Annotated in this window: 44 protein-coding genes, 1 tRNA gene and 1 pseudogene; 23 read left to right on the forward strand and 23 right to left on the reverse strand. The window is 72.8% G+C overall.

Going from position 1 to position 44,080, the window contains the following annotated elements:
* Positions 1-162: 162 nt before the first annotated feature.
* The gene (locus AB0J86_RS36320) at positions 163-786 is read right to left on the reverse strand and encodes a LysE family transporter (RefSeq protein WP_363862683.1); all 624 of its coding nucleotides are present in this window, start codon (positions 784-786) and stop codon (positions 163-165) included.
* A gap of 373 nt (positions 787-1,159) precedes the next feature.
* On the opposite strand from AB0J86_RS36320, the gene AB0J86_RS36325 reads away from it, so the two are divergent.
* The 7 genes from AB0J86_RS36325 to AB0J86_RS36355 all read left to right on the forward strand — a co-directional run bounded on the left by AB0J86_RS36325 (position 1,160) and on the right by AB0J86_RS36355 (position 8,111).
* Positions 1,160-2,059, forward strand: a complete 900-nt coding sequence (locus AB0J86_RS36325; protein WP_363862564.1) for a polymorphic toxin type 44 domain-containing protein — start codon at positions 1,160-1,162, stop codon at positions 2,057-2,059.
* A gap of 274 nt (positions 2,060-2,333) precedes the next feature.
* Positions 2,334-3,053 (forward strand): C40 family peptidase, encoded by a 720-nt coding sequence (locus AB0J86_RS36330; protein WP_363862567.1) that lies wholly within the window; start codon positions 2,334-2,336, stop codon positions 3,051-3,053.
* A 17-nt stretch (positions 3,054-3,070) separates the two neighbouring features.
* Positions 3,071-4,381 carry an NlpC/P60 family protein gene (locus tag AB0J86_RS36335; RefSeq protein ID WP_363862570.1) on the forward strand — a complete coding sequence of 437 codons (1,311 nt, stop codon included), beginning with the start codon at positions 3,071-3,073 and terminating at the stop codon, positions 4,379-4,381.
* 192 nt (positions 4,382-4,573) lie between these two features.
* Entirely contained in the window at positions 4,574-5,593 is a 1,020-nt protein-coding gene (locus tag AB0J86_RS36340) for an NADPH:quinone reductase (protein WP_363862573.1), read from the forward strand.
* 220 nt (positions 5,594-5,813) lie between these two features.
* Positions 5,814-6,173, forward strand: coding sequence for a hypothetical protein (locus AB0J86_RS36345; protein ID WP_363862576.1), 360 nt, complete (start codon positions 5,814-5,816; stop codon positions 6,171-6,173).
* A gap of 22 nt (positions 6,174-6,195) precedes the next feature.
* A complete protein-coding gene (locus tag AB0J86_RS36350; protein WP_363862579.1) occupies positions 6,196-7,464 on the forward strand; it encodes a sensor histidine kinase in 1,269 nt (422 codons plus the stop codon).
* The gene (locus AB0J86_RS36355) at positions 7,461-8,111 is read left to right on the forward strand and encodes a response regulator transcription factor (RefSeq protein WP_363862582.1); all 651 of its coding nucleotides are present in this window, start codon (positions 7,461-7,463) and stop codon (positions 8,109-8,111) included. Before AB0J86_RS36350 ends, AB0J86_RS36355 begins: the two co-directional genes overlap by 4 nt.
* A 169-nt stretch (positions 8,112-8,280) precedes the next feature.
* On the opposite strand, the gene AB0J86_RS36360 is transcribed toward AB0J86_RS36355, so the two are convergent.
* On the reverse strand, positions 8,281-8,526 hold the full coding sequence (locus AB0J86_RS36360; protein ID WP_363862585.1) for a S1 RNA-binding domain-containing protein: 246 nt from the start codon (positions 8,524-8,526) through the stop codon (positions 8,281-8,283).
* Between the two features lie 295 nt (positions 8,527-8,821).
* Between AB0J86_RS36360 and AB0J86_RS36365 the strand changes: the two genes are divergently transcribed.
* Complete coding sequence (locus AB0J86_RS36365) at positions 8,822-9,385, forward strand: NAD(P)H-dependent oxidoreductase (RefSeq protein ID WP_363862588.1); 564 nt, start codon at positions 8,822-8,824, stop codon at positions 9,383-9,385.
* 56 nt (positions 9,386-9,441) lie between these two features.
* Here AB0J86_RS36365 and AB0J86_RS36370 read toward each other — a convergent pair whose 3' ends face one another.
* Positions 9,442-9,927 carry a hypothetical protein gene (locus AB0J86_RS36370; RefSeq protein WP_363862591.1) on the reverse strand — a complete coding sequence of 162 codons (486 nt, stop codon included), beginning with the start codon at positions 9,925-9,927 and terminating at the stop codon, positions 9,442-9,444.
* Between the two features lie 143 nt (positions 9,928-10,070).
* Positions 10,071-11,711, reverse strand: coding sequence for a fatty acid--CoA ligase (locus AB0J86_RS36375; protein ID WP_363862686.1), 1,641 nt, complete (start codon positions 11,709-11,711; stop codon positions 10,071-10,073).
* 69 nt (positions 11,712-11,780) lie between these two features.
* On the opposite strand from AB0J86_RS36375, the gene AB0J86_RS36380 reads away from it, so the two are divergent.
* On the forward strand, positions 11,781-12,275 hold the full coding sequence (locus AB0J86_RS36380) for an NUDIX domain-containing protein (RefSeq protein ID WP_363862594.1): 495 nt from the start codon (positions 11,781-11,783) through the stop codon (positions 12,273-12,275).
* 70 nt (positions 12,276-12,345) lie between these two features.
* On the opposite strand, the gene AB0J86_RS36385 is transcribed toward AB0J86_RS36380, so the two are convergent.
* Together AB0J86_RS36385 and AB0J86_RS36390 are read right to left on the reverse strand one after the other, a co-directional pair.
* The gene (locus AB0J86_RS36385; protein WP_363862597.1) at positions 12,346-14,016 is read right to left on the reverse strand and encodes an MDR family MFS transporter; all 1,671 of its coding nucleotides are present in this window, start codon (positions 14,014-14,016) and stop codon (positions 12,346-12,348) included.
* Between the two features lie 248 nt (positions 14,017-14,264).
* Positions 14,265-14,810: a type 1 glutamine amidotransferase domain-containing protein gene (locus AB0J86_RS36390; RefSeq protein ID WP_363862600.1), complete on the reverse strand. Its 546-nt coding sequence runs from the start codon at positions 14,808-14,810 to the stop codon at positions 14,265-14,267.
* A gap of 194 nt (positions 14,811-15,004) precedes the next feature.
* Between AB0J86_RS36390 and rfaE2 the strand changes: the two are divergent.
* Together rfaE2 and AB0J86_RS36400 are read left to right on the forward strand one after the other, a co-directional pair.
* Positions 15,005-16,747: pseudogene (rfaE2, locus tag AB0J86_RS36395) on the forward strand (D-glycero-beta-D-manno-heptose 1-phosphate adenylyltransferase); the annotation flags it as partial.
* 257 nt (positions 16,748-17,004) lie between these two features.
* Positions 17,005-17,889 (forward strand): glycosyltransferase family A protein, encoded by an 885-nt coding sequence (locus AB0J86_RS36400; RefSeq protein WP_363862603.1) that lies wholly within the window; start codon positions 17,005-17,007, stop codon positions 17,887-17,889.
* A gap of 80 nt (positions 17,890-17,969) precedes the next feature.
* Here AB0J86_RS36400 and AB0J86_RS36405 read toward each other — a convergent pair whose 3' ends face one another.
* From AB0J86_RS36405 to AB0J86_RS36415, 3 genes are read right to left on the reverse strand one after another with little or no spacing between them, the layout of a single operon-like run.
* Positions 17,970-19,142 (reverse strand): glycosyltransferase family 9 protein, encoded by a 1,173-nt coding sequence (locus AB0J86_RS36405; protein WP_363862606.1) that lies wholly within the window; start codon positions 19,140-19,142, stop codon positions 17,970-17,972.
* On the reverse strand, positions 19,139-19,663 hold the full coding sequence (locus AB0J86_RS36410; protein ID WP_363862609.1) for an Hsp20/alpha crystallin family protein: 525 nt from the start codon (positions 19,661-19,663) through the stop codon (positions 19,139-19,141). Before AB0J86_RS36410 ends, AB0J86_RS36405 begins: the two co-directional genes overlap by 4 nt.
* A gap of 38 nt (positions 19,664-19,701) precedes the next feature.
* Positions 19,702-20,223, reverse strand: coding sequence for a DUF2231 domain-containing protein (locus tag AB0J86_RS36415; RefSeq protein WP_363862612.1), 522 nt, complete (start codon positions 20,221-20,223; stop codon positions 19,702-19,704).
* 675 nt (positions 20,224-20,898) lie between these two features.
* Between AB0J86_RS36415 and AB0J86_RS36420 the strand changes: the two genes are divergently transcribed.
* Positions 20,899-21,204: a helix-turn-helix domain-containing protein gene (locus AB0J86_RS36420; RefSeq protein WP_363862615.1), complete on the forward strand. Its 306-nt coding sequence runs from the start codon at positions 20,899-20,901 to the stop codon at positions 21,202-21,204.
* Between the two features lie 115 nt (positions 21,205-21,319).
* Here AB0J86_RS36420 and AB0J86_RS36425 read toward each other — a convergent pair whose 3' ends face one another.
* The 3 genes from AB0J86_RS36425 to AB0J86_RS36435 form a co-directional block, all read right to left on the reverse strand.
* On the reverse strand, positions 21,320-21,694 hold the full coding sequence (locus AB0J86_RS36425; RefSeq protein ID WP_363862618.1) for a VOC family protein: 375 nt from the start codon (positions 21,692-21,694) through the stop codon (positions 21,320-21,322).
* Positions 21,695-21,888: 194 nt separating this feature from the next.
* Positions 21,889-22,866: an NADPH:quinone reductase gene (locus tag AB0J86_RS36430; RefSeq protein WP_363862621.1), complete on the reverse strand. Its 978-nt coding sequence runs from the start codon at positions 22,864-22,866 to the stop codon at positions 21,889-21,891.
* A gap of 189 nt (positions 22,867-23,055) precedes the next feature.
* Positions 23,056-23,730: a helix-turn-helix domain-containing protein gene (locus tag AB0J86_RS36435; protein ID WP_363862624.1), complete on the reverse strand. Its 675-nt coding sequence runs from the start codon at positions 23,728-23,730 to the stop codon at positions 23,056-23,058.
* Between the two features lie 148 nt (positions 23,731-23,878).
* On the opposite strand from AB0J86_RS36435, the gene AB0J86_RS36440 reads away from it, so the two are divergent.
* Entirely contained in the window at positions 23,879-24,286 is a 408-nt protein-coding gene (locus AB0J86_RS36440; RefSeq protein WP_363862627.1) for a hypothetical protein, read from the forward strand.
* A gap of 22 nt (positions 24,287-24,308) precedes the next feature.
* On the opposite strand, the gene cutA is transcribed toward AB0J86_RS36440, so the two are convergent.
* On the reverse strand, positions 24,309-24,689 hold the full coding sequence (gene cutA, locus AB0J86_RS36445) for a divalent-cation tolerance protein CutA (protein WP_363862630.1): 381 nt from the start codon (positions 24,687-24,689) through the stop codon (positions 24,309-24,311).
* Positions 24,690-24,854: 165 nt separating this feature from the next.
* Here cutA and AB0J86_RS36450 point away from each other — a divergent pair, with 165 nt between their 5' ends.
* The 6 genes from AB0J86_RS36450 to AB0J86_RS36475 all read left to right on the forward strand — a co-directional run bounded on the left by AB0J86_RS36450 (position 24,855) and on the right by AB0J86_RS36475 (position 29,145).
* Positions 24,855-26,042 (forward strand): helix-turn-helix transcriptional regulator, encoded by a 1,188-nt coding sequence (locus AB0J86_RS36450; RefSeq protein ID WP_363862633.1) that lies wholly within the window; start codon positions 24,855-24,857, stop codon positions 26,040-26,042.
* 179 nt (positions 26,043-26,221) lie between these two features.
* Complete coding sequence (locus AB0J86_RS36455) at positions 26,222-26,419, forward strand: hypothetical protein (RefSeq protein WP_363862636.1); 198 nt, start codon at positions 26,222-26,224, stop codon at positions 26,417-26,419.
* On the forward strand, positions 26,416-26,757 hold the full coding sequence (locus AB0J86_RS36460; protein ID WP_363862639.1) for a hypothetical protein: 342 nt from the start codon (positions 26,416-26,418) through the stop codon (positions 26,755-26,757). The genes AB0J86_RS36455 and AB0J86_RS36460 overlap by 4 nt, the downstream gene beginning before the upstream one ends.
* A 158-nt stretch (positions 26,758-26,915) precedes the next feature.
* Positions 26,916-27,365 carry a DUF6069 family protein gene (locus AB0J86_RS36465; RefSeq protein WP_363862642.1) on the forward strand — a complete coding sequence of 150 codons (450 nt, stop codon included), beginning with the start codon at positions 26,916-26,918 and terminating at the stop codon, positions 27,363-27,365.
* Positions 27,362-28,531, forward strand: a complete 1,170-nt coding sequence (locus AB0J86_RS36470) for a sensor histidine kinase (protein ID WP_363862645.1) — start codon at positions 27,362-27,364, stop codon at positions 28,529-28,531. Before AB0J86_RS36465 ends, AB0J86_RS36470 begins: the two co-directional genes overlap by 4 nt.
* Entirely contained in the window at positions 28,531-29,145 is a 615-nt protein-coding gene (locus AB0J86_RS36475) for a response regulator transcription factor (RefSeq protein ID WP_363862647.1), read from the forward strand. The genes AB0J86_RS36470 and AB0J86_RS36475 overlap by 1 nt, the downstream gene beginning before the upstream one ends.
* A gap of 81 nt (positions 29,146-29,226) precedes the next feature.
* Here AB0J86_RS36475 and AB0J86_RS36480 read toward each other — a convergent pair whose 3' ends face one another.
* Positions 29,227-29,643, reverse strand: coding sequence for a MerR family transcriptional regulator (locus tag AB0J86_RS36480; RefSeq protein WP_363862650.1), 417 nt, complete (start codon positions 29,641-29,643; stop codon positions 29,227-29,229).
* Positions 29,644-29,763: 120 nt separating this feature from the next.
* Between AB0J86_RS36480 and AB0J86_RS36485 the strand changes: the two genes are divergently transcribed.
* Positions 29,764-30,579: an MBL fold metallo-hydrolase gene (locus AB0J86_RS36485; protein ID WP_363862653.1), complete on the forward strand. Its 816-nt coding sequence runs from the start codon at positions 29,764-29,766 to the stop codon at positions 30,577-30,579.
* Between the two features lie 66 nt (positions 30,580-30,645).
* On the opposite strand, the gene AB0J86_RS36490 is transcribed toward AB0J86_RS36485, so the two are convergent.
* Positions 30,646-31,623, reverse strand: a complete 978-nt coding sequence (locus AB0J86_RS36490) for a serine hydrolase (RefSeq protein ID WP_363862656.1) — start codon at positions 31,621-31,623, stop codon at positions 30,646-30,648.
* A 968-nt stretch (positions 31,624-32,591) separates the two neighbouring features.
* Here AB0J86_RS36490 and AB0J86_RS36495 point away from each other — a divergent pair.
* Entirely contained in the window at positions 32,592-33,170 is a 579-nt protein-coding gene (locus AB0J86_RS36495) for a hypothetical protein (protein WP_363862659.1), read from the forward strand.
* A 221-nt stretch (positions 33,171-33,391) separates the two neighbouring features.
* Here the strand turns inward: AB0J86_RS36495 and AB0J86_RS36500 are convergent.
* Positions 33,392-33,465, reverse strand: a tRNA-Thr gene (locus tag AB0J86_RS36500).
* A gap of 109 nt (positions 33,466-33,574) precedes the next feature.
* Positions 33,575-34,069 carry a carbonic anhydrase gene (locus AB0J86_RS36505; protein ID WP_363862662.1) on the reverse strand — a complete coding sequence of 165 codons (495 nt, stop codon included), beginning with the start codon at positions 34,067-34,069 and terminating at the stop codon, positions 33,575-33,577.
* A 344-nt stretch (positions 34,070-34,413) separates the two neighbouring features.
* On the opposite strand from AB0J86_RS36505, the gene AB0J86_RS36510 reads away from it, so the two are divergent.
* The gene (locus AB0J86_RS36510; protein ID WP_363862689.1) at positions 34,414-36,123 is read left to right on the forward strand and encodes a metallophosphoesterase; all 1,710 of its coding nucleotides are present in this window, start codon (positions 34,414-34,416) and stop codon (positions 36,121-36,123) included.
* Positions 36,124-36,176: 53 nt separating this feature from the next.
* Here AB0J86_RS36510 and ricT read toward each other — a convergent pair whose 3' ends face one another.
* The 6 genes from ricT to tmk form a co-directional block, all read right to left on the reverse strand.
* The gene (ricT, locus tag AB0J86_RS36515) at positions 36,177-37,013 is read right to left on the reverse strand and encodes a regulatory iron-sulfur-containing complex subunit RicT (protein ID WP_363862665.1); all 837 of its coding nucleotides are present in this window, start codon (positions 37,011-37,013) and stop codon (positions 36,177-36,179) included.
* 398 nt (positions 37,014-37,411) lie between these two features.
* Complete coding sequence (locus AB0J86_RS36520) at positions 37,412-38,077, reverse strand: hypothetical protein (RefSeq protein ID WP_363862668.1); 666 nt, start codon at positions 38,075-38,077, stop codon at positions 37,412-37,414.
* Positions 38,077-38,382: a hypothetical protein gene (locus tag AB0J86_RS36525; RefSeq protein WP_363862671.1), complete on the reverse strand. Its 306-nt coding sequence runs from the start codon at positions 38,380-38,382 to the stop codon at positions 38,077-38,079. The genes AB0J86_RS36520 and AB0J86_RS36525 overlap by 1 nt, the downstream gene beginning before the upstream one ends.
* Complete coding sequence (locus tag AB0J86_RS36530; protein WP_363862674.1) at positions 38,383-38,709, reverse strand: YbaB/EbfC family nucleoid-associated protein; 327 nt, start codon at positions 38,707-38,709, stop codon at positions 38,383-38,385.
* A 197-nt stretch (positions 38,710-38,906) separates the two neighbouring features.
* Entirely contained in the window at positions 38,907-40,094 is a 1,188-nt protein-coding gene (locus tag AB0J86_RS36535) for a DNA polymerase III subunit delta' (protein WP_363862677.1), read from the reverse strand.
* Positions 40,094-42,304: a dTMP kinase gene (tmk, locus tag AB0J86_RS36540; RefSeq protein WP_363862692.1), complete on the reverse strand. Its 2,211-nt coding sequence runs from the start codon at positions 42,302-42,304 to the stop codon at positions 40,094-40,096. Before tmk ends, AB0J86_RS36535 begins: the two co-directional genes overlap by 1 nt.
* Positions 42,305-42,668: 364 nt before the next feature.
* On the opposite strand from tmk, the gene AB0J86_RS36545 reads away from it, so the two are divergent.
* On the forward strand, positions 42,669-43,889 hold the full coding sequence (locus AB0J86_RS36545; RefSeq protein WP_363862680.1) for an amino acid deaminase/aldolase: 1,221 nt from the start codon (positions 42,669-42,671) through the stop codon (positions 43,887-43,889).
* The last annotated feature ends 191 nt before the right edge of the window (positions 43,890-44,080 follow it).

Genomic DNA, 44,080 nt, shown 5'->3' on the forward strand with positions numbered 1-44,080 from the left:
CACCTCCACGCGCGCCCCCTCGCCCGCGTGCGGGCGGGGCCGCGCCCCGGCGCCCCCCCCCCCGGGCCGGGGGCCCCCCCGCCGCCGTGTCGGGAGGGCCGCGCCGCCGTGTCGGGAGGGCCGCGCCGTCGTGTCGGGAGGGGCGGTGCCGGACCGCCGGGCTCAGCCCAGCCGCCCGGTGACGGTCCCGAGCGCGAGTACGAGCATGAGCAGGCTGGAGACGAGCGCGGTGGCCAACTGTCCCCGGGGCCCGGCGAGCAGCCGCCCGACCAGCGAACCGCCGATGGCGATCAACAGTTGCCAGCTCGCCGAGGCGACGAACGCGCCCGCCGCGAAGAGCAGTTCGCCGGCGGGACCCAGCCCGTCCGCGGCCTGCCGGCCGAGCACCAGCGCGGCGAAGTACACCACCGTCATCGGGTTCAGCAGGGTCAGCGCCAGCAGCGCGCCGTACGCCCGGCCGGGCGTGGTGAGCCCGGACCCGGACCGGGCCTTGGCGTGGTGGTCGCGTACCGCTCGGACGGCCGCGCGCCCGGCCATCCAGACGAGTACGCCGGCCGCGAGCCACCGCAGCGGTCGCGCGACCGGCTCGATCAGCCCGGCCAGGACCGCCCCGCCCAGCACCGCGCTCGCCGCGTAGATCCCGTCAGCGGTCGCCACCCCCATCGCCGCGGCGGCGCCGACCCGCCAGCCCGCGCGGGCGGCCAGCCCCATCACCAGGATCGCGATCGCACCCACCGGGATCGCGACGCCGTAACCGGCGAGCATCCCGGCGAAGACGGCGCTCATCGCCGTCGGGCCGCCGCCGCTCCCCACCGGCGCGAACGCTGCTGTCGTCCGAGGGCCGCGGCCGTCGGGACAGTTCCAGCGCGAGGGTTCGACTCGATCACGCGCCCATCCTGGCCCGACCGCCGATCGGCCGCGACCCGTTTTCACCCGCTCCGGCCACGGTGGATGCGCCCGTACCGCCGGCCCGCGTCCGGGTCGTTCCCGTACGCCACGACCACTCGACGGAACGGCAACGGAACGGTTCTGCTCGATCGACGAAAACCCATTTTCCGGTGCGCGGCCCGCGCCCGGAATTCTCGCCGCTCTCCGACGAAGGAATCGTCGTGGACAGCCGGCGGAGAAGTCGTGATGAGCAGCCGACGGAGGAATCGTCATGAACAGCATCGTGAAACAGCGTGTCGTACCCCTTTTGCTGGCGTTGACGACCATCGGCGGCGGCGTCGCCGCCGTCACCGGTGTGAGCCAGGCGAAGGGCGCGGAGGGCCCGCGCACGCAGATTTCGTTCTGCGCCCAGAGCGGCGCCCTGCGGGGCGGTTACGCGATCGCCAAGGGCGGCCGGGACAAGAGCGGAAAGGCGGTCAAGGCCAGAAAGGTACGCCTGCGCAGCGGCGGACAGTGCGACAACCTGTCCGGCGTCTGGTTCCGGGACAGGACGAGCATCTCCTGGTACGCCCTGAGCGGGAAACGGTACCGCACGACCACCTGCGAACTGCTCTTCCCGAAGAACGGCGGGACCTGGCAGCGGTGCAACGAGACGCCCGTGCACGACCAACTCGTCGACTACATCCACCAGGAGATCGTCGGGAACCAGCACACCAGCGCGTTCCAGGAATTGCGCCGCCAGTGCGCGAAGGAGGGCGTCGCCCGGACCGGCTGCTATCTCGCGTTCACCTACCTGGTACGCCCCGGCGCCCGCTGGGACCACAAGGGTGAGATCGGGCAGAAGTGGGGCAAGGACGGCCTGCTCGACACCGGGGCGTACTGGTTCCCGGTGCCCGGGACGCGCTACCTGCTCTCGTACGAGGTCTGGTCCAACCTGCACTACGGCTACATCGGCCGGGCGGCCGGCCTGACCGAGCCCGAGCTGCGCCTCGGCCATCAGTTGCCCGGCACCGGGCGTACCGACGACGGCGACCGCGCGATGGTGGAGTTGGGGCTGCGGCTCTACCGCGCGCACCCCGTCACGGTCACCGAGGACGACATCCGCAGGGTGATCCTCGACGCGCTGCCCGAGCTGACGAAGAGGGGCAAGGCGCGGCACCTGGACAGCTGACCCCGCCACCGACGACGTGCCCGTCCGGCCCACGCCGGGCGGGCACGCGCCGTTCTCCACGGCTGGTGGGCGAGGGCGGAAGCCGGTCGGGACAGCGGTCGCGTCGAGCGCCGGGCCCCACCGGACCGGGACGGAACAGGCCGCCCGACCGGGACGGAACAGCCCGCCGGGCCGGGACACGAGCGGGAATTTCCCGTACGGACCGAAGCCTCGCGGGACACCTCGCCAACCGGTGCACTCGTTACGACACCCCGACAGTGATGGAGGTAGACCGATGAGGAAGCTGTTCAGCAAGGTACTGCGGGCGTACCGCCGACCGGCGGCGCACCGGTCGACCGCGTCGACGCGCAGCGAGCGAGCGCCCGGACCACGGCGCCCGCTCAGGCTCCTGGCGGCCCTGGCGTTCGTCGCCGCCGCCGTCGTCGGCGTCGGCGGTCTGGCCAGCGCCAAGTCGACCACCACCTGCTCGGGCGGCGTGGCCGAGAAGGCGCTCTGCATCGCCCGGAAGCAGAAGGGCGACCCGTACGTCTGGGGCGGCAAGGGAGCGGGCTCCTTCGACTGCTCCGGCCTCACCTACTACGCGTACCGCAAGGCCGGCCTCAACTGGAAATACCGGGTCGCCGACGACCAGTACCGCTACGGGGTGGACCACGGCCGGGCCGTCTCCACCAAGAATCTCGCGCCCGGCGACCTCATCTTCTTCAACTGGGACGGCGGCGAAATCGACCACGTCGGGATCTACGCCGGAAACAACCGGATGGTCCACGCGTCCAGCAGCCGGGGCAAGGTCGTCGAGACCACCCTCAACAGCTATTACCGCAGCCACATGCTCGGCAAGGGAGTACGCCTTTCCGCCTCCGCCCCGAAGCAGCCGAACGGCGGTACGTCGAAGCCCAAGACGACGGAGCCGAAGCCGAAGAAGACCACCAAACCGACGAAGAAACCGGACCCCGAACCGACCCTGGTCGAGATCTACTCCTACTCCCTCGCCTAGTTCTGAGGATTCCGACGATGATGACGAAGCGACTCTCCAAATTCCTCCCCCTCGCGTTCGCGACCGCGCTCATCGGCGGCGTTCTCGCCGTGGCCGGTGGATTCGCCAGCGCGGCTCCGAACTGCGACGGTACGGTCAACCAGAAGGCGCTCTGCCACGCCAGGGAGCAGGTCGGCAAGGACTGCGTCTGGACCGGAAAGAAGTCCGGCGACACGGACTGCGCCCGGTTCACCTACGACGCCTACCGCAAGGCCGGCCTCAAGGAGACCTACCGCGACCCGGCCGCCGAGTACCGCTACGGCGCGCAGCAGAAGTGGACGGTCCCCGCCAAGGAGCGCAAGCCCGGCGACCTGCTCTACTTCGATTCGCGCGGGGACGGGACCGACCGGGTCGGCCTCTACGCGGGCGACAACAAGATGGTCTTCGCCACCGGTGACTCGACCTCGAAGCGGACCGAGGGCATCAAGCTCGTCGAGATCACCGCGGCCCGGGCCAAGCAGTTGAAGCCCCTCGCCGTCCGCCCGGTCGTCAAGTCCGTGCGGGCCGAGCCGGACGCGGCTCCCGTCGCGGACGACGACTCCACCCCCGACGCCTGCGGCACGGACGACCAGAGCCCGACCGGCGACCAGGAGGAGACCACCTCGGACGACCCGACCGGCAACGACGACGGCACGAGCGGCGACGAGGAAACCACCGACGACCAGGACCCGACCGGGAAGGAGACGACCGACGGCCAGGACCCGACGGGCGACGAGTCCGGCGAGGACCAGGACGCGACCGGCGACGACGGGAACGGCACCGACCAGGAGACCACCGACGAGCAGGAGACGACCGACGACCGGTCGGGCGAGAGCGAGGACGCCACCGACAACGAGGAAACGACCGACGACGACTCCGGGGACGACCAGTCGACCAACGACGAGGACACCACCGACCCGGACGAGACGACCAACGACGAGGACGCCACCGACCAGGACGAGACGACGGACCAGGACGAGACGACCGACGACGAGGAGACGGTCGACGACCAGTCCGGCGACGACCAGGACGCGGAGGACAGCCAGGACGCGGACGGCGCCACCGACGACTGCCCGAGCGGCGACGACGCCGGAGACGAGAACGGAGACGACACCACCAGCGATGACACCGGCGACGAGACCACGGACGAGACCAGCGACGAGTCGACGGACGAGTGCCTGGACACCGAGGTCGTGAGCCCGCGGATCGTGGTGGTGAAGCCGACCGGCGTCAGCGACAAGCCCGGATTCGTCGAGCCCGGCGAGCCCCTCGCCGCCGGCGCCGCGAGCCCGGCCTGCGACCGCCCCTGACGGCCGTACCCCGGCACCGGGACGGGTCGGCCGCTCCCCCGACCCGTCCCGGCCGTCGCCGCGGACAGCCCTCGGGACAGCCCTCGGGACGGGCCGCGCGGACGGATGACTGCCCGGCGGAGTTCGGCAGCCCCGTACGGCGGCGAGTTAGATGGTGGTGCTGGCAATCTCCGAACGAGTGAGGAGCCGTCGATGAGAGCAGTCGTCTACACCCGTACCGGTGACGAATCGGTGCTGGAGGTGGTCGACCGGCCGATCCCCGAGCCGGGGCAGGGCGAGGTGCTGGTCCGGATGGCCGTCTCGGGGGTCAACCCGACCGACTGGAAGTCCCGCCAGGGCGACGGATCGGCTCCCGCCGGCGGTTGGCAGATCCCGAACCAGGACGGCGCGGGCGTGATCGAGGCGGTGGGGCGCGGCGTCGACTCGGGGCTGATCGGCGAACGGGTGTGGATCTGGGAGGCGGCCCGCAAGCGCCAGTGGGGCACGGCGGCGGAGTACACGCTCGTTCCCTCCCGGCAGGTCGTACCGCTCGGCGGGGCCTCGTTCGACGTCGGGGCGAGCCTGGGCATACCCTTCCTGACCGCGCACCGCTGCCTGACGGTCGGCGAGACCATGCCGGACCGACTCGACGAGGGCGCGCTCGCCGACCACGTGGTCCTGGTCCAGGGCGGCGCGGGCGCGGTCGGAAACGCCGCCATCCAACTGGCCAAGTGGGCGGACGCGACCGTGATCGCCACGGTCAGCAACCCCGAGAAGGCGCAGCTCGCCGCGGCCGCCGGGGCCGACCACGTGGTCAACTACCGGCAGCAGGACGTGGTGGCCGAGGTTCGCAAGATCGCGCCCGACGGGGTGCACACGATCGTCGAGGTCTCCGCCGCCCGGAACGCCGAGATCGACGTACGGGTGGTCGCCGACGCCGGGGCGGTGGCCGTGTACGCCGACGACGGCGCGCCCGTCCAGCTGCCCGTACGGCCGCTGATGATGCGCAACGCCCGCTGGCAGTTCGTCCTCGTCTACGACATGCCACAGGCCGCCAAGGCCCAGGCCGTCTTCGATGTCGCCGCGCTCGCCGGCGAGGGTGGCATCCGCGTCGGCGCGGACGCCGGCCTGCCGCTGCACTACTACCCGCTGGCCGACGCGGCCGACGCGCACCGGGCGGTGCGGGAGGGCGCGGTCGGCAAGGTGCTCATCCTGACCAGCGAGCCCCAGTGACGGAATCACCCGTGGTACGTGCCGTTCGCGGTTGACGTCACCGACCCGACCACTCGGCTACGTGCTTCCACGCGTCCGGCTCGACCGATCGGTGGAGCCGCTCCACCGGCTGGGCGAGCGACGATTCCACCGCCGGCCCCGGAGATCGGGCGATCCGCGCCGCGTGCCTCCGTTGCGATGCTGACTCCCGTTGGCGAACGAGGAGACGGAGGCAACCGACATGCGTAACGTGGTCTGGCTGGTAGGCGGGTACGCCGCGGTGAGTGCGCTGGCCCTGGGGGCCGTGGCCGTGTTCCGGCACGACCCGACGATGGTCACCGACGCGGTCTGGGTCCGCGCCACCATCGTCGCCGCGGGATCGCTGCTCACGCTGCTCTTCGCGGTGCGGGCGGCTCGTGGTGACCGGCGGATGCTGCGGCGGCTGCGGATCGTCACCGCCGCCATGCTGGTCGCGGTCGTGGTGATCATCGCGCTGCCCGGGAGTTTCCCGCACTGGTTCAAGCTTGAACAGGGCATCTGCGGCCTGCTCCTGCTCGCCGTGGTCGTACAGATCAACCGGCGACCGGCGGTCCGGTCCTGATCGCGAGCTAGCATCTCCGGGGATGCAGAGCGGACAGATGACCTGGCCGGCGGGCTGGGAACAACGGTCCCGGCCCATGGTCACCGTGGTCCCGTACGTGATGCTGGCCGTCCTGGCCGCCCTGACCGTCGCGTTCAAGCACGACCAGCCGGGCTCCCTCGCCATCGACCTGGCGCTCTGCGCGGCGGCTGCGGTGTGGGGCCTGGCGCTGTTCACGCTGCGCCCGGCGTGGCGCGACCGGGCCGGCGTGATGGGCGTCTTCCTGGCCGGCTTGATCCTGTTCGGGCTGGTCATGGCCCTACGCGACCCGTGGTTCGGCGTCTACGCCACGGTGCTCTACTTCTACGCGTTCCGGATCATCGGCTGGCCGCGCGAGCTGTACTTCATCGCCAGCGTCGCGGTGGTGGCCGGCACGGCGCAGGCGTCCGGCCTGGACCTCGACTCGTGGGCGGGCCGCTTCGAATTCCTGGGCGTGCTGGCGGTCAACATCGTGCCGATGTGCCTGCTGGCCTGGCTCGGCGAGATCATGATGCAGCACCACGCCGCCCGGGAGGCGGCGCTGAGCGAGGCCCGGGAGGCCAACGAGCGGCTCGAAGCGGCGCTCGCCGACAACGCGGCGTTACAGGAACGGCTGGTCGAGCAGGCCCGCACGGCCGGCGTCCTGGACGAGCGGGCCCGGATGGCCCGGGAGATCCACGACACCCTCGCCCAGGGGCTGACCGGCATCGTCACCCAGCTACACGCCGCCGAGCACGCGGCCGACGACCCGGCCGCGTGGCGCCGGCACCACGCGGCGGCGACCGCGCTGGCCCGGGAGAGCCTGACGGAGGCGCGGCGCTCGGTGAACGAGTTGCGTCCCGAGCCGCTGGAAACCGGCCGCCTGGCCGACGCCATCGCCGAGGTCGCGGCCGTGTGGTCGGCCCGCCACGGCGTTGCGGCGCAGGTCACCGTCACCGGCGTGGCCCGTACCATGCCCGTGGAGGCCGAGGTCGCCCTCCTTCGTACGGCCCAGGAAGCCCTCGCCAACGTCGCCAAGCACGCCGCCACCGCCAGCCGGGTCGGTCTGACCCTCTCGTACCTGGACCAGCAGGTGGCCCTCGACGTGCGCGACGACGGGCCCGGCTTCGACCCGAACACCCAGCACAGACGGGACGGAGGCTTCGGACTGGTGGCGATGCGGCAGCGGATCGAGGCGTTGTCGGGCACGCTGCAAGTCGAATCGGAGCCCGGGTGCGGTGCCGGGGTCTCGGCCTGCCTGCCCGCTTCGCCGTTGCCGGAGGTGCGCTCGTGAACGACTCGATCAAGCTGCTGGTCGTCGACGACCACCCAGTCGTACGCGACGGGCTGAGCAGCATGTTCGCCCGCGACCCCGAGTTCACCGTGGTCGGCGAAGCGGCGGACGGCGTCGAGGCCGTCCGGCTGGCCGAGGCGCTGCGGCCGGACGTGATCTTGATGGACCTGCGGATGGCCGGCATGGACGGCGTCACCGCGATCGGGGAGCTGACCAGGCGCGGCGTACCGGCCCGGGTGCTCGTGCTGACCACCTACGACACCGACAGTCACGTGCTGCCCGCGATCGAGGCCGGCGCCACCGGCTACCTGCTCAAGGACGCGCCCCGCGACGAGCTGCTGCGCGCCGTACGGGCGGCCGCCCGCGGCGAGGTCGCGCTCTCGCCCACAGTGGCCGCCCGTCTGATGAGCCGGGTGCGCACCCCGGCGCCGTCGACCGGCCCGCTGAGCCAGCGCGAGCTGGAGGTGCTGCGCCTGGTCGCGTCCGGGCACACCAACCGGGAGGCGGCGGCCCGGCTGTTCATCACCGAAGCGACGGTCAAGACCCACCTGCTCAACATCTACGCGAAGCTCGACGTCAACGACCGCGCCGCCGCGGTCGCGGAAGGCTACAACCGGGGTCTGCTCGGCGCTTCCGGGCAGCCGTAACCACCGGACGAGCGTCCGTGCTGCGGCATCGCGGCGGCCGGTCGACGGCACGAACTCGCAGACCTTGCGCCGAACGTGTGTTTCGGAGGACGGATCGCCCACGATGGGCGCCGGGCCTCGGCCGCCGCCGGTGGTCGACCCGCCCCCCATATCAGCGAACTCGGCGGGATCAGAGCACCGACAGGCTCACCCGACGCTTCTCGGCGTCGAACTCCTTGATCCGCACCGGCAGGCACGCGCCGACCTCGGCTGGCGCCGCGCCCGTCACCAGGCCGGGAATCCGGTCGGCGACCTCCACCAGGGCTCCGAAGGGTACGACCTTCGTGACCCGGCCGTCGACGACGTCGCCGACACCGTGGCGGGCGACGAACTCGTCCCAGGCGGGCTGGGAAACTCCCTGATCAAAGCGGGACATGCTTTCACCTCCCTCCGTCGCAGACTCCGCTTCGCGGGTAGCTCCGGTGGAGGGGCGGGCCACGTGCCCGCCGAGTGATCAAGCGATGGCCGGGTGCCGCTTCCACTCACGGCACATGGCCGACCCGGCAGTCATGCCTCGCAGGCTATCAGCGTCCGTTCCCGGGGTACAGGACATCGACGGCGCACGAGGAGGTGATCCAGCGTACGGCCGGATTTATTTGACGTATCAGCAGTTGATGACTAACTTCGTTGACGCCTCAAGAGATGCGTCTGCAACAAACAAGGAGAACGGCGTGACCAAGATCGCGATCATCCTCGGGAGCACCCGGCCGGGCCGCAACGGCGAGGCCGTCGCCCAGTGGGTGTACGACATCGCCAGCAAGCGCGGTGACGCGGAGTACGAGATCGTGGACCTGAAGGACTACGAGCTGCCCCACCTGGACGAGCCGATCCCGCCGTCGATGGGCCAGTACACCAAGGAGCACACCCTCGCCTGGTCGAAGAAGATCGCCTCCTTCGACGGGTACGTCTTCGTGACGCCGGAGTACAACCACTCCACCTCGGGCGTGCTGAAGAACGCGATCGACTACCTCTACGCCGAGTGGAACAACAAGGCCGCCGGCTTCGTCAGCTACGGCTCCGTCGGCGGTACCCGGGCCGTCGAGCACCTGCGGCTGGTCATGGGGGAGCTGCAGGTCGCCGACGTACGGGCGCAGGTCGCCTTCGGGCTCTACACCGACTTCGAGAACTACACGACGTTCAAGCCGGCCGCCGGGCACGAGGACGTCGCGAACACGATGCTCGACCAGCTGGTCGCCTGGAGCACGGCGCTCAAGACCGTCCGCGAGGCGAGCTGACCCCACCACCGCCCCGCGATCCAGGGCCGCCGCCCCGGCACGTGCTGCCGCCCGGGTCAGGGCAGCTCCATCAGCTCCGTACGCTGGATCTCGGTGAGCGCCACCTCCAGGTACCCACTCAGCGGGCGGCCGACGGCGGCGAGCAGGTCGGCCACGAGCAGCGGGGCGTGGCGGACCACCGCCGGCTCGGCCGGGCGCTCCGCCTCCTCGGCCGGCTCGTGCACACCGAGCGCGCCGGTCAGCAGCACCACCAGCACCGCCGGGTCCAGCCCGGGAAACCACGGCAGGGCCCCCCGCGCGCAGCGCTCCAGCACCGCCTGTACGTCCTCGCCGGCGAGCCCGTCGGGGTGCAGCTCCTCCAGCAGCATCCGGACCACCGCGCCGAGCACCAGCCCGACGTGCTCCGGGTTGAGTGCGACCAACCGCGTCACCGCCGCCTCGTACGGCTCCGGCTCGCGCGCCCGGGCCGCCGCGACCGCGTCCTCGGCGGCCTCGGCGAGGACCCGGACCGGTGCCGGCCAGCGCCGTCCCTGACCGTTCATGGCGCCCCTCCCCGCTCGGGCCGGCCCCGATGGCCCGCCCCGGACCGCATCCTGTCACGGACCGGACAGGTCGCTCAGCAGCCTGCCACCGGGCGGGACCAGCGGCTCGGCCTGCCACCGGGCCGGGGCGCGGCGGGGCGCGCTCACTCGGCCAGCCGCAGCACCTCGATGAGCCCGTCGGCGTAGTCGGCGCGTACCCGCTTCTTGTCGAACTTGCCGACGGACGTCTTCGGTACCGTCTCGACGAAGGCCCAGCGCTCGGGGAGCTGCCACCGCGCCACCCGGCCGTCGAGGAAGTCGCGGAGCTGCTCCGGGCCGGCCGCCGCCCCCTCCCGCAGCACCACGGTCGCGAGGGGCCGTTCGTCCCAGCGCTCGTCCGGCACGCCGACCACGCACGCCTCCAGCACCGCCGGGTGGGCCATCAGCGCGTTCTCCAGCTCCACCGAGGAGATCCACTCGCCGCCCGACTTGATCACGTCCTTGGCGCGGTCGGTCAGGGTCAGGTAGCCGTCCGAGGAGAGGGTGCCCACGTCGCCGGTGCGCAGCCAGCCGTCGCGGAACTTCTCCGGATCCGGCCCGTCCTCGCCGACGTACCGGGCGGTCACCCACGGCCCGCGGACCTCGATCTCGCCCACTGACGTGCCGTCCGCGGGCATCGGGTCGCCGGCCGGGCCGACGATCCGGGCCGCGACTCCCGCGGGCACCCGGCCCTGCGTGTACCGGTACCGCCAGAACCGCTCGCCCTCCGCCCCGGCCGGCGGTCGGGCCACCGACCCGAGCGGGGACATCTCGGTCATGCCCCAGGCGTGGATCAGCTCGATCCCGTGCCGGTCGGCGTACGCGTGCATCAGCGCCGGCGGGCAGGCCGAGCCGCCGATGACCACCTCGGTGAGCGATGAGGTGTCGACGTCGTGCGTGTCCAGGTGGTGCAGCAGGTCGTTCCAGATGGTCGGTACCGCCCCGGCCAGCGTGGGCCGCTCGGCGGCGATCATGGCGGCGATCGGTTCGGCCTGCAGGAAGCGGTCCGGCATGACCAGCGACGCACCGGAGAGGAAGGCCGCGTACGGGATGCCCCACGACATCGCGTGGAACATCGGCACGATGGTCAGCTCCCGTACGGCCGGCCCGAGACCGAAGCTCTCCGGCAGGCAGATCTGCATCGAGTGCAGCCAGATGGAGCGGTGCGAGTAGGCGACGCCCTTCGGGTTCCCGGTGGTGCCGGAGGTGTAGCAGAGCGCGGCGGCGTCCCGCTCGTCCAGCTCGGGCCAGTCGTACCGGTCCGACCGGCCGGCGAGCAGCTCCGCCCAGTGGTGTACGGCGATCCGCCGCCCGGTCGGCGCGACGGCCGCCAGCAGCGGCTCGGGGTCGCCGCCCCCGACCACCACCACGTGCTCGACGGTGGTCATCTCCGGCAGCGCCCGGGCCAGCAGCGGGATCAGCGTCGAGTCGACCAGCACCACCCGGTCGCCGGCGTGGTTGGCGATGTAGGCGACCTGGTCCGAGTGCAGCCGCAGGTTGAGGGTGTGCAGCACGGCGCCCATGCTCGGTACGGCGAAGTACGCGACCAGGTGCTCGTTGTTGTTCCACATGAACGTGGCGACCCGCTGGTCGCCGGTGACCCCGAGTTCGTCGCGCAGCGCGTGGGCGAGCCGGGCTGCGGCGGCCCCGACCTCGGCGTACGTCATCCGGCGAGAACCCGAGCCGGTCCAGGTCGCGACCTCGGCCGTCGCGTGCACGGTGCTGGCGTGCTCCAGGATGCGGGAAATCAACAGAGGGAAATCCATCATCGTGCTACGCATGGGTAACAAACTAGTGTCACAGATCACACGTTGGGAACCCCGTAGATTCAGCGCATGGCCAGCATCTCCTGGGCGGAGTCCTACGTCGGGCAGCTCCGCGCCCTCGCCGGTGACCGCGTCCTCATGTTCGTCGGCGCCCGCGCCGTGGTCCGCGACGAGGCCGGTCGCCTCCTGCTGATCGAGCGCTCGGACAACAGCTACTGGGCGCTGCCCGCCGGCGCGATGGAGCTGGGCGAGTCGATCGCCGACTGCGCGGTACGGGAGGTGTGGGAGGAGACCGGGCTCCGAGCCAAGGCCGTCACGCCGTTCGCCATGTACACCGGCCCGGACCGGACCATCACCAACATGTACGGCGACACGTACCAGCTCTTCGTCGTCGCGTTCCGGGTGGACGAGTGGGACGGCACGCTGCTGACCACCACGGACGAGACGACGAACGCCGGCTTCTACCCGGTCGGGGAGTTCCCCGCCCCGATGTCCGGGGCGGTCGAGGAGACCCTGGCCGACCTCGCCGCCTTCGAGGCCACCGGCCGGCTCGTCATGAAGTGAGGCTGGGTCTCCCGCCGCCTGAACAAGGGTCCCCCGCCGCCGACGAGGCGGGGGACCCCGGTCGACGCGCCTAGATCATCGTTTGGCTCTGCGCCTCCATCTCGGCCGCCGCCTGCTCGTTCGACTCCTTGTCCAGGGTCTTCCCGCCCGGCGCGGGGCCGGCCTTGTCGCCGGGCGCGCCCGCGGCGGCCGGGGCGGGGCCGCGCAGCTCCCGGTTTGGCATGGCGAGCGTGACCGCCACGGCCGCGATCGCGATCAGGCCGGCGACCAGGAAGACCACGTGCAGCGCGGTGACGAAGGACTCCTGGATGGCGAGCCGTACCGGGCCGGGCAGCGCGAGGATCCGCGACGGCTCATTGATCGAGATGTTTGGTCCGCCCCTGCCGACCTGCGCCTGTTGCGCGGGTGAGAGCTGGGCGAGCGCCCCGGGCAGCCGCTCGGCCATCGCACTGGCGAGCCGGGTGGAGAGGACCGTACCGAGGATCGCCACCCCGAACGAGCCGCCCAGCGAGCGGAAGAAGGTCGCGGCGGAGGTACCGGAGCCGAGGTCGCGCGGCTCCACGGCGTTCTGCACCGCGAGCACCAGCGACTGCATGCAGAGCCCGAGCCCGATACCGATCACCACCATGTAGAAGAAGGCGAGCACCAGCGAGGTGCGCACCTGCAACTGGGTGAAGAGCAGCATCCCGAGGACCAGCACGGCCGCGCCGGCGACCGGGAACCACTTGTACCGGCCGATCTGGCTGATCGCCCGACCGGTCAGCACCGAGGTCACGATGATCCCCGCCATCATCGGCAGCATCAGCAGACCGCTGTCGGTGGGCGACGCGCCCTTGACGATCTGCAGGTACAGCGGGATGAAGATGATCGACCCGAACATCACCAGGCCGAGCACGAAACCGGCCGTGTTGGCCAGCGCGAAGGTCGGCCGGCGGAAGAGCCGCAGCGGCAGGATCGGCTCGGAGACCCGGGCCTCGACCAGCAGGAACAGCAGGGCGAGCACGCCGCCGGCCACGAAGAGCCCGATGATCACGCCGGAGGACCAGGCGTACTGGGTGCCACCCCAGCTCAGCGCCAGCAGCAGCGCGCTCACCCCGGCGACCAGCAGCCCCGCGCCGAGCCAGTCGATGGCGTGCTGCCGGCGCTGGAACGGGATGAGCCGCATCACGTGGTAGCAGATCACGATGGCGAGCAACGCCAGCGGCACGTTGATGTAGAAGATCCAGCGCCAGTTGTGCTCGGCGAAGTACCCGCCGACGAGCGGCCCGGCGACCGAAGCGAGACCGAAGACGGCCCCGAAGAGTCCCTGGTAACGGCCACGTTCGCGGGGCGACACCACGTCCGAGATGATCGTGAACGCGAGCGTCATCAGACCGCCGGCGCCGAGGCCCTGCACACCCCGCGTGACGATCAGCTCGACCATGTTCTGGGACAGCCCGGCGAGCAGCGAGCCGAGCAGGAACGTCCCGATCGAGAAGAGAAAGACCGGACGCCGCCCGAGCAGGTCGGCCATCTTGCCGTAGAGCGGCGTCGAGGCCGTCGACGCGAGCAGGTACGCCGTAACCACCCAGGAGTAGTGGTTGATGCCGCCCAGTTCGCCGACGATGGTCGGCAACGCCGTACCGACGATCGTCTGGTCCAGCGCGGCGAGCAGCATGCCGGTCATCAGGCCGCTCATCAGCAGCAGGATCTGCCGGCGACCGAGCTGCGAACGGCCGGGTTCAGCGGTAGCGGTGGTCATTGTGCCTTCTCCCCCACTGGGCACAGAAAATGCCTGACCGAGCCCGATTTGGCGGCGGCCGGGCGCCGTAGGGCGACCGCTGGCCGGCGACGGGCCGGATGGCGGCCACTCCCCCACTCTGTCACCGGACCCGGCCCGGGGCAGCGGAAATACGCTGTGATAGCGATCATGGCCCCGGGCGGTCATCCGGTCGCGCCGATCATCCGGTCGCGCCGGCCGGACGTGGCTCGGTCAGGCGCGCGGCAGGCTCAGTGCCTGCCCTCGGCGAACTCCTCCACGATCTTCTTGCAGAAGGCCGGCAGGTCGTCGGGCTTGCGGCTGGTGACCAGGCCGTTGTCCACGTAACACTCCTCGTCGACCCAGGTCGCGCCGGCGTTCGCGAGGTCGGTACGGAGGCTGGGCCAGGAGGTCAACGTACGGCCGGCGACCACCCCGGCGTCGATCATCGTCCACGGTCCGTGGCAGATCGCGCCGACGGGCTTGCCGGCGTCGAAGAACGCCCGGACGAAACGCAGCGCGTCCGGGTCGGTACGCAGGAAGTCCGGGTTCGCCACCCCGCCCGGCAGCACCAGCCCGTCGTACCGGTCCGCCTGGGCGTCGGCGACGGTCACGTCGACGTCGTACGTCTTCGACTTGTCCAGGTGGTTGAAGGACTGGATCGACCCGGGCTTGATCGAGACGAGGTCGACCTCGGCGCCGGCGGACTCGACCGCCTCACGCGGCTGCGTGTACTCGACCTCCTCCACCCCGTCGGTGGCCAGGAACGCGATGCGCTTCCCCGATAGTGACGCCATTTCGGGCAACTCCTTTCCACAGGTCGGGTTTGTCGTTCCCCGTCAGATCTCCTGCCCGGGCGGGAAACCCCTAAAACACCCGCCGGCCGTGATTCCGGTCCGGCCGGGCGGCGCGGGCCACCGGCGACGGCGCCTGCGGCCGGGCCGCGCCGGGCGAAGGTTTGAGCCGGTCGGGGCCGGGGAGTCGGGCGGGTATGGCGACAGCAGCAGCGGAGACGCGACGGCTCGCGGAGGTCGTCGAGAGCTGGTTCGGCCGGGGCGTCCTGGTGGTGGGCGACGCGATGCTCGACGAGTGGCGGTTCGCCGAGTCGGACCGGCTCTGCCGGGAGGCGCCGGCACCGGTACTCACCCTGCGGCGGCGGCTGGTGGCGGCCGGCGGCGCCGCGAACACGGCCGTGAACCTGGCCGCCCTCGGCGGCCGTCCCGCCCTGGTCGCACCGGTCGGCGCGGACGCGCCCGGTGACGAACTGCACGACTGCCTGGACCGGGCCGGCGTCTGGGACCGGACCGTGTCGCATCCCGGCCGGCCCACGCCGGTCAAGCGACGGCTGCTCGCGGCCGACCAGATCCTGATCCGCGAGGACGAGGGCGAGGCCGACGAGGAGCTGCCCGACGAGGGAGTGCACCGACTGATCAGCGCGCTCTCCTGCGCCACCGAGGAAATGATCGTCTACGGGGACGGGCAGGCGCCGACCCTGGTGGTCTGCGACTACGGTCTCGGCGCGCTGCCGGATCCGGTCCGCGCCTGGCTGGTGGCGCACCGCGAACTCTTCGCCACGGTGGCGCTGGACGCGCACGACCTGGCCGGCTGGCGCGGGCTCGCCCCGACCGTGGTGACGCCGAGTTTCGCGGAGGCGACCCGGCTGCTCAACGCCACCGCGCCGGCCGTACCGCCCCCGCCCACCGGGCCGGCCGTACCGCCCCCGCCCGGCGCCGCCGGCACGGGTACCGGCGGGACCGGGCCGGAGTCCGGTGGCACCGGCCCGGGATCCGGCGGTACCGCGGCCGTCACGCCGGAGGGCGGCGCACCCGAGACCGAGGGGCTGACCCTGACCGGCGACGAGATCGCCGTGGTCGGCCACGAGATCGTGGTGGCCGGCGACGGCCTCACCATGGTCGGGGACGGGATCGACCGGGTCGGGCTGGCCGAGTCGCGCCTGCCGGAACTGCGCGAGCGGACCGGCGCGGACGTCGTGGCGGTCACCCTGGACACCGAGGGCGCGGTGGTCGGCGGGGCGGACGGAAGCACCCGCCGCAGCCATGCCACGCCGGTGCCGGCGAGCCACGCGGTCGGCGCCGGCGACGCGTACCTGGCCGCGATGACCCTGGCCCTGGCGGCCGACGCGCCGCTGCCGATCGCCGCCGCGCTGGCGCAGCTCGCCGCGACCAGCACGGTCTCGGGCACCGGTACGTGCGTCTGCCGCCGCGACGACCTGCTCGCCGCGCTCGGTACCGCCATCGAGGACGGCACGCCGGCCCTGCTCGGCCACGACCGGCTGGCCGCCGTGGTGGACCGGCACCGGCACGCCGGGCGACGCGTCGTCTTCACCAACGGCTGCTTCGACGTGCTGCACCGGGGCCACGTCCGCTATCTCGAACAGGCGCGCGAGCTGGGCGACCTGCTCATCGTCGCGGTCAACTCGGACGACAGCGTACGGCGGCTGAAGGGCCCGGACCGGCCGGTGAACCCGGTCGAGGACCGGGTGGCCGTGCTGGCGGCGCTCTCCTGCGTGGACTACGTGGTGGTCTTCGAGCAGGACTCGCCGAGCGAGCTGATCGAGTCGGTCCGGCCCGACGTGTACGTCAAGGGCGGCGACTACCCGCCCGAGCTGGTGCCGGAGGCACCCCTGGTACGCCGCCTCGGCGGCGAGGTGCGCACGCTCGGGTACGTGCCGGACCGTTCCACCTCGGCGATCCTGGCCCGGATCCGGTCGTACGCGGCCGACCGCGCCGCCGGACAGCCGGTCGGCACGACCGAGGCCGGCCAGTTGGCCAGCACGACCGAGGCCGGCCAGCGCGTCGACACCGCTCAGTTGGTGGACGAAGGTCAGTTGGTGGACGCCGGCCAGCCGGGGCAGACCGGACAGCCGGGGCACGCCGCCGCGCGGCGGGTCGACGGCGGTCGCCGGACGGACACGGGACACCTGCTGGAGACCGGCGAGCCCGCCGAGATCAGCGAGGCGGGCGGGTCGTCGTGACCCGACCGCTGGAGCCCAGCCTGCCGGACGAGTTCCCGGCCGACCGGGCGCTCGACGTGCTGATCCCGACCCGCAACCGCCCGACCGAGCTGGCGGTCACCCTCTCCGGGCTGGCCGCCCAGGCCAGCGCCGCCGGGTTCGGGGTGGTGGTCAGCGACCAGTCGGACGCCGCGCCGCCCTGGACCGACCCGTCGGTGGCCACCATGGTCCGGGTGCTGCGGCACGCCGGGCACCCGGTACGGCTCACCCGGCGGTTGCCCCGGCGCGGGCTGGCGGAGCACCGCGCGTACCTGCTCGACCAGTCGGCCGCCCGGTACGTGCTCTACCTAGACGACGACGTCTGGCTGGAGCCGGGAACGGTGGACCGCCTGCTCACCGCCATCACCGAACTGGGCTGCGGTTTCGTGGGCAACGCGGTGCACGGACTCTCCTATCTGGACGACGTCCGGCCGGAGACGCACGAGCACTACGAGGAGTGGTCCGGGCCGCCGGTGCCGGAGGAGGTACGCCCCGGCACGCCGGAGTGGAACCGGGCGCGGATCCACCCGGCGGCCAACCTGCTGCACGTCACCGCCGAGCGGCGGCTGCCGGACGGGCAGTGGCGGGCGTACAAGGTCTCCTGGATCGGCGGATGCGTCCTCTACGACCGGGCCCGGCTCCGCGCGGCCGGCGGCTTCGACTTCTGGCGCCGGCTCAGCCCCCGTCACCAGGGCGAGGACGTGGCCGCGCAGCTCGCCGTGATGCGCCGGTACGGCGGCGCCGGCATCCTGCCCAGCGGCGCGTACCACCTGGAGGCGCCCACGACGGTCACCGAACGGGACGTGGAGGCCTGGGAGGTCGTGCTCGCCGACGAGGCGGCCCGCGAGCCGGCGACCCCGTAGGCCGGGGCCGGCGCGGGCGTGCCGATCAGGGGATGCCGGTCAGCGGATGCTGCCCAGCACCGGGCGGCCGGGGCTGCCGGTCAGCGGGTGCCGCGCAGCAGCGGGCGGCCGAGGGCGCCCGCCATCGGCTCGGCGGCGGCCTGACCGGTCGGGCCGCCGCCGTCCAGCAGGTCGGCCGCCGCCTCCAGCACCTCGTCCACCGGTACGTCCGTGACGAAGGACTCCTGGTGGGCACAGTCGCCGCCCGGGCGGTACGGGTAGATGTCCCGGCTGCAGTCGACGCCGCAGATCGGGCAGTTGATGGTCCAGGAGGCGATCGGCCGGTGCCGGGCGCGCAGCGGCACCGCGCAGTTGATGATGTTGCCGACCCAGAAGATGCCGACGGTCGGGGTGTCCACCGCCGCCGCCACGTGCACCGGTCCGGTGTCGTTCGAGACGACCAGCCGACAACCCGCGTAGAGCCCGATCAGCCCGCCCAGCGACAGCTGGCCGGCGAGCGACCGTACGGGTCCGCGCGCCCGGTCGGCCACCCGCTCGGCCAGTTCCCGCTCCCCGGCGCTGCCGGTGACCACGACCTCGTACCCGGCGGTCGCCAGCTCTGCGGCGACCTCGGCGAAGCGCTCGGCCGGCCAGCGCCGGCGCGGGTCGCTGGCCCCGGGGTGCAGGGCGACGCGGGGGCGTACCGGCTCGCCGGCGACCGCCGCCGCCTCGTCCAGGTCCGCCCCGGTCACCGCGAGCCGGGGCGCGAGCCGCAGCGGCTGCGCCCCGACCAGGCCGACCGCCTCCAGGTAGCGGACGATCTCGGGCTGGTAGAAGACGTACCGCATCCAGCGGTCCAGCGGTGGTGCGTCCTCGGCGCGCAGGCCCGCGGTGACCCGGGCCCCGAGCGCCGCGACCAGGGGATTCGAGTTCGCGCCGCCGCCGTGCAGTTGCAGGGCCAGGTCGAAGCGCTCCCGCCGGGCGTCCGCCAGGAAGTCGACCATCGCCTCGGCCGGCTCGGGCGAATCGCCGGGCACCGGCGCCCGGATCCCCTCGACGGGCGGTACCACCAGCACCCGGTCGACCGGGCCGGGCCGGTTCCGCAGCAGGCTCTCGTGCCAGGGCGCGCCGAGCAACACCAGTTCGGCGTACGGGTAGCAGGCGCGCAGCGCCTCCAGCGCGGGCAGTACGAAGATGAAGTCACCCAGCGCGTTGGCCCGCAGGACCGCGATGCGCTCGACGTCGGGGACGATGTCCCGTACCCGCCCGATCACCCCACCTCCGGCTGGTGCATCTCCCGGTCGGCCGCCGGGTCCACCGGGTGCGGGCGGCCGGCACCGCCGCTGCCGCCGTCGTACGGGGGTCGGCCGACCGTGATGGTGCGCCGCTGGGCCTGCGCCGAGCGGGGAACGGTGACGGTCAGCAGCCCGTGGTCCATGACGGCGTCGATCTGCCCCGCGTCGGCCTGGGCGGGCAGGGTCACCCGGTACTCGAAGCCCCGCACCCGCGAGCCGGTGCCGGGCATGCCCTGGTCGGCGTTGACCTCCTCCTCGGAGCGGGCCCGGATGCAGAGTTCCCGGTCGTCGAGTTCGAGCGCCACCTCCTCGGGCGCCACCCCGGGCAGCCGGGCGATCACCGCCCACCCGTCGTCGATCTCGCGCAGCTCCACATCGGGGGTACCGCCGCCGGCTCCGACCAGCGCCGAGCCGACCAGCCGGCCCAGCTCCGCCCGGAGGGCGTGCAGCTCGCCCCGGGGATCCCAGCCGTGGTTCGACCATCGGGTCGGGTGTGTCATCCGCGTGCCTCCGCTCGGTTCGCGTCCGGGGCGCGGCGTCAGCCGGCGCTCTCGGGGTGCCGGAGCCGCTCCGGCGCCGACTGGGCCTGCGCGAGCAGCGAGTTGGAGGCGTTCAGATCGGCCTCCCGGTCCACCCCGACGCCGAGCCGGTCGACCAGTTCGCCGCCGAACCAGGCGCCCAGGCCGACGCCGATCATCGCCACCAGCTCGATGGCGATCAGCCCGCCCCCGGCGCCGCGCCGGTCGGCGGCGAAGCGCACCGCCCAGATCCCGGCGAAGAGCAGGATCACGCAGGTGTTGATGAGGGCGTGGGTGACGCCGATCCGTTTGGCCCGGGTACCGGCGGGGATGGCGAGCAGGTCGACCGCGCCGGCCGCCATCGCGAGTACGCCGACGACCACGCCGACCACGATGTTCCAGTACGCGACCTCACCGAGGAAGTCGGGCCCGCCGACCACGTCGACCACGTCGAAGATGACCGCGGTGACCAGGAGTGCGGCGGGGAACATCACCAGCATCGGGTGCACCGGGTGGCCCAGCGCCTTGAGTCGGCTCTCCACGGGACCATTCTGCCGACAAAACCCAAAGATGTCCGGGATCGACCCAATTTGCCGGCCGCGAATCTGGGCGCCGACGGACCAGCCGGCAACCTGCCGCCAGGGCGACTCCAACGGTCACGCCCCGAGCGGGCGGTGCGCATCGGCGGCCGGAAACGCCGGAACTCGACCGCCGGGCAGGTCGGAACCTCGAAGTGCCGCCGAGAAAATCTGGGCTGTCTGGACTAGAGATCCTCGCGCCGGGTGCTAACATTCCTGTGGTCGCCAGGTTAGACAAAGACGCAGACGCACCGCCCGGCCGTGGCGGCACGACGGGCGCGCAGCAGGAGTCAGGGCAGTCTCAGGACTCCGGCTGACCGTTCCACCCCGGTGCGGGGGCCACCGAGTCAGGAGGCCCCGCACCGGGAAGCACCTAGGCAAGAGATAGAAGCAGAGGAAAGGGAGGGCCGTACACCGTTGGATCGCCCGCCACCGGCTGTCGTTCATGCCGGGCGGACACCGTAGGTCCCCCGAACGGGAGGTGGTCTCCGGTCACGCTTATGCGATCCCCGCACCCGACCCCGATAGAGGTGGCGGGCGCGGATACGAAGGCCGACGTTTCGGTCGGTGAATGGTGTTTCTGACCCCTAACCCTGGGCCCCGGCGCTTACGCGCCGGGGCCCTCGACATGGAGGTGGCATGGGCCGAGACCCCGATGACATGTTCGGCGACGAGAACTACCCCGCCTACACGATCGGCCAGGCCGCCGAGATCGTCGGTACGTCACAGGATTTCCTACGCAGGCTGGACGAGGCGAAACTGATCGATCCGCACCGTTCGGGCGGCGGGCATCGGCGCTACTCCCGCTACCAGCTTCGGCTGGCCGCCCGGGTCCGCGAACTGGTCGACCAGGGCACCGCCCTGGAGGCGGCCTGCCGGATCGTCATCCTTGAGGATCAGCTCGAAGAAGCCCTGCGACAGAACGAAGAACGCAGGCGCGACTGAACCCGCCCGTTCGGGGGCACGCCCCCGGCACCCGACGCCGCACGGTCCCTCGCACCCTGAGGGACCGTTTGTCAGCCGAGACGAGGCACGCCAGCGGCAGGGCCTGCCGGTCTTCTCAGTCCTGGCCCCAGACCAGGCAGAACGGGTGCCCGGCCGGGTCGGCGTAGACCCGGAATCCGGAGTTGCGCCCGCCGCCGCCCTGGAGCAGCCGGGCGCCCAGCGCGAGCACCCTCGGCTCCGCCGCCCCGATGTCGGCCACCTCGACGTCGAGGTGCATCTGCTGCGGGAAGCCCGGGTCCGGCCAGCGCGGCGGCCGGTACCCCACCACCTCCTGGAGGCAGAGTCTCGGCTCCCCGTCGCGCCCGTCCAGGATGATCCAGTCCGAGGGGCTCCCGGGTCTGCGGGTCAGGCCGGTCAACTCGGCGTAGAAGGCGGCCAGCACCTCGGCGTCGGGACAGTCGAGAACCACCGCGTGCAGCCGCCCGATCATGGGTTCAACTCCGTTCGCCACGGTCGCCGCCACCGGTTCGAGGCAGGCGTCAGGTCGCCGGCTACCCACCGGTACGACCGTCTGGCAGACCATATCGGCATCGCCCGGCGGAACGCCGCGCGCGTCACACGTACCCGTGCTGAGCTGGGCCTCCGCGCCGACCATGCAGATGATCTTCTATCCAGCGGAAGCGCTCAGGAGAGGCCGACGAGGATCCTGCCACGGCTGCCCGACTCGACCGCCCGATGCGCGGCGGCGACCTCCTCCAGCGCGCAGACCCCGCCGATCGCGATGGTCAACGCGTCGGCCGCCGCGAGCGTGGTGAGATCGCGTACGGCCGCCTGCCGGGCCTCCCGGGGGAAGTTGTCGCTGCCGAGCAGCCGCAGCGTCGCGTTGGCGTAGAGCAGCGGCCAGAACGGCAGGCCCGGCTGGCCCTGCGGCGAGGAGTAGACGGCGATCACCGCGTCCGGCGCGACCACCCGCGAGTCGAGTTCGGCGTTGGCGGAGAGGGCCACCTCGATGATCCGGTCGACGCCCTCGCCGGAGAGGTCGCGGATCTGGGTGGCCGGGTCGGCGCCGTCGAGCGCCACCACGTGGTCGGCCACGCCCGGCGGGACGTCGCGCACGTCGGACATCCGGCGGACCGTGCCGATCACCGTCGCCCCGTCCCAGCGGGCGAGCTGCGCGGCGAGCGAACCCACCGCGCCGAGCACCCCCTGTACGAGCACCCGCTTGCCGCGCACCGGACCGTCCCGGAAGACCGCCCGGTGGGCGGTGATCCCGGGGATGCCGAGGCTCGCGCCGACGTCGTCGCTGACCTGGTCCGGCAGCGGTACGGCCAGCCGCTCCGGCACCACCGTCGCCTCGGCCGCGGTGCCGCAGGGGCGGTACGACTGCGCGCCGTACACCCAGACCCGCTGCCCGACCCGCCCCCGGTCGGCCCCCGGCCCGACCGCGTCGACGACGCCCGCGCCGTCGCTGTGCGGCACTACCCGCCGGTACGGCATGCCGGACCCCGTGCCGCCCTGGCGCTTCTTCACGTCGCCCGGGTTCACTCCCGACCGGGTGAGCCGGACCCGCACCTCGCCCTCGCCGGGCTCGGGATCCGGCAGCTCGCCGACCTGGAGCACCTCTGCCGCCGGCCCCTGCCGGTCGTACCACGCCGCGCGCATGCGCCACCCCCGATCTCGTACCGCCGACCTCGCCCCGACCGGTGGCGCGCCGCCACCCGGCTATCCCGATCGTCCCCGGGTGCGGTGGCGGGCGGGCGGAGTTCCGGAAGTAGGGCCGCGTCGGCGGCCGAGCGGCCCGGTACGGAATCCGGCGCTGTCGGCCGCGCGGGCGGGCGCTTCCGGTTGGCCCTACGTACGGTCCTCGACGGGGACCGGTTGCGGCAGCGGGAACAGCCGGCGCCACCTCTCGACCACGGAACGGTCCCCGTCCAGCCGGGCCGCGCCGCCGGCGAGCACCTCGTCGAGGGACCGATCGGTGCGGAGCAGGGTGAGCACGGTGGGCACGTCGCACTCCAGCGTGGCGTCGGGCCGGTCCAGCCCGCCCCGGCCGATGTCGATCCGCCCGTCTTCGACCACCACCCGGAAGTCGTCCTCGCCGAGGCGGAGCGCGAGGGTCGCGGTGAACCCGGCGGCGGCAGCGGTGTCGAACAGGGCCTTGAGCGAGAGCAGCACCGAGTCCGTCCCGACCGGAGCGTCCGGGCGTAGTCCCGGCGAGCGAGCACCCCACCGCCCCAGGGATTCGACCAGCGGCTCCAGCTCCATTCCCCAGCTGGTCAGCTCGTAGACCCAGGACGCGGCGGGCCGGGCCAGCCGGCGGCGACGCACGACCCCGGCCGCGGCGAGTTCCCGCAGCCGCAGAGTGAGCATGTCGGTACTGACCCCGGGCAGCCCGGACAGCAGGTCACTGAAGCGCTTCGGCCCGAGCAGCAGCTCCCGGACCACGAGCAGCGACCATCGCTCCCCGACCAGGTCCAGGGCGTGCGCGATCGCGCAGCCCTCGTCGTACTTCCGCTTGCCCACCACGCCAGGAAGGTTAGCAGCTTCGGTAGGAGAACTCGTCTTAGTACTTGGTTTTTCCAAGCGAGTACCAGTAATGTCCAACCGTCCGCTTCGGCTGGACCGGGCCTACGGCCCCGCCTGACCGCGCCCAGACCATCCAAGGAGGCAGCTCATGCCCGTGTTCACCATCGACGTCCCCGAGGGCGCGGCACCGGCCGCGAAGCACAAGATGCTGCACGAGATCACCGAGGCGCTCGACGAGGCATACCAGATCCCCGACACCCGCGGCTGGGTGCGCGAGTACCCGGTGGAGAACGTCTCCCAGGACGGGCGGGTCGGCGCCGAGCCGGTACGCCCGGTCTGCTCGCTGGAGGCACCCGAACTGTTCCGTTGGGATGCCAAGCGCAAGCTGGTGCAGAAGATCGAGTCGGCCATCGCGGACGCCTACCAGGGCATCGCCAACACCGACGAGGTACTCGTCCTGATCAACGAGTTCCCGCTGCACAACGTGGGGTGGCGGGCCAGCCTGCAATCCGACAAGCCGGAGATCGTGGCCGCCGTGGCGAAGGCCAACGGCTAGCAGCAGGTACCCGTGGAGTCCGCTACCGCTGCGGGTTGGCGGACTCCACGGGCAACCCGGCCTCGTCGTCTCGGCTGGGCGAGGCGTCGGAGACCGTCCGGTCCAGCCATTCCAGGTACGCGGCAGAGCCCCGGACGATCGGGGTGGCGCTGAGCTGCGGATTGCGCCACGGATGCCGTTCGAGCAGGTGTGCCTCCAGCGCCTCGTACCGGCTCGCGGTCGTGTAGAGGAGCAACCGCCACTCCTCGCCGGCGCCCTGCTCACCGAGATGCCAGAAGACGCTGGCAACCGGACCGAGCACCTGCGCGCTGCCGGCCAACCGTGCCGCCACGGCCGATTCCGCCAGTTCGACCGCCGCTTCCCGGGTCTCGGTTGCCGTCGCCACCTCTAGGTACTCCGTCACCCGGCGAGCCTATTCACCGACGGGAGGTGCGTGGCCCCGGCTCGCGGTAGCGGTAATCGACCGGTGACCGTGCGGTGATCGAGGTGTACCTTTCGATGTGGCGGCGCCCGTGGCACCGGCTGGTCTGCCGCCGTCCGTCCGCGATGTGTGAGGTTGGGCCCGGCCATGACCACAGCAGACACGATCGGCGCACGCATCAGGTACTGGCGCCTCCGCCGCAGAGGGATGACCCAGGCCGTGCTCGCGGGGCTCGCGGGACTCTCACAGCCCTACATTTCACAGATCGAGGCGGGCCACAGGGGCATCGAGCGACGATCCACGCTGGTCGCCATCGCGGCGGCGCTACAGGTCACGGTCGCCGATCTGCTCGGTCAACCCGGCGATCCGACCGACCCGGTCAAGGCCGGCGCCGCGGACCTGGTTCCGGCGATCTGGACCGCCCTCATCGAGATCGAGGAGGGCGAACGGCGCGCCCCGACCGCGACGATGGAAGAGACCAAGGCCACCATCGCGCGCAGCATCGAACTGCGGGACCAGGCCGAGTACGGCACGATGTCCCGTCTGCTGCCGGACCTGCTGAGGGAGGCGGCCGCGCACGGCGGGGAGATGTTCACGCAGGTCGCCTACCACGCCTCGGCGTGCCTACGGCACCTCGGGTATCGCCATCTGGCGCTGTCCGCCGGCCGGATGGCGCTGGCCGCCGCGCAGGAAGCCGAGTCCCCGGCGTGGATCGGCGCGGCCCGCTTCGCCTGTACGCAGGCGCTGCCGATCGAGGCGGCGGGGGTCGCGAGTCGGGTCGCCGGCAGAGCCCTCAACGATTTGCAAGGTGGCGCCGCGTCGCCCGACGTACGCCAGATCCTCGGTCAGCTGCATCTCGCGGCGGCGTTCACCTCCGCCGTGGACGGCCGGGTCGACCACGCCCGCGCGAATCTGGCGGAGGCCGCCCGCGAGGCCGACAGCCTGGGCGACCCGCAGGACGGGGCCGGCTTCAACCAGTGCTGCTTCGGCCCAACCAACGTCAAACTCTGGGACATGTCCATCTCGGCCGAGCTCGGCGAGCATGGCCGGGTCATCGAACTGGCCCGCACCTTCCGTCCCGACCCGCTCCGGGCGGCGAACCGACATCAGTCGTACTGGCTGGACCTCGGCCGGGCGCTCGCGCAGTCGGGGCGTACCGACCGGGAGGCGTTGGTGGCATTCATGCGCGCCGAGCGGGCAGCACCCGCGCTCTTCGCGATGAACCCGCTGGCCCAAGACACGGTCGCGGCGATGGTACGTCGGGCCCGCCGCCGCTCGGTGTCAGAGGATCTTCGGGTGCTGGCCCGCCGCGTCGGCATCGAGGTGAACGCATAACAGCAGGCAATGCGGCGCGTTCACACTCTCCGTAGTTTCTCGACCACGGGCGCGCTAGCCGGCGGTATCTGACCGGCACCGGTACGACTGGTGTCGCGTCCGGTCAGTCGGGTGCGGAACCCGGTCTCGCTCCCCCGAGAGCCGGGTTCCGCACCTTCCGCTGCGGACCGGGGACGACGATGAACGCAGAGAAAGCCATTGAAGACGCGATCGAGGACGCCCACGAGACCATGCGGGTACACCTCCCCGCCGATGGACACTGGTGCGACGTTTGCGGCGAGCGACATCCCTGTACGCGTCGCCGCGACGCCCGCAGCCTGCTGATCCGTACCGGCCGCCTCGTGCTGGTCGGCACCATCGGAAGGCGGGCGAGATGAACGGTCACGGCGCCTGCGAGCCCGAGCCCACGGCACACCACGGGCACTGCGACTGGACCGACGAGCGGCCGAACGCCCCGGCCGCCCGGCTGCCCGACCTCCCGGACGGCACCCACCTCGCGCTCGCGCCGTACGAGTGGTACCCCAGGGTCGGGGTACGCGGCCAGGCCGAGCTGCATCTCTGGCTGGTGGACGCCCAGCCGCTCAACACCGAGCTGGCCTGGGTACGCGGACACGGCCTCGAATGCTCCTGGGACTCCTCCGACTGCGACCTGCCCTGGTGCCGGGAGATCCTGGTGACGATCAGGGCCCTGCACCGGGCGGCCGGCGGAGCGTGACGCCGCCGGTACCCCGGCAGCCGCAGCCCGCCGAGCGGCCCCCGACAGGACATTCGTCCTGCGGAACCCGGGATTCCTGAGCCTGCCGCCGCCCGCCCCCGGCTCCGTAGCGTCATTGCTCGACAGCACGACAAGTGCTCCGAAGGGGAGGAAGAGCGATGACTGAGGCAATGCGCATCGACCGGCCGGCGGTACGGCGGCCCCGGGTACGGCGGGCGGTCACCCTGGCGGTGGCGGCGCTGGCCGGGCTGGTCGTCTGGGTGGTCGGCGTCCCGCTCGCCGGGGTCGAGCTGACGGTCGGCTCCGGCGCGTCGGCGCAGTCGGTGGGACCCGCGTCGGTGCTGGTCACGCCGCTGCTGGTGGGTGGCGTGGGGTGGGCGCTGCTAGCGTTCCTGGAGAGCCGGTCCGCGCGCGGTCGCCGGATCTGGCGGATCATCGCCTGGACGGTGCTCGCGGTGTCACTCCTCGGACCGGTCGGCATGGGGGCCGGCGGCGGCGTGCTCGTCACCCTGCTCGCCATGCACCTGGTCGTCGGGGTGACGCTGATCTTCGGGCTCGCGCCGGCCACGGCCGACCCGTCGCGCGACGCTGGGCGGGTGACCCGATGAGGACGTACGGGAAGAGCCGCGACTGCCTCGAAACCGTGCCCGTGCTGACGTGGGTCTCGCGGCACCCCGGGCCGTGGTTCGCGCTGATCTGGGCGCCGATGCTGCTGGTCGCGCCGCTCGTCGGCGCGGCCGCCGGCGGGCAGGGGGCCAGGGCGGCGTACCTGGTCCTGCTCGGGGCGGCCTACGCCGCCACCGTCTGGCTGCCGTTCCGCGTCCACGATCGACGGTACGCCGAACTGATGCTCCTGCTCCTCGTCCTGCTCGCCACCGGCTACCTCGTGGCGTGGCGTACCGATCGGGAGTTCCTCTTCCCGCTGCTCGCCATCGCGGGGGCCGTGGCGGTGCGGGAGCGGGCGGCGCTGGGCCTGGTCGGCTCGCTCACCTTCAGCGGGGCGCTCGCGGTCGGGCTGGAGACCGGCTCGTTCTCGACCGCGCTCGCCCTCGGCTTCGCGACCTTCTTCGCCGGGGCGGCGACCTTCCTGGTGCAGTACCTCGTGGGCGTCGTCAGCGAGCTGACCCGCACCCGGGAGCAGCTCGCCCGCGCCGCCGTCGCCGAGGAGCGGCTGCGCTTCTCCCGCGACCTGCACGACCTGCTCGGGCACACGCTCTCGCTGGTGGTGGTGAAGGCCGAGGCGGTGCGGCGGCTGCTCGTCAAGGACCCGGAGAAGGCCGTCGAGCACGCCCGGGACATCGAGACCATCGGCCGGCAGGCCCTCAAGGAGGTACGCGAGGCGGTGAGCGGGTACCGCTCGGTGCGCCTGGCCGAGGAGTTGGCGAGCGCCCGTACCGCGTTGGCGGCCGGCGACGTGCGGGTGGAGGTGACCCCGCCCCCGGTCGAGCTCGACCCGCGGGTCGACGCGCTGCTCGGCTGGGTCGTCCGGGAGGGTACGACGAACGTGCTGCGGCACGCCGCCGCGAGCAGTTGCCGCATCGCGGTGGAGTTCGATGGCAGGGTCGCCAGTGTGGAGATCGTCAACGACGGCCGTGGCGACGCGGGCGGCAAGGGAAGCGGGCTGCACGGCCTACGCGAGCGGGTAGCCGACCTCGGCGGCGAGCTGACCGTGTCGGCGAGCGCCTCCGGGTTCCGCCTGGCCGCGACCGTGCCGGTACCCGAGACGGCGGAACCGGCGCCCGAGACGGCCGGACACGCGGCGGGCCGGTCCTGATGGCCGCCACGACGAGGATCCTGATCGCCGAGGACCAGGGCATGATGCGCTCGGCGCTGGCGAGCCTGCTCGACCTCGAAGAGGACATGAACGTCGTGGCGACCGTCGGCCGGGGCGACGAGGTGGTGGCGGCGGTACGGCAGGAGCGCCCCGATGTCGTACTGCTCGACATCGAACTGCCGGGCCGCAGCGGCCTCGACGTGATCGGCGACGTGCTCCGTACGGTCCCCGGCTGCGTCGTCATCGTCGTCACGACCTTCGGCCGCCCCGGCTACCTCAAGCGCGCCCTCGAATCCGGAGCGAAGGGATTCCTGGTCAAGGACAACCCGGTGGAGGAGCTGGCCGGCTCCATCCGCCGGGTTCTCGCCGGCGAGATCGCCGTCGACCCGCACCTGGCCGCGCAGGCGCTCGTCGCCCGCCCGAACCCGCTCTCCGAGCGCGAGCGGGAGGTGCTGAACGCCTCGTCGGGCGGCGCGACCATCGCCGACATCGCCGCCCGGCTGCACCTCTCGGCGAGCACCGTCCGCAACTACCTGTCGTCGGCGATCGGCAAGACCGACGCGCGCAACCGCGGCGAGGCCCTGAGCATCGCCCGCGACCACGGCTGGCTCTGACCGCCGCGGGCCACCTCGTCGGTGTAACCGGCGGCGACCCCGCCGGGCGGGCTCGGGCTACCCGGCGGTCGCGGGCTCGGGCTAATCGGCGGTCGCGGGCTCGCCGGTAAGGGGGCGGGCGAAGGCGGCCCGGAACGCGGGGCAGTCGACCAGCAGCTCGTGCAGGCAGGTGGAGGCGTGTTCGAGGCTGGCCCGCATCCGGTTGAGCCGCTCGATGTTCTCCTCCAGTTCCCGCGCCTTCTCCGCCATCTTCGCCCGCAGCCGGGTGTCGTCCGGGGTGGCGACCAGGAATCGGGCGATCTCGGCGATGGTGAAGCCGGCGTTCTGGGCGCAGGCGATGAACGCGAGGCGTTCGAGCACGTCGGGCCGGTAGGTACGGCGCAGCCCCCGGCGCCCGGCCGGCGAGATCAGCGCCCGCTTCTCGTAGAACCGCAGCGCCGACGGGGTCACCCCGGCCCGCTCGGCCACCTCGGCGATGTCCAGCAGCGCCTCGCCCATCACGCCTCCTCGACTCGTACCGCGCTGTGTCGTGTCGTGAACCGTCGCCTTGACGTGATCCGCGCGCTGACGTGATCCGCGCCTTGACTTGAATCGCGGTTCAAGTCAGAGGGTAGGCCCATGAAGATCCACCACCTGAACTGCGGGTCCATGCGGCCGATCGAGGCCACCTACCCGGGCCCCGCCCCCGCGCCCGCCGTCAACCACTGCCTGCTGGTCGAGACCGACTCGGACGGCCTGGTCCTGGTCGAGACCGGTCTCGGGCTCGACGACGTACGGAACCCGGCCGGGTCCCTCGACGCCAGCTGGGTCGAGACGGTCCGGCCGGTACTCGACGAGGAGGAGACGGCGGTACGGCAGGTCGCCCGGCTCGGCTACTCGCCCGACGACGTACGACACGTGATCGTGACCCACCTCGACGTGGACCACTGCGGTGGTCTGCCCGACTTCCCCGACGCCCGGGTGCACGTCCTCGCCGCCGAGCTGGACGCGGCCCTCGCGGAGGCGCCGAGCCTGCGGTACCGGCCGGCGCACTGGGCGCACGGGCCGAAGTGGGTCACCTACCCGACGGGCCCCGGCGCCGACTGGTACGGCTTCACCGCGATCCAGCCCGAGGGACTGCCGCCGGAGATCCAACTGGTACCGCTCGGCGGGCACACCGCCGGCCACACCGCGGTGGCGGTACGCGACGGCGACCGCTGGCTGCTGCACTGCGGCGACGCGTACTACTACCACCGGGAACTCGACCGGGACCACCACCCGCACCCGGTCATGGACATCGTGCAGACCCGCTCGGAGGTGCACCGCGACCTGCGGCTCGGTTCCCAGGCCCGGCTGCGGGAACTCGTCCGCGACCACGGCGACGAGGTCTCGGTCTTCTCCGCCCACGACCCGTGGGAGCTGCGCCGCCACCTGGACGGGACGGCGCTTGGATGAGAGGTGGGCCCCGGGTCGAGGCAGCCGGCCCGGGGCGCTCCCCGACGCGTGCCGGCGACGCTCGGATCAGGACCCCGAGGGGATCTTCCGCAGCTCACCCACGGTGTACTTGGCCACGTCCTCGACCATCCGGATCCCCGCGTCCATGCTCGTGTGCCGGCTGGACAGCACGGCGATGAGCCAGTCGTGCCCCGGCTCGACGAGCCGCCCGATGCTGTTGATCTCCCACCGGCCGCCGTCGGCGGCGAGCTGATCCCACCCGTTCTTGACGTAGCTCTCCGTGGTCGCCGACGTGGCGGCGGCCGTGATTCCCCAGTCCTGGTCCTTCTCGACCTGACTCATCAGGTCGAAGAGGAAGTCGCGGCTGGTCTCGTCCAGCGGCCCGTCGTCGGCCGTGACCGCGGTGAGCAGGCGGATCTGGTCCGCCGCGGTGGTCTGCGCCCGTCCCCAGCTCTCGGCGGCCGTGGTCTCCTTCATGCCGAACGCGCGATTCGCCTCGGTCAGCCCCGGTTTCCCGCCGATCCGGTTGTAGAGCGCGGTCGTCGCGTCGTTGTCGCTCTGCGTGATCGACTTCCTGGCCCGCTCGCGGTCCGTACTGCTGATCTTTGTGTTGTCCTGCTGCGCGTGCCAGAGCACGGCGGCGAGGATGTCTGCCTTGACGATGCTGGCGGTCTGGAAACGCTGCGTACCGACGGTGAGGGCGCTCCCGGTCACCCGGTCCTGGACGGCCACGGCGATCCGCCCCTTGGTCGCCTGCACGTGCGCCTCGACCCGCTGACGCACGGCGGCGAGGTAGTCCGGCGTCGGGCTGGGGGTGGGCTTGGTCGCCGTACCGGACGCCGGCGACGACCCGGAACCGTCGTCGGAGCCGGAGCCGGACATGCGCCAGATCGCACCCGCGCCGACCACGCCGCCACCGGCCAGCGCGAACGCCGCCGCGGCCAGCAGTGCCCGGCGGGAGTGGCCGGACTTGCCCGTCCGCCCCGGCGGGTCTTCACGCTGCCGCCGGCCGCCCGTCCGCGTCTCCGGCTGCCCGCCGTCCACCGGCTGTCCGTGGCCGTACACCGGCGCCTCGGGGTAGCCGCCATCGACACGCGGCCGCCGACCATCCGGCTGTCCCCCGGGATGACCGCCGGGCTGCGCCCCGGGGTAGCCGCCATATCCCCGCTGCTCACCCCCGCCGGGCTGCGCCCCCGGGTAACCCCCGTACCCGCGCTGCTCGCCACCACCGGGCTGGGCGCCGGGATAGCCGCCGTAAACCCGCTGCTCGCGCCCGCCGGGCTGCGCTCCGGGGTAACCGCCATATTCCCGCTGGTCACCACCACCGGGCTGCGCTCCGGGGTAACCGCCGTATTCCCGCTGCTCGCCACCACCGGGCTGGGCGCCGGGGTAGCCGGGACCGCGACGGGGATCAGGGGCGGGCTCAGGCCGGTCCCCGGGCCAGTTGTGCATCGATCTCTCCAATCGCATGGACACAGGCCGCCGCACATTAAACACGCTCGGGCTGTGCGGGCGCCCCGCAGGGCAGCACCGCGCACGGAGGGGCCAGGGGTGGTACCGGTCATGGCGGTCTTCAGCAGTTGTGGGCCCGTCGATGGTCGCGTCCGGCGGACCACCGCCGCCCGGCCGGTTTCCGCCTCGCCGACAACGGTGAAGCCGGGCTCGTTGTCGATGAGCACCCGGAAGTTGGCGCGTAGCAGGGCCTGGTCGTCGGCGATCACGGCCCGGGCCGGCGGACTCATGGGACGACCCCGACGGGTTGCCCTCCCGGCTCGGCGGGAGCCGCGCGACGACCCAGAAGCCGCCCTGAGCCGAATGACGGAATCGAACCGTCGACCTACGCATTACGAGATCAAGTTGACCGCCATGGCGACCTGATCGTACGGGGTCCCAGCAGCGGAATTGCTTCGCGACATCTCACACTTCTCTGTTGCTGTCCGTCGGCCTCTTGCGGACTGGGTGCGGACCGGTGACGAGGACGACGGTGGACAGGTCGGCCCTATGCTTTCCGCATGGCAAGAGAGCATGGGTTCATCGACCTGGACCAGAGGAAGGGTGATCCTGCCGGATCGGACGAGAGTCCGGGTGAACGCATGCCGTCCAGACAACGTGTGGCGCTGTACCTCGTCGGTACCTTCGCTCTCGGTGTGGCGCTTGGCGGTGTCGGTGTTGCCAAGTTCCAGGAACGCCGCGAACAACAGGCACAGCCGGCCACGGTCGCGGTTAACGCTATGGCCGGCCCAACCAGCGGGGGCACCGGACGCGACGGGAATGCCGAGGTAGACGCCCAGCTCACGGTGGTGAATGCTGGTTCCATACCGGTCATGGTTCGTCTCGTTGAAGCTCAAGAGACGGGCGTGATGGTACGCGACACCGGCCAGTCACTGTTGTTGATCCCGGGCAGCACAGACGGGATAGATGTCCGGCTGATGGTTGATTGCCGCATGGCCAGCCCGAGTCCTCTGCCGATGCGCTTCTCAGTGCAGACCCCCGACCAGCAAGCCGCCGAGCTCACCATGACGGTTGAAGTAAGCGCTTGGCGCGAGCGCGCCGACGCACTCTGTAACGCCTCGTCTGCGACGACGGAGTGACAGGCTGCATCCGGGAAGCGGATCACCTGGCCGGGGCACCTCTGAGGAGGACCGGGGTTCGGGGCCGAGCCCCGAGGTCTTCAGGTACTGGTCGCCTCAAGCGTGGCCGGCCGATGCCGGTCGGAGATCGCCAGCAGGCCAGGGGCGGCCCGGCGGGGCCCGCTTGCGGGCCGCCTTCGGAAACGACGAAGCCCAGGCCGATGACCTGGGCTTCTGTATCGAGCCGCCTGACGGAATCGAACCGTCGACCTACGCATTACGAGTGCGTCGCTCTGACCGACTGAGCTAAGGCGGCAACAGCGACTAAGTGTACGGTACGCCGGAGCGCCCCGCGCCACGGGTTTCCCGGGACGCGGGGCGGCGCGACGGGCGGGGCTCGCCGGTCTCGGCGGGCCCCGCCGACCTCACTCCTTGACCTCGCGCAGCCCTCCGGTCGTGACGTCGTAGACGAAACCACGCACCGACTCCTTCCGGGGGATGAAGGGGTCCGCCTTGATCCGGGCGATCGACTGCCGGACATCCTCGTCGAGGTCGCTGAACGCCTCCGCCGCCCAGGTGGGCTTGATCCCCACCTCCGCCGCGATGGCCGCCTTGAACTCGTCGTCGGTGAAGGTCAGCATGCCGCAGTCGGTGTGGTGGATCAGGATGATCTCGGTCGTACCGAGCAGCCGCTGGCTGATCGCCAGGCTGCGCAGTTCGTCCGGGGTCACCACGCCACCGGCGTTGCGGATGACGTGTGCGTCGCCCTCGGTCAGCCCGAGCAGGCCGTACGGGTTCAGTCGGGCGTCCATGCAGGCGAGGACCGCCACGCCGCGGGCCGGCGGCAGCGGCAGCTCCCCCTTGTCGAAGGTCGCCTGGTAGCGCTCGGCGTTGGCGAGCAGCTCATCGGTGACGGACATCGGGATCCCTCCAGCGGGTTCGGGAAATCGAGTCCCATCGACATTAAGCCGGCTATTCCTACCTGGCAAGTAGGTAAATCCACCTCGATACCCCGGCACCGACGGCGGGAGCCGCGGGTCGGCGGCAGCCGAGCCGGACGCCCGGCGAAGGCACGCCACCTGGGCGACGCGAGGGTCGGCGAAGGCACGCCACCCGGGCGGCGCGTCCGGCAGCAGACTGCGACCGCGGGCCCCCGCGACTAGGCTCCGGTCGCGTGACTGACGATCACCGATCCGAGCCACCCCGGCCACCGGACACCGAGCCACCCCGGCCGCCCGAGGCCGGGTCGCCGCCGACCGCGACGGTGGGGCCGCCCGAGGCCGAACCGCTGGCACCGCACCGGCCGAGCCGCTTCGACCCCCGCGACCTGGGCTTCACCCCCCGCGCGCCGGTTCCCTGGCTCGCCCCGCTGCTGCTGATCATCACGGGACTGCGTACCGTGCTGGCGCTGCTCTTCGGCGCGTACCTCGACAAGCGGGAGCTGCAGAACTCGCTGCGCGGCGACATCCACCGCGAGCCCGGCACCACCGACGGGCTCTGGCTCGACTACGTGGCCGACCTCGGGGACGGCTTCAACGCCACCTACTCGGTCGCCTACCTGCTCGCCCAGCCCGAGCTGACCGTCGACGGCGTCCGGCTGCCCCGCGGCGACCTACTCGTCATGGGCGGTGACCAGGTCTACCCGACGGCCAGCGGCGCGGCGTACGAGGACCGGTTCAAGGGGCCGTACCAGGCGGCGATGCCGCAGCCGGCGCCCGGCGAGGAGTCGCCCCGGTTGGTCGCCATCCCCGGCAACCACGACTGGTACGACGGACTCACCGCCTTCCTGCGCATCTTCGGCGCCACCCGCGACGACAACATCGGCGGCTGGCGTACCCCGCAGAGCCGGTCGTACTTCGCCGTCGAGCTGCCCGCGAACTGGTGGCTGTTCGCCCTCGACGGGCAGTCCGGCTCCTACCTGGACGATCCGCAGCTGGTCTACTTCCAGCAGGCGGCGGCCGAGCTCGGCCCGCACTCCCGGGTCATCCTGGCGGTACCCGAGCCGTCCTGGGTCAAGGCCGTCGACCGGCCCCAGGAGTACGCCACGGTCGACTACTTCATCCGTACCGTGCTCGCCCCGACCGGCGCCCAGATCCGGCTGCTCATCTCCGGCGACCTGCACCACTACTCCCGGTACAGCGGCCCGGGCCGCGAGCTGGTCACCTGCGGTGGCGGCGGCGCCTACCTGTACGGCACGCACAAGCTTCCCGAGCACATCGACGTGCCGCCCCGCGACACCATGTCGCACCGGGTCAGCCGCAGCCAGCCGTACCGGCTCAGCGGGCGGTACCCGGACGCGGCCCGGTCCCGCCGCTACGCCTGGGGCGTCTTCGGCCGCCTGCCGATGCGCAACCCGGGCTTCGCGACCCTGCTCGGTACCCTGCACACCCTGCTCATGCTGGCCATGGCCGGAGTGGCGGGCGACCGTACCGGCGCCACCGAGCTGCGGATCTTCAGCCTGCCGCTGGTCGCCATGCTGCTCGTGACCGTGCTCGGCGCGGCCTTCTTCGCCAAGCCGCCCAGCGCCGGCGGCAAGCGGCACAGCCGGCACTGGATCCTGGGCGTGACCCACGGGCTGGTCCACGTGGCGCTCGGCGCGGCCGGCACCTGGGTCTGGTTGAACCTGCCGTTCCAGCACTGGCCCTGGCCGCTGCCGGTGGTCGCCGCCGCGGTCGTCTACGGGCCGGTGGTCGGCTTCGTCGCCGCCGAGGTGGTGGCGGCGTACCTGCTGGTCGCCGGCAGCCTCGGGGTCAACCTCAACGAGCTGTTCGCCGCGCAGGGCATCGAGGACTCGAAGGCGTTCGTACGGATGCACATCGCCCCGGACGGCACCCTCACGGCGTACCCGATCGCGGTCGACCGGATCTGCCGGCGCTGGCGGCCGGACCCGGCCGGCGCACCGCACTCGCCCTGGCTCCAGCCCGAGGAGCCGCTGCCGGTACGCCTCGCCGAGGCTCCCTTCACGCTGCGCTGACCGCACGGTGCCGCGCCCCGGTGGGGAACCCGCGCGGGTTCCCCACCGGCAGCTCAGTTCGCGTAGTGCTCGTCGTGCGCCTTGCGCGGGCCGCAGACCGACGCGCGGCTGCACGAGCAGCGCGAACCGTCGGCGTCCAACCGGACCACCACCGAGTCGCGCGGCACGCTGTGCCCGACCACCCGCCCGTCCCCCTCCGGGGTGGAGACGCGGCTGCCCACGGCCGGCGCGCTCGCGTGGAAGTTCTGGTAGAGCGGGTGCTCGTACTTCAGGCAGCACATCAGCCGGCCGCAGGCGCCCGAGATGCGCAGCGGGTTGAGCGGCAGGTCCTGGTCCTTGGCCATCCGGATGGTGACCGGCTCGAAGTCGGTCAGGAAGGTGGCGCAGCAGAGGTCGCGACCGCAGGAGCCGATGCCGCCCTGCACCCGGGCCGAGTCCCGGGCCGAGAGCTGGCGCAGCTCGACCCGGCAGTGCAGCGTGGCGCCGAGGTCGCGGACCAGGGAACGGAAGTCCACCCGGTGCGGCGCCGTGAAGTAGATGGTGGTGCGCCCGCCCGAGCCGCCGCCCTCCAGCACGTGGTCGACCGCGACCACCTTCATCGGCAGGCCGTGCTCGCGGATCAGGCGCTTCGCGGCCACCTTCGCCTCGGCCTTGCGCTTGCGCTGCGCCTCGTCGCGGTGCAGGTCGGCCTCGGTGGCCAGGCCGGCCAGGCGGGGGAAGCCGTCGGTTTCCTCGCTGACCCACTGCGCGGCCCAGACGCACTCGGCGACCTCCGTGCCGTCGTCGGTGGGCACCAGCACCCGGTCGCCGACCTGGGGCCGCAGGTCGCCGGGGTCCAGGTAGTAAAGACGCCCGTACCGGTTGAAACTGACCGCGCAGAGCATGCCCATGCACTCCACCCTACGACGGATTCGGGCGCTCGTACCGGCTCGGCCGGGGCGCCCCGGACGCGGGCGGCCGGCGGTACGACGGACGGATGTTCGGCGGCACGGACCGGGAACGCCGAACGCTCGGCCCCGGCGGCCGTCCGGTTGTCCCGTTGCGCTTCGCCCGAGCGGTTGAATCATGGACAAAGCCAGCGACAAACGCCGATGGAGCGGGTCTAGTAGGGGGCATACCTGCGGGGGGTGCAGGGGAAGCCACGGCGCCGCCGCCGGAGCGGCTGAAGGGGTCAGCCGCTCCGGGTCGGCGCCGTGTGCTGTGTCCCCACCTCGTGTGCGGTCTCGGCCCCGCCCGCGCCTCCGACGGGTCCTCGACCCGCCGCGCACCGCAGGCGCCCGGCGCGGCCTCAGCCCTCGACGCGGGTGGTCAGGTCGAACCGGGCCGCGGTGCCGGCGGGCGGACGGAAGTCGACCTCACCGAGTCGCGGCGCCCACCGCGCGAGCAGCGCCTCCGCCCGGTCGTACGCCTCCGCCACCGTGGTCAGCACCCGCGCACCGATCTCGGCCGCGGCCGGCGCCGCCGACGCCGGCCCGTCCTCCGCCGCGCCGGGCAGCAGCGCCACGGCCTCCGCCGAGCCGAGGACCTCGGCGACGGTACGCGCCAGCGCGCCCCGGCTGGCCGTCACCCAGTCCCCGAGCGCCGCGGCGTACCCGGCGGTGGCCGACAGCCGCCCGGCCAGGCTCTCCGGGCCGGCGGTCAGGTACGCGGCGAGCGCGTCCCGCTGCGCCGCGTACGCCTCGGCGCCGGCGCCCTGCCACGACACCTCCCGGGCGAGGGCGGCGCGGGCGTCCTCGTACTCGGGAAGGCGGGTGCGTAGCGCGCCGCCCGCCTCGGCCAGCGGCGCCGGGTGGAGCGCGGCGACCGCGGCGACCGCCTCCCCGGGCAGCGCGCGGAGCCGGCGCAGCAGCGGCCAGATCCGGTGGTCGTCGGGCGCGCCGGCGGCGACGAGCGTGTCGTCGACCCGGCGCAGCAGGTCGGCCCCGGGCCCGGCGAGCCGGTCGAGGGGGTCCATCACGCCTCCCCGGCGTGCCGGCGGCGGGCCGCCTCGTCGGTGTCGTCGTAGCCGGCGGCGACCACCCGCAGCGTGGTGGCGGCGTCGGCGAGCCGGGCGGCCGCCACGGCCGCCTCCCGGGACCGGGCCGCGGTCGCGGAGATCCACTGCTCGTAGAGCGCCCGGCCCAGCTCGCCGGGCCAGCCGGGGGCATCGGCGCCGAAGGCCCTTGGCGCCGGCCCGGTCCGGGCCACCTCGTAGGTGGCGGCGGTCAGCGTGACGGCGGCCTCGTCGAGCCGACCGGCGAGATCGCGCAGAGTCTCCATTCACTCCTCCGCCAGCGGCCGGTACCCGCCGAAGGTCTCGACGTGCAGCTTCTCCCGGGCCCACCGCGCCGCGTCGGCGGCGGCGGTCACGGCCGCGTAGACGGAGCGGGAGAGCTCCACGTTGGTCCGTCCGGTCAGCGCGCCGAGGATCCGTACGTCGGTGATGGTCCCGGCCGCCGTGACGGCCACCTCCACCAGCCCGTCGGGCGAGCGTACGGTCACCTCGACGGCGTCGACGGCCCGCTCGAACTCGGTCCGCAACCCCTCGATCCGGCGGTAGCGCTCGATCGCCTCCTCGACCCAGGACTCGTCGATCTCCCGCGCCATGGGCAGGCTCCTCCCGGGGAAACCAGCTGACCGGACGTGCCGCCGACCGATGTGCGATTAACCAAAAGTGCGGCCATCGTTGCTTACGGCATCGAACCGTACCGGTTTCCGGGCATCGAAGAAAACCCCTACGTACAAGGTCATTCCCGCCGCACGGCGCCGGATCGCCCCCGCTTCGGGTACGGATGCGGGTACGGTCAGCCGCGCCAGAGCGCGAGCATCATCGCCTCGACGGCGATCCGCGGCTTGACGTTCGTGTCGATCGCCGTACGGCAGTCGAGCACCGCCTCCAGCCGGCGCAGCGTCGCCTCGGGGCTCCACTTGCCGGCCGCCGCCGTGGCCTGCGCGGCGGTGTCCGTGTGCACCGGCGCCACCGGGGCGCCCAGCGACGCGGTCAGCACGTCCCGGTAGAAGCCGGCGAGGTCGACCAGCGCCCGGTCCAGCGCGTCCCGCTGCGCCCGGGTGGCCCGGGACTTCTGCCGCCGTTCGAGGTCCTTGATCTGCCCCGCGGCGCCCCGGATCGCGCCGGCCGCACCGCGCCCGGTGCCGCCGGCGCCCAGCGCGGTCTGCAACGCGGCCCGCTCGGCCGCGTCCGTCTCGACGACCGACGCCTCGGCCTCCGCCTCGGCCGCCTCGATCAGCGCGGAGGCCGCGTCGAAGCAGGCGCCGACGCCGGTCAGCCGCCGGGGCACGGCCAGTACCGCCTCGCGGCGCTTGCGCGCCTCCGGGTCGCGGGCGAGCTGGCGGGCCCGGCTCACGTGCCCCTGGGCGGCAGCCGCGGCCCAGTTGGCCACCTCCGGCGCGATGCCGTCGCGCTCGACCAGCATCGCCGCCACCGCCTCGGCCGGCGCCTGCCGCAGCGGTACCAGCCGGCACCGGGACCGGATGGTCACCGAGATGTCGTCGGGGTGGGTCGACGGGGTACAGAGCAGGAAGACCGTGCGCGGGGGCGGCTCCTCGATCGCCTTGAGCAGCGCGTTGCCGGCCGCCTCGGTGAGCCGGTCGGCGTCGGAGATGACCAGCACCTGCCAGCGTCCGCCGGACGGGGCGCTCGCGGCGCGCAGCACCAGCGCCCGCATCTCGTTGACGCTGATCGAGAGCCCTTCCGGCACGACGAACCGTACGTCGGCGTGGGTGCCGGCCAGGGTGGTGTGGCAGCCGGCGCACTCGCCGCAGCCGATGCCGCGTACGCACTGCAGCGCCGCCGCGAAGGCGCGGGCCGCGACCGACCGGCCGGAGCCGGGCGGGCCGGTGAAGATCCAGGCGTGGGTCATCCCGGTGCCGGCGGAGGCGCCCGCGAGCATGCCGTCGGCGGCGGCGGCCGCCCGCCGCAGCGTCTCGACCGCCTCGTCCTGGCCCACCAGCTCGGCGAAGACGTCACTCATCAGGGTCGCCGCTCCAGTTCGCGCTCCGGTCCGGCCGGCGCCGACGGCGTCGTCGGCGCCTCGGGGCCGGATAAGCTCCGCTCGCCCGGCTGGACCTCGCCCGCCGTCGGGGCGTCCGTCTGGGTGTCCGCCGTCGGAGTGTCCGCCGTCGGAGTGTCCGTCGGGGCGTCCGCAGCCGGGACGTCCGTCGGTGCGGCGTCGCTCGGCGGCTCGCCGAGCAGGCCGCCGACCCGCTGCAGGGCCGCGGCGGTGATCACCTCGGGCGCCTGCGCGGCGTCGAGCACCAGGTACCGCTTGGGGTCGGCCGTGGCCAGGTCGAGGAAGGCGTAGCGGACCCGCTCGTGGAAGTCGATCGCCTCGCCCTCCAGCCGGTCCGCCCCCGCCCCGCGGGACGCCGCCCGGGCGAGGCCGGCGGTGGGCTCCACGTCGAGGAGCACCACCAGGTCGGGCTTGAGGCCGCCGGTGGCCCAGGACGAGAGCCAGGAGAGTTCGTCGACCGGCAGCGTACGGCCGGCGCCCTGGTAGGCGAGGGAGGAGTCCACGTACCGGTCGCTGATCACCACCGCGCCCCGGGCCAGCGCCGGGCGTACCACGGTGGCGACGTGCTGCGCCCGGTCGGCGGCGTACAGGAGCGCCTCGGTCCGGGGCGCGACCGACCTCGACCCGACCTCGCCCTCCAGCACCAGCCTCCGGATCCGCGCGCCGAGCTCCGTGGCGCCCGGTTCCCGGGTCACCACCACGTCCCGTCCCTGCCGGCGCAGCGCCTCGGCCAGGGCCTTGACCTGCGTCGACTTGCCGGCGCCCTCGCCGCCCTCGAAGACCACGAAGAGCCCTTCGGAGGCGAACGGGTCGGCCGGGGAGAGCGGGCGGCCCCGGATCGAACCCCAGATGTCGGCGAGCACCGGGGTGCCCCGCTTGTCGTCCATCTGGCGGAAGGCGCTGATCCCCGCGAAGATGCCGGCGACGCCGGCCACCAGCAGCAGCAGACGGGTCGAGGAGATCGAGATGCCGAGGTCGGCGATCCGCAGCATCCGCGAGCCGCCGACGCCGACCAGCACGCTGCTCAGCGCGATGGCGAAGATCAGTACCAGCCGGGTACCGATCTGCACCACCGCGAAGACCCGGCCGCGCACCTCGTCGGCGATCTCCCCGCCGAGCAGCGTGGTGCCGGCGAGGAAGGCCATGCCGGCGCCGGCGCCCACCAGGATGGCGCCGAGGATCGCCATGGAGAGGTGGATGGAGGCGGCGAGCAGCAGGACCGAGCCGCTGGCCAGCACGATGCTCAGGCCGAACCAGCGGCGCCGGGACATGTCCCGCACGATCATCGGACCGAGCCCGATGCCGAGCGCGAGGCCGACGAAGATCGCGCCGAAGAGCAGATAGAACGCCGCGTCACCGGCGCCGAGCGAGGCGGCGAAGAACCGGGCCGTACCGATCACGATGCCGCCGCCGGCGAAGGCGCCGAAGATGCCCAGGACCAGCCCGCGCACCAGCGCGGACCGCCCGATGAACCGCCATCCCTCGGTGAACTGCCGGAACATCCCCTGTTCGGACTGCTCCCGGTCGCCCGTGCGGCTCCGGCTGATCTCCTTGATGCCGAAGGCCACCACCAGCGCGGTGGCGAGCCGGGAGAGCGAGTTGAAGTAGAGCGCGATCGTGGGTGCCATGTCGGCCGCGCCGCCCCCGCTGCCGCTGAGCGAGCGCACGATGCGGTCGAGCACCGCCAGCACGACCGCGGCCAGCACCGGCGTGATCCCGTACGTGGTGATCAGCGTGAGCTGGTTGGCGCTCTCCAGCCGGGTACGCGGGATGAGGTTCGGGACCGCGGCCTCCTTGGCCGGGATCCAGAGCAGCGTGATCGTCTCGATCAGGAAGGTGGCGACGGTCGCCCAGCCGACCACCGCGCCCTGACCGGCGCCGAGGACCGCGACCAGCGGGATGGAGGCGTAGAGCGCGAACCGCAGCAGATCGCAGATGACCATGGTCCAGCGCCGGTCGAAGCGGTCGGCGAAGACCCCGGCGATCGGCCCGAGCAGCAGCGACGGGAGCAGCCGGATCGCGATCACGCCGCCGAAGGCGGCACCCTTGGCGGTGCTCCCCTGGACCTGCCCGGCGGCGAAGATCGAGGTGGCGAGCAGGCCGAGCCAGTCGCCGAGGGAGGCCGCGCCGAGCACCAGCCAGAGTCGCCGGAACGGGCGGATCCGCAACACGGCCCGCAGGGCCTGGTAGCCGGTGCGGTCGACCTGGGCCGCCGCCTTCGGCAGGGGCGTGCCCGGTACGGCGCCCCCCGCACTGCTCTGATCGGCGTCGATGGCCGTACCTCCCCGTCCGGCCCAGGCCTGGGCTCCCCCGGAACACACTCTAAATCGTGGCGAAGGCCGGCCCCACCCCGACATTTCCCTGATCCGAGCCTAGGCGGGCCCCGGCACACCGCCGGCCGGAGGGCTGGCGCCGCCGGGGGTGCGCCGACCGGCGGGCGCGGCGCGACACTCGAACGGGGGATGGGAAACGGCACGCCGCGCGCCATATGCGAATGTCTTTCGGGTCACCCGGCCGTCGGGTTAGCGTGCTGCGGTGTCCACCAAACGCGACAAGCTACGCGAACGGCTCGACGGGGCCACGGCGCACCTCGAACCCCCCTTCGCGGTGGTCGACCTGACCGCCTTCGACGCCAACGCCGCCGCCCTGGCCGGGCGCGCCAACGGCAAACCCGTACGCGTGGCGAGCAAGTCGGTCCGCTGCCGGGCCCTGCTCGACCGGGCACTCGCCACGGCGGGCTGGCGCGGGGTGATGGCGTACACGCTGCCCGAGGCGATCTGGCTGGTCCGGGCCGGCGTGAGCCGCGACGTGCTGGTGGCGTACCCGACGGCGGACCGGGCCGCGCTCGGCACGCTGGTCGAGGACGCCGAGCTGGCCGAGGCGATCACGATCATGGTGGACGACGCCGCCCAGCTCGACCTGGTCGACGCGGTCGCCGCCGCGGACCGGCGCGCCCCGGTCCGGGTCTGCCTGGAGCTGGACGCGTCCTGGCGACCGCTGCGCGGCGGGCCGGGCGGGCGGCTGCACGTCGGCGTGCGCCGCTCGCCGCTGCACAGCGCCGAGGCCGCCGGCGCGTTCGCCGCCGAGATCACCGGCCGCGCCGGGTTCCGGCTGGTCGGCCTGATGGCGTACGAGGCGCAGATCGCCGGCCTCGGCGACGCGCCGCCCCGGCGGGCGCTGCGCGCCGCGGCGATCCGGGGCCTCCAGGGCCGCTCGTACCGCGACCTGCTGGAACGGCGCGGCGCCGCCGTGCGGGCGGTACGGGAACACGCCGAGCTGGAGTACGTCAACGGCGGCGGTACCGGCAGCGTCGCGCTGACCGGCGCCGACCCGGCGGTAACCGAGATCACCGCCGGGTCGGGGCTCTACGGTCCCACCCTCTTCGACGGGTACCGCGCCTGGCGCCCCACCCCGTCGGCCTTCTTCGTCCTGCCGGTGGTACGCCGCCCCGGCCCAGGGGTCGCCACCGTCCTCGGCGGCGGTTGGATCGCCTCGGGACCGGCCGAGTCGACCCGGCTGCCCACCCCCTGGCTCCCGCCCGGGCTGCGGCTCACCGGCACGGAGGGCGCCGGCGAGGTGCAGACGCCGCTGACCGGGGCGGCGGCCGACGCGCTCACCGTCGGCGACCGGGTCTGGTTCCGCCACGCCAAGGCGGGCGAGCTCTGCGAGCACGTCAACGAGCTGCACCTGGTCGAGGGAGACCGGGTGGTCGGGTCGGTGCCGACGTACCGGGGCGAGGGGCACGCCTTCCTCTGACCGCCGCTCCGCGCTTCTTGCGGGGCCGCGCTTCCTGCGGGTCCGGGCGCCGGGCCGCGCGGCGTCTTGCGCGCCGGGCCGGCTCGCTGCGCCGCGCCGGTATCCGATCCGGTAACTGAGCTGCCCGTGCAGCCGGCCCGCCGCATAGCTGGACGAGGCCAGCAGGAGCACGAGAAAGATCGCGAAGAAGG

Source organism: Micromonospora sp. NPDC049559, from assembly GCF_040676675.1.
Classification (GTDB): domain Bacteria; phylum Actinomycetota; class Actinomycetes; order Mycobacteriales; family Micromonosporaceae; genus JBFAPK01.

Bases quoted from the DNA above. Each gene is read 5' to 3' on its own strand.
- AB0J86_RS36320 (WP_363862683.1), bottom strand. From the start codon at position 786: ATGAGCGCCGTCTTCGCCGGGATGCTCGCCGGTTACGGCGTCGCGATC.
- AB0J86_RS36325 (WP_363862564.1), top strand. From the start codon at position 1,160: ATGAACAGCATCGTGAAACAGCGTGTCGTACCCCTTTTGCTGGCGTTG.
- AB0J86_RS36330 (WP_363862567.1), top strand. From the start codon at position 2,334: ATGAGGAAGCTGTTCAGCAAGGTACTGCGGGCGTACCGCCGACCGGCG.
- AB0J86_RS36335 (WP_363862570.1), top strand. From the start codon at position 3,071: ATGATGACGAAGCGACTCTCCAAATTCCTCCCCCTCGCGTTCGCGACC.
- AB0J86_RS36340 (WP_363862573.1), top strand. From the start codon at position 4,574: ATGAGAGCAGTCGTCTACACCCGTACCGGTGACGAATCGGTGCTGGAG.
- AB0J86_RS36345 (WP_363862576.1), top strand. From the start codon at position 5,814: ATGCGTAACGTGGTCTGGCTGGTAGGCGGGTACGCCGCGGTGAGTGCG.
- AB0J86_RS36350 (WP_363862579.1), top strand. From the start codon at position 6,196: ATGCAGAGCGGACAGATGACCTGGCCGGCGGGCTGGGAACAACGGTCC.
- AB0J86_RS36360 (WP_363862585.1), bottom strand. From the start codon at position 8,526: ATGTCCCGCTTTGATCAGGGAGTTTCCCAGCCCGCCTGGGACGAGTTC.
- AB0J86_RS36370 (WP_363862591.1), bottom strand. From the start codon at position 9,927: ATGAACGGTCAGGGACGGCGCTGGCCGGCACCGGTCCGGGTCCTCGCC.
- AB0J86_RS36375 (WP_363862686.1), bottom strand. From the start codon at position 11,711: ATGGATTTCCCTCTGTTGATTTCCCGCATCCTGGAGCACGCCAGCACC.
- AB0J86_RS36380 (WP_363862594.1), top strand. From the start codon at position 11,781: ATGGCCAGCATCTCCTGGGCGGAGTCCTACGTCGGGCAGCTCCGCGCC.
- AB0J86_RS36385 (WP_363862597.1), bottom strand. From the start codon at position 14,016: ATGACCACCGCTACCGCTGAACCCGGCCGTTCGCAGCTCGGTCGCCGG.
- AB0J86_RS36390 (WP_363862600.1), bottom strand. From the start codon at position 14,810: ATGGCGTCACTATCGGGGAAGCGCATCGCGTTCCTGGCCACCGACGGG.
- AB0J86_RS36410 (WP_363862609.1), bottom strand. From the start codon at position 19,663: ATGACACACCCGACCCGATGGTCGAACCACGGCTGGGATCCCCGGGGC.
- AB0J86_RS36420 (WP_363862615.1), top strand. From the start codon at position 20,899: ATGGGCCGAGACCCCGATGACATGTTCGGCGACGAGAACTACCCCGCC.
- AB0J86_RS36425 (WP_363862618.1), bottom strand. From the start codon at position 21,694: ATGATCGGGCGGCTGCACGCGGTGGTTCTCGACTGTCCCGACGCCGAG.
- AB0J86_RS36430 (WP_363862621.1), bottom strand. From the start codon at position 22,866: ATGCGCGCGGCGTGGTACGACCGGCAGGGGCCGGCGGCAGAGGTGCTC.
- AB0J86_RS36440 (WP_363862627.1), top strand. From the start codon at position 23,879: ATGCCCGTGTTCACCATCGACGTCCCCGAGGGCGCGGCACCGGCCGCG.
- AB0J86_RS36450 (WP_363862633.1), top strand. From the start codon at position 24,855: ATGACCACAGCAGACACGATCGGCGCACGCATCAGGTACTGGCGCCTC.
- AB0J86_RS36455 (WP_363862636.1), top strand. From the start codon at position 26,222: ATGAACGCAGAGAAAGCCATTGAAGACGCGATCGAGGACGCCCACGAG.
- AB0J86_RS36460 (WP_363862639.1), top strand. From the start codon at position 26,416: ATGAACGGTCACGGCGCCTGCGAGCCCGAGCCCACGGCACACCACGGG.
- AB0J86_RS36465 (WP_363862642.1), top strand. From the start codon at position 26,916: ATGACTGAGGCAATGCGCATCGACCGGCCGGCGGTACGGCGGCCCCGG.
- AB0J86_RS36470 (WP_363862645.1), top strand. From the start codon at position 27,362: ATGAGGACGTACGGGAAGAGCCGCGACTGCCTCGAAACCGTGCCCGTG.
- AB0J86_RS36475 (WP_363862647.1), top strand. From the start codon at position 28,531: ATGGCCGCCACGACGAGGATCCTGATCGCCGAGGACCAGGGCATGATG.
- AB0J86_RS36480 (WP_363862650.1), bottom strand. From the start codon at position 29,643: ATGGGCGAGGCGCTGCTGGACATCGCCGAGGTGGCCGAGCGGGCCGGG.
- AB0J86_RS36485 (WP_363862653.1), top strand. From the start codon at position 29,764: ATGAAGATCCACCACCTGAACTGCGGGTCCATGCGGCCGATCGAGGCC.
- AB0J86_RS36495 (WP_363862659.1), top strand. From the start codon at position 32,592: ATGGCAAGAGAGCATGGGTTCATCGACCTGGACCAGAGGAAGGGTGAT.
- AB0J86_RS36505 (WP_363862662.1), bottom strand. From the start codon at position 34,069: ATGTCCGTCACCGATGAGCTGCTCGCCAACGCCGAGCGCTACCAGGCG.
- ricT (WP_363862665.1), bottom strand. From the start codon at position 37,013: ATGGGCATGCTCTGCGCGGTCAGTTTCAACCGGTACGGGCGTCTTTAC.
- AB0J86_RS36520 (WP_363862668.1), bottom strand. From the start codon at position 38,077: ATGGACCCCCTCGACCGGCTCGCCGGGCCCGGGGCCGACCTGCTGCGC.
- AB0J86_RS36525 (WP_363862671.1), bottom strand. From the start codon at position 38,382: ATGGAGACTCTGCGCGATCTCGCCGGTCGGCTCGACGAGGCCGCCGTC.
- AB0J86_RS36530 (WP_363862674.1), bottom strand. From the start codon at position 38,709: ATGGCGCGGGAGATCGACGAGTCCTGGGTCGAGGAGGCGATCGAGCGC.
- AB0J86_RS36535 (WP_363862677.1), bottom strand. From the start codon at position 40,094: ATGAGTGACGTCTTCGCCGAGCTGGTGGGCCAGGACGAGGCGGTCGAG.